This is a genomic window from Bradyrhizobium diazoefficiens, assembly GCF_016612535.1.
Lineage (GTDB): Bacteria > Pseudomonadota > Alphaproteobacteria > Rhizobiales > Xanthobacteraceae > Bradyrhizobium > Bradyrhizobium diazoefficiens_C.
The window spans coordinates 1,916,737-1,973,924 of sequence record NZ_JAENXS010000002.1 but is presented as its reverse complement, the minus strand read 5'-3'; the positions used below and the strand labels follow the sequence as shown (position 1 = coordinate 1,973,924).

Sequence of the window (57,188 nt, the reverse complement as noted above, 5' to 3'; positions counted from 1 at the left end):
GGCCTCGTCCGCAACACGCTTCAGCGTCATGTGTGGAAGATAGAGCTGAACGACGTCGACAGGTTTCGGAATGTCCCAGCGGGAGCTCGATCCTTCCGGAATAACGATCACGACGCCTGGACGAAACGTTCCAATCGCGACAGATCGTCCGGACCGCCGCTCCATCCGCTGGACCGAGCCGTTGTAAGCCATGATGACGTGGTGGCTCATGGGCTCGACGATGTCGTGCAACGGCTCGTGCTTCCAATGGGCAATTCCGGCGCCGGACGAGTCCAATGCCATGCGAAAAGGAGCCGTCCCGAGCACGCGGGCCATCTCCACGTCGGCAGGGGGGCGGTCGCCAGCCGGCGCGGCGTCGCGCCGGGGTTGAGATGCGGCAGGCATTTCATTCGGAGACTCGCGCAAGATGACCTTGCTCATGGACTTTCGCTCATATGGGGGCAGCGTCGCTGGTCCCGCGACGTCATGATCATGGCGTCAGCCGCCGCATGACGGGGGCTGGACGGCTGGTCTGGTGATCGCTTGCTCAACGGATCGACCGGGGACGAAGGCGATCCGTTGCAGCTCCGGCACGTTGAGTTGCGGGTTTTAGGCCGCGCGAAAATCCGCGTCTTTCCCGATGCTGCCCTCGGTTGCCTGATCCTGCTCTGCGGACCCCTCGCGCGTGTAGCTTGCGTGCATTTGTGAAAAGTCGTGATCTCCACGTTTCGGATGACACCCTCCGGTCGTCTGGGCATGAAACTGCATCATTTTGAAATGATTGCTGAATTTGATGCGGAGTGGTCCGCGGCGAGGAGCAGGCCCGCTCGGGTGCGACGTCGTCGGTCGTGGACAGCAATGGGCGAATAGCCGATATACCCTGTTCGAAATGGCAGGTTGCTGTGGCCTGCTCTCGAACCCTCACAGAAGAGAAAAATGAAGACCAGCACAGGTGCTTACGGTGAACGGCTCGGAGATTTTCTCCGCCTTGAGCAAGCGCCGCCCACGCTGCTGACCCGTTCGCTGCGCAGCAGCGAGCTTGCGGTCACGGAAACACGCAACGACAATCCTGTGCCCGGTCTTTCCGGCTCGTTTGCAGCGGAAGATGCCTATCTCGTCAGCCTGAAGCTGCGCGACTATCCGGAGTGCGAGATCTGGGGGCAGGGCCGTCACATCAAGAAGACGGATGTCCACGCCGGCACGACCTATCTGTACGATCTCAAGGCCGATCCGCGATACGTGATCGACAAGCCGTTTCACTCTCTCCATTTCTACGTGCCGTGTTCGGCTCTCGATGGTCTCACCGATCAATCGGGGACGCCGCGCATCGATGCGCTCGATTGCAGGCCCGTCGGGCACGATGACGCCATCGTCCGCCATATCGGCGCTTCCTTGCGCGAGGGTCTGCGCCGGCCGGCCGAGGCCAACCAGCTCTTCATCGATCACATGATGCTGGCGCTGACCGCGCACGTCGCTCAGGCTTATGGCGGCTTTCGGCACAAGGCCGAAACCAGCCGGAGCACGCTTGCGCCATGGCAGGTGGCGCGCGCTTGCGAAAAACTCGAATCGGATCTTGGCGGCAAACTGCCATTGCAGGCGATCGCGGCCGAACTCGGCCTCTCCGTCGGCTATTTCTCGCGCGCGTTTCGGGCCTCGACCGGCCTGCCGCCGTATCGCTGGCTTCAGCATCATCGCGTGAGAACCGCCAAGCGTTTGATGAGCGTGCGCGGTGTGTCACTGTCGGAGGTTGCGATTTCGGCCGGCTTTGCCAACCAGAGCCACTTCACGCGAGTCTTCTCCGCCATAGCCGGCGTCAGCCCGGGTGCATGGCGTCGTGATGCGCTGGGAGCAGCAAGCCGCGAAGGGTGATCTGCATTGCTTTCTTGACGCGAACCGGTATCCACTTCGCTCGAAATGGCTTCAGTCGATGATGATGTCGTTGCCCTCCGCCTTCAGGCGGGCGAGATTGTCCTTCATCTGTTGCAGCCGTTCGGGCGCGTGGCCTTGCCACTGCGTCACTTCGGCGATCACCCGCAACGGCTCGCGGGTGCGATATGACAGCGTCGGATTGCCGGGAAACTTCTTGTCCGTCACGTTCGGATCGTCCTCGATCGGCCCGGTCGGCTCCACGACGTAAACGCGTCCAGGTGCGGTGCCTCCGGCCAGCTCGGCGCCCCAGATCGCCGCGTCCAGCGTGGCCGCGAAATAAACCCAGGACAGCGGCTTCACGTCGGTGAAATTGGATTGATAGCCGACGACGATGAGGTCACCGGGTTTCAAATCGGCGCGCGTGCCGTGGAAGAATGATTGCGCGAATACGGTTGCAGCAGATGACATCAGACGATCCTGGAACCGGCCTAGGCTCTCAGAACTGATACCGTCGCAAGCCCCATCCACCGGGATCACCGTCCCCGTGATGTACCGCGCCACCGGCGAGGCGAGAAACACCGCCAGCGCCGCCAGATCCTCCGGCTCGCCCCAATAGCCGACCGGAATTTCTTCCTCGGCAAAACGCTCGCGATAATCTGGTGCATAGTTGCGGCGGATCTGCTCGCTCATGATGCGGCCGGGCGGGATGCAGTTGATGGTGATGCCGTGCTCGCCGATCTCGCGCGACAGGCCCTTGGCCCAGGCGTGAACGGCGGCCTTCGCCGCGAACGCGGCGTTGAGCCCTTCCGGCTCGGACTTGCCGGTGATGTTGACGATGCGGCCCCATTTGCGTTCGATCATCTGCGGCAGCAGCGCGTGCGCAATGCGGCGGTAGCTGGTGAAGTTCAGCGCGATCGCCTCGTCCCATGTGCTGTCGGGCGCATCGACCGGCAGCGGGCGGCTGCCGCCGGCATTGTTGATGAGGATGTCGACATGGCCGAGCTCCTTGAGTGCGAAGGCTGCGATCCTCTCCGCCGCGTCCTTGGCCATCACGTCCTGCTCGAGCGGCGTGATCAGTCCGCCGCCAACCTCTTGCACAAGCTGCGCGAGCAGGTCGGTGCGCCGCGCCACGCCCACCACGCGGACGCCTTCGGCAGCCAGGCCCTTGGCAATGGCGCGGCCGATGCCGATGCTTGCTCCGGTGACAACAGCGGTTTTCGATTTGAGCCCGAGGTCCATGGTCACACGCTCTCTTGTTGGCTTTTTGGTTGTTGCCGTTGGTTTGGTGTTCGTTTGACGTTCGTTTTCCTGCCCTGTCCGGGTGCGGCGATTTGCCCGACCGGGACGAGCAGTGGTAACCAAGAGCGACCGCGAAGGAAATAAAGAAAAGGCTTGAACGATGGTATGGGATCCGCAGCAATATCTGAAATTCTCCGGTCACCGGCTCCGGCCCGCGGTCGACCTGTTGATGCGGATTCCCGATGTTGGCCCGCGCACGGTCGCTGACCTTGGCGCGGGCGCCGGCAACGTGACAAAACTCATCAAGGAGCGCTGGCCGTCCGCGACGGTGACCGGCGTCGAGGGCTCGGCCGAGATGGTTGCCGCCGGTCGCAAAGCCGCGCCGGACGTGGAATGGTCACATGAAGACCTCGGCCATTGGCATCCCGCGAAGCAATATGACGTGGTCTATTCCAATGCCGCACTGCACTGGCTGCCCAATCATGCGGCACTCTTCCCGTCGGTGATGGAGAGGGTCGCGCCCGGCGGCATGCTTGCAGTGCAGATGCCGCGCAACTTTCTGGCGCCGTCGCATGTCCTGATCGGCGAGACCGCCCTCAACGGGCCCTGGCGGTCCAAGGTCGAGCACCTCGTCACGCCGCCGCCGGTCGAGGGGCCGGCCTTCTATCACGACTTGCTGGTACCGCTATCAGAGACCATCGATATCTGGGAGACCGAATATCTCCAGGTGCTCGAGGGCGAGAATCCTGTGAAGGAGTGGACCAAAGGGACCTGGCTGACGCGCTATCTCGACGTGTTGGAAGGCAATGAGGCGGTTGCTTTTGAAGCGGCCTATGGCGAGCGGGTCGCGAAGGCCTATCCGAAGAATGCAGCGGGGCAGACGCTATTTCCGTTCCGGCGGCTGTTCATGGTCGCCCAGCGTAACCGTTAACACTCGTTGCAGGTACGACTAAAATATTCCGTCCTGCGGACTGGATCGCGCGCCAGTATCCGTCTAGAAGCTCAGCCACCTGAACGGGGCTACCGGCTTCGGCTTAGGTGTAATTGATCATCGCGTGGTTTGCTGCCACGACTGGGCCGGAACTAAAACAACAATCTGGTCCGGATTCACTGGGGAGGTTCTTGATGCGTAAACTGCTTCTTGCGGTCGCTGCGGCCGCTGTTTTGTTCGTTCCTGCCGCAAGCCAGGCACAGAGTCCGATCATCATCAAGTTCAGTCACGTCGTCGCCAACGACACGCCGAAGGGCAAGGGCGCGCTCAAGTTCAAGGAGCTCGCCGAGAAATATACCGACGGCAAGGTCAAGGTCGAGGTCTATCCGAACTCCTCGCTCTACAAGGACAAGGAGGAGATCGAGGCGCTGCAACTCGGCTCGGTGCAGATGCTTGCGCCTTCGACCGCGAAATTCGCCCCGCTCGGTGTCAAGGAGTTCGAGGCGCTCGACCTGCCCTGGCTGTTCAAGGACGACAACACCTATGCCAGCGCCATGAAGGGCACGCTCGGCAAGTATCTATTCCAGAAGCTCGCAACCAAGGGCATCACCGGCCTCGCATACTGGGACAATGGGTTCCACATGGTGTCCGCGAACCGTCCGCTGATAAAGCCGACCGATTTCCAGGGGCTCAAGTTCCGCATTTCCGGTTCGAAGATCGCCGATCAGTATTTCCGCCTTGTTGGATCGATCCCACAGATCATAGCGTTCTCCGAAGTCTACCAGGCACTACAGACGGGCGTGGTCGACGGCTGCGAGAACACCGCCTCCAACTACCTGACGCAGAAATTCTACGAGGTGCAGAAGGACATCACCGTGTCCTATCACGCGCATCTGCAATACGCCGTGATCGTCAATTCCAAGTTCTGGGCAGGGCTGCCGCCGGATATCCGCACCCAGCTCGAGAAGGCGATGGCGGAGGCGACCGATTACACCAACTCGATCGCGCGCAAGGAGAACGAGGACGCGCTTGCCGAGATCAAGAAATCGGGCAAGACCACACTGCACTACCTCTCCGACGACGATCGCAAGGCTTGGCAGGCCGCGATGGCGCCGACCTATAAGTGGGCAAAGGGCCGGGTTGGGCAAGAAGTTCTCGACCTGATCTCCAAGGAACTCGACGTCAAGACGAACTGACGATCGGCCCTTCCGAAAACAAGAAGAAAAGAAGCGGTCCGGTCGGGAGTGGATCACACTCCCGACCGTTCGGTCTTTCATGGCAAGCTGATTTAGGGGGACTAATTTGCTTCGCGCGTTAAATCGTGGGCTCGATCATCTCGAGGAGTGGCTGATCGCGGCGCTTATCGCAGCTGCAACCGGATTGATCTTCGTTGCGGTCGTCCATCGCTACGGCGCCGGACTATCGGTTGATGTCGCCAGATGGGCGACCTCGCACGGGCTGACACCACTGGCGTCGGGGATGATGGATATCTTCTCCTTCCTGTCTGCGCTCGACCTGTCCTGGGCGCAGGAACTCTGCATCTACATGTTCATCTGGATGGCGAAGTTCGGCGCGGCTTACGGCGTGCGCACCGGCATCCATGTCGGCGTCGATCTGCTCGTCAACCGCCTGCCCGAACATTCGCGCAAGCAGGTGATCCTGTTTTCGCTGCTGTGCGGCGCGTTGTTCACCGGCATGATCGCCACCTTCGGCGCCTCGTTTGTTTCCGAGATGTTCAAGACCGGGCAGCAGTCGAACGATTTGGAAGCGCCGATGTGGTTCGTCTATCTGGCGATCCCGCTCGGCTCCGGCCTGATGTGCTTCCGCTTCCTCCAGGTCTCCTGGTTCTATTACTGGACCGGCGAGCTGCCGCATCATGACGAGACCCATGTCGAGGGCGTGGAGACCGACATCTCGCCGGCGCTGCATCCGCAACCTGCCGGTGCGGCGACGAGGGCGGCCGCCCGAAAGGTCTCGCCGCTCGGCGTGATCCTGATCATGGCGCCGATTCTGATCTTCGCGATGTGTCTTGCCGAGAAGTTCGGCGTGTTCGCACTGCCGCAATGGATGCGGGCTGCGACGGTGTTCGCGCTCCTGATCTCGCTGATGCTGACCGGCATTCCGGTCTCGATCGCGCTCGGCCTCACCGTGATGACCTTCCTGTTCACGTTGACGACTGTGCCGATCGAAGCGGTCTCGATGAAGCTCTTCACGGGTATCGAGGGCTTCGAGATCATGGCGATCCCGTTCTTCATTCTGGCGGGCAATTTCCTCACCCATGGCGGCGTCGCGCGCCGCATGATCAATTTCGCGACCTCGCTGATCGGACACTGGCACGGCGGCCTCGGCTTGGCTGGCATCGTCGCCTGCGCGATGTTCGCGCTGGTGTGCGGATCGAGCGTCGCGACCGTGGCCGCGATCGGCGCGATCGTGCTGCCCGAGATGGTCCGCCACGGCTATCCCATGCGCTTCGGCGCCGGCATCATCACGGTCGCGGGCTCGCTCGGCATCCTGATGCTGCCGTCGATCCCCAAGATCGTCTATGCGGTGTCGACCAATACCTCGATCGGGGCGCTGTTCGTTGCAGGCCTGCTCCCCGGCATCATGCTGACGACCATGCTCTGCATCGTCACTTGGTGGCTCGCGCGCAGTCGCGATTATCCGCGGCTGCCGAAGGCGAGCTGGGGCGAGACTTGGTACGCCTTCCGCGAGAGCATCTGGGGCCTGTTGCTCGTCGTCATCATCATCGGCGGCATCTATAGCGGCTTGTTCACCGCGACCGAGGCCGCCGCGATGGCGGCGGTCTACTCGTTCTTCATCTCGGTCTTCGTCTACAAGGCCATCGGCATGAAGGACGTTCCGCGGGTGCTGCTGCGCGCTGCCAACACCAGCGCGATGCTGCTCTACATCGTCACCAACGCCGTCCTGTTCTCCTTCGTGCTCGCCAACGAGAACCTGCCGGCGATACTCGCGGACTGGATCACTGCGCAGAATCTCGGCTGGGTCGGCTTCCTGGCGGTCGTCAACGTTCTCTTGCTGCTCGCCGGCAACTTCATGGAGCCGAACTCGATCATCCTGATCATGGCCCCGATCCTGGCGCCGGCGGCCAAGAAGCTCGGCATCGACCTCGTCCATTTCGGCATCGTGATGGACGTCAACATGGAGGTCGGCCTCTGCCATCCGCCTGTCGGATTGAACCTCTACGTCGCCTCGATGATCGCCCGCATGCGCATCACCGATCTGGCGGGGGCGGTGATGCCGTGGCTGCTCACCATGCTCGGCTTTCTCGTCATCGTGACCTATTGGCCCGATTTGACGCTGTGGTTGCCGCGGGTGCTGGGAATGCATTGAGGCCGTACGTCGTAGCCCGGATGGAGCGAAGCGTAATCCGGGATTCTGTCGCATCTCGATAGAAGATCCGGATTGCGCTTCGCTCCATCCGGGCTACGCATTGCTCCTCCACCGACGGTGGCAATCGACCGCGAGATGCGGTTAGATGATCACAACAAGCCGGGAGGATACAGAGATGACAGGCACATCCAGCAGCGAGCCGAAGGATGCAACGCCGTCCGTCATTGCACAGCAAACGGCGATGCTGAACGCGTTGCCGCTTTCCGACACGCGGGATTTCGACGATGCGGCGCGCGGCTTCCTCGGCACGATCGAGCACGCCGAGATCACCAACCCGCAAGGGCGGACGGTCTGGAGCTTGAAGCCCTACGACTTCCTGTCCACTGAGGAGGCGCCGCCCACGGTCAATCCGAGCCTTTGGCGGCAGTCGCGGCTGAACATGCAGCACGGCCTGTTCGAGGTCGTGCCCGGCATCTACCAGGTGCGCGGGCTCGATATCGCCAACATGACGCTGATCGAAGGCGACAGCGGCGTCATCGTCGTCGACACCCTGACCTCGATCGAGGGAGCGCGTGCCGCGCTGGATCTCTACTACAAGCATCGCGGCCAGCGGCCGGTCGCGGCCGTCATCTTCACCCACACCCACACCGACCATTGGGGAGGTGCGCGCGGCGTGCTGGAGGAGGATGCGCTCGCCACTGCCAGCGTGCCCATCATCGCGCCGAACCTGTTCATGGAGCACGCCGTCTCCGAGAACATCATCGCCGGTCCCGCAATGCTGCGCCGGGCACAATATCAGTTCGGCCCGTTCCTCGCCAAGGGGGCACGAGGGCAGGTCGATTGCGGCCTCGGCAAGTCGATGGCGGCCGGCTCGGTGGCATTGCTGCGGCCGACCGATCTGATCATGGCGACCGGCGACAGGCGCATCATCGACGGCGTCGAATTCGAATTCCAGATGGCGCCGAACAGCGAAGCGCCGGCGGAGATGCACTTCTTCATCCCGCGTTACAAGCTGTTGAACCTCGCCGAGAATTGCACGCACAATTTCCACAATCTGCTGCCGTTCCGCGGCGCCGATGTGCGCGATGCGCTGGCGTGGTCGAAGTACCTCAACGAGGCGCTGCATCTGTGGGGCGGCAAGGCCGAGGCGATGTGCGGCCAGCATCACTGGCCGGTGTGGGGGCGTGAGCGCATCGACACCATGATCCGCGAGCAGCGTGACCTCTACAAATTCGCGCATGACCAGACCATCCGCCTGATGAACCACGGGCTGAACGCGGCCGAGATCGCCGAGACGATCCAGCTGCCGAAGAGCCTGGAGGGCGCCTGGCACGGCCGCGGCTATTACGGCCACATCAGGCACAACGTGAAAGCGATCTACCAAAAATATCTCGGCTGGTACGACGCCAATCCGGTCAACCTCGATCCGCTGCCGCCTGTGGAGTCCGGCAAGAAGTATGTGGAGTACATGGGCGGTGCCGACGCGATTCTGGCGCGCGCGCGTGCCGATTTTGACAAGGGCGAGTTCCGCTTCGTCGCGCAGGCGCTCGGCCATCTCGTCTTCGCCGAGCCGGACCATCAGGCCGCGCGTGCGCTGCTGGCCGACACGCTGGAGCAGCTCGGCTATGCCGCGGAGAGCTCGACCTGGCGCAACGCCTATTTGTTCGGCGCGCAGGAATTGCGCCAGGGCATGCCGAAGACCCCGCCACGCTCGCCGATGCCGCGCGAGACGCTGGCGGCTTTGCGCACCGAGCAACTCTGGGACGTGCTCGGCATCCGGCTCAACGGCCCGAAGGCCGAGGGCAAGCACATCGTGCTGAACTGGAGTTTTTCGGATACCGGCGAGACGTTCGTGCTGAACCTGGAAAACTCCGCGCTGACCTATACCGAAGGCGTCCAGGCCGAAAATGCCGATGCCAGCTTCACGCTCGCGCGCGCGACGTTTGACGATGTCATCGCGAAACTGACGAGTTTTCCGGAGGCGGTTGCCAGCGGAAAGGTCGAGCTATCCGGCAACCCGATGCGGCTCGCCGAGCTGATGGGCCTGATGGACGAATTCCCGCGGATGTTCGAGATCGTGGAGCCGAAGCGGGCGGTGGTGAGGTAGGTTTCTCGTGTCCCGGACGCACGCGTCCGGGACACGAGAGTGCGGCTGCTACTCCGCGCTGCTCACCAGCTTGATCCGTGGCTCGGTGGCCTCGGTCAGGCTGCGATAGGCGGCGAGATAGTCCAGTGCCATCCGCCGCGCGGTAAAACGCGCTTCGAACTGCTTGCGGATGGCTGTGCGGTCGAGTTGCGCAAGGCGGTTGACGACGCCGGCGGCGCTGAGGACGTCCTCGACCACAAAGCCGGTGAGGCCCTCGTCGATGATCTCCGGCACCGAGCCGCGGTTGAAGGCGACGACCGGCGTGCCGCAGGCCATCGCTTCGATCATCACCAGGCCGAACGGCTCCGGCCAGTCAATCGGCAGCAAGAGACCGAGCGCGCCGCTGAGGAAGTCAGATTTTTCGTGATCGCTGATCTCGCCGATGAAATCGACCAGCGGATTGTTCTGGATCATCGGCTTGATCAGCTCGTCGTAATAATCCTGATCGGCACGATCGACCTTGGCCGCGATCTTCAGCGGAATCCCGCAATGCATCGCGATCTTGATGGCGCGGTCGACGCCTTTCTCCGGTGCGATGCGGCCGAGCACGGCAAGATATTCCTGGCGAACCGGCTTCGGCGTCAGCAGGTTTTCCGGCAGGCCATGGTGAATCGTCTTCACCCAATTCGCCTGCGGCACCGGCCGCCGCTGCGCGTTCGAGATCGAGATCACCGGCATCTTGGAAAAGGTGCTGAACACCGGCTGATGCTCCGGCAGATCGAGCCGGCCGTGCAGCGTGGTCAGGAATGGCGTCGGCTGCCGGTAGAACAGCGACCACGGATAATAATCGAGATGGAAGTGGAGGAAGTCGAACTCCTCGTCGTCAGATTTCCGCCGCACGCGCTCGAGCAACACCATGTGCAGCGCGTTGGGATCGCGCACGGAACCGTCGAGGCGAAGCGCCCGCGGCCATAACGCGTCCAGCTTCGCCGACGTCTGCGAATCGCCGCTGGCGAACAGCGTGACGTCGTGACCAAGGGCAACCAACTCTTCCGTCAACCAGTGCACCACCCGCTCGGTGCCGCCATACAGCTTGGGTGGAACAGCCTCCGTCAACGGAGCTACCTGCGCGATGCGCATCTCACCTTCTCCTCTGCGATCATGTGAACGTTGAACCCCGCCGTGTATCGGCACCGGCATGCCAGTCAAGGGAACGTTCCCGCAGTTGCGAAGTTCCTCTCAACGAACGTTACTTGTTCGACACATCACGCGCGCGTCTCGATACCGCCATCACCTCTTCTCAGATCGTCCGCATCCGCATGTCGTGATGGTGTTGCCCGGGAACCGAGCGAAGCGGTCGATGTTCAATCGGCAAGCAAGAACAATTGGAATCATCACGACGGGGTCGAGTGTCACATGGATCATCTTTCTGGGTACGCGCGCAGGCCATTTGCCTTTGTCTTGCGCTATCTGCGGCGTCGATTGGCGTCGCATCTGGTGATCCTGTGCGCCGTCATTGCCGCCGTTGCCTGCTCAGTGGGCACGCAATACGGCGTCAAATCGCTTGTCGACAGTTTGTCGGCGGGAACCTCGCATGGTGGCAGCGTATGGCTGGCATTCATTCTGCTCATGTCGCTGATCGCTGCCGACAACTTTCTGTGGCGGATCGCGAGCTGGACCGCGAGTTTCACCTTCGTCCGTGTCACGGGTGATTTACGCCGTGACATATTTCGTCATCTCACAGGACACGCGCCGAGTTACTTCTCGGACAGAATGCCGGGCATGTTGACCAGCCGCATTACCGCCACATCCAACGCCGTATTTACGGTCGAGAACATGTTCGTCTGGAACGTGTTGCCGCCGTGCATCGCCACGGTTGCGGCGATCGCGCTGATTGGAACCGTCAGCCCTTATATGGCGCTCGGCCTGATCGTGATCGCCGGCGGCATGGTGATCGCGATGTTCCACCTCGCCGCGGCCGGCAAGCCGCTGCATGACGATTTTGCCGACAAGGCCGCCGTGGTCGATGGCGAGATGATCGACGTCATCAGCAACATGCCGCTGGTCCGCGCCTTCTGCGGCATCGGCCATGAGCACGAGCGGTTCGACGCCACCGTCAACCGGGAACTCACCGCGCGAAGCCGCAGTCTTCGTTACCTGGAGAAGTTGCGGCTTTTGCATGCCGCCGTGACCGTGATTCTGACGGTCGCCCTGATGGCCTGGGCGGTCACGCTCTGGCAGCAGGGCGAGGCGACGACCGGCGATGTTGTCCTGGTCTGTACCCTCGGAATCTCCATCCTGAGTGCGACCCGCGACTTGGCTGTGGCTCTGGTCGACGTCACCCAACATGTCGCACGATTGACCGAGGCGATAGCGACGCTGCTGGTGCCGCATGAACTGCGTGATCACCCCGAGGCCGAACCGCTGGTGAAGAGCGGTGCCGCGATAGCATTCAACAATGTCACCTTCGGCTATCCCGGCGGTGAGAAGATCTTGGAGCGCTTCAGCCTGCGGCTTCAGCCCGGCCAGCGCGTCGGTCTGGTCGGTCAGTCCGGCGGCGGCAAGTCCACGCTATTCACTCTGCTTCAGCGTTTCTATGATGCCGACGAAGGTAGCATCACGGTCGACGGCCAGGACATCTCCATGGTCACGCAGCAGAGCCTGCGCGAGGCGATTTCGGTCGTGCCGCAGGACATTTCGCTGTTCCATCGTTCGATACGCGAGAACATCCGCTACGGCCGGCCCAACGCGACCGACGACGAGGTGCTGCGCGCGGCCATTGCGGCACGCTGCGACTTCATCGACAGTCTTCCGGAGGGACTCGACACCATGGTCGGCGACCGCGGCGTGAAAATGTCCGGCGGCCAGCGTCAGCGCATTGCGATTGCGCGCGCCTTCGTCAAGGACGCGCCGATCCTGCTGCTCGACGAGGCGACCGCGGCGCTCGACAGTGAATCCGAGGAGGCCATTCGTGAGGCATTGACGCGGCTGATGCGCGGTCGCACCGTGATCGCAATCGCGCATCGCCTCGCAACGCTGCGCAATTTCGATCGCGTGATCGTGCTGAGGAATGGTAAGATCATCGAGGATGGTGCGCCCGACCGCCTGATGCAGGGCCACGGTCCGTACCGTGAGCTGGTGACGCAGGAAATGAGCCGGCTCGCGAAGTTCGCCGCGTAAACCAACAGTTGCGTTTGCGTTGGTCGCGTTCGAAAATCAAGCCGCAGGGGAGCAGCTCATGGCAGCCGAAGCCGCAACCAAGATCATTTCGGTATCGCAGACGATAGAGGCCGTCGCCGAGCAGGCGTTCTACATTCCGATGACGGGCCCCGCCGCGCGACCGCGGCGGTCGCTCAAGCACGACGATACGTTCATTGTGCTGGACAGCCACGGCGACATCGGTGCGTCAGCCGGCGGGCCGGATGGCCTGTTCAACTGCGACACCCGCTATCTGGCGCGGCTGGAGCTCGTGCTCGACGATCTCCAGCCGTTGTTGCTTGGCTCGAACCTGCGCGACGACAACTCGGGATTGACGGTCGACCTCACCAATCCCGACATCTATCGCCAGGATCGCATCGTCCTGCAAAAGGACCTGCTGCACATCGTGCGCACGATCTTCCTGTGGCGCGGCACGGCCTATCAGCGCATCGGGCTGCAGAACCACGGCGAGCAGCGCGCCAGCTTCGAGTTGACGCTGCTGTTCGACAACGATTTCGCCGATTTGTTCGAGGTGCGTGGCGAGCGGCGCCCACGCCGTGGGACCGGCACCAGCAAGCTGCTCGGGCCGACCGATGTGCTGTTCGAATATCGCGGTCTCGACGAGGCCGAGCGAACCACCGGCCTGCATTTCGATCCGCGCCCGACGCGGCTCTCGGTCAATGCCGCGACCTGGCAGCTCGAGCTGGATCCCCATGAGTCCAAATCGCTGTTCGTGGCGGTGTCCTGCAACCGGCCGATCGCGGAGAAGCCGGCGCGCTTCTTCAGGGGCCTGCTGGCGCATCGCCGCGAGATGCGGCAGTTGACGGTCGGCGCGGCCAGCATCGAGACCTCCAACAACATCTTCAATGAGGTGCTGTGCCAAGCCATGGCCGACCTCAATATGTTGATGACGGAGACGCCTCAGGGGCGTTATCCCTATGCCGGCATTCCCTGGTACTCGACCACGTTCGGCCGCGACGGACTGATCACCGCGCTCCAGATGCTGTGGGTCGATCCGCAGGTCGCCAAGGGCGTACTGCGTCGGCTCGCGCATTTCCAGGCCACGGCGGTCGATCCGCTCGCCGACGCTGCGCCGGGAAAAATCCTGCACGAGATGCGTGGCGGCGAGATGGCGGCGCTGCGCGAAGTGCCGTTCTCGCAATATTACGGCAGTGTGGATTCGACCGCCTTGTTCGTCCTGCTCGCTGGACGTTATGTCGAGCGCACTGGCGACGAGACAACGCTGACCGAGCTGTGGCCCGCGATCGAGGCGGGGCTGGCCTGGATCGACGGCCCGGGCGACCCTGATGGGGACGGCTTCGTCGAATATCAGCGTGCCACCGAGAAAGGGCTGGCCAACCAGGGCTGGAAGGATTCTTACGACGCGATCTTCCATGCCGACGGCAAGCTCGCGGAAGGCAATATCGCGCTCGCCGAGGTCCAGGGCTATGTCTACGCCGCCAAGCGGCTCGCCGCGCGATGCGCGCTGCGGCTCGGCAAGCCTGACGTCGCGAAGAGGCTCGAGGCGGAGGCCAAGGCGCTGGCCGAGCGTTTCGAAAAGGCGTTCTGGTGCGAGGAGCTCGGCACTTATGCGGTGGCGCTCGACGGCAAGAAGCGGCCCTGCAAGGTGCGCACCTCGAATGCCGGGCAGGTGCTGTTCAGCGGCATGATCCGCGAGGATCGCGCGCGTCTCGTCGCCGCCGATCTGATGGGGCCGCACTTCTTCTCGGGCTGGGGCATCCGCACCGTCGCCCGCGGCGAGGTGCGCTACAACCCGATGTCGTATCACGACGGCTCGATCTGGCCGCATGACAATGCGCTGATCGCGCTCGGTCTTGCACATTACGGGCTCAAGCACGCGGTCGCGCACGTCTTCAAGGGCCTTTTCGATGCCGCGACGTACATGGATCTGCGGCGGCTGCCGGAATTGTTCTGCGGCTTCCGGCGCGAGAAGCGGCGTGGCCCGACGCTCTATCCGGTGGCCTGCGCGCCGCAGGCCTGGGCCAGCGCCACGCCGTTCACGCTGCTGGAGGCGGCGCTCGGCATCGAGTTCGACGTCGCCCGCCGTGAGATCCGGCTGCGCAATCCGCATCTGCCGGCGTTCCTGAACGAGATCATCTTGCGCGATCTGCGATTGGGCGAATCCGCCGTCGATCTGCGCGTGAGCAGCCACGGCGATGACGTGGCGCTGGAGGTGCTCCGCACGCGCGGTCAGATCCAGGTGTCGATCGTGCTCGCGCGCTAGCGGCGTGCGGCAAGGAGGGTGCATGCGTATCGCCGGATGGTTGGTCCTGAGCGTGGCGATCGTCGCGGGAGTGACGGTTGCCGTATCGCACGCCGCGGAGGAGCAGCCGGCGGCCGCAAGCGAAGCGAACGCCCCGCCGAATGCGCAGCCGCCGGCCTCGGTGGTGCCGGTCACGCCGAAAGGCGCGGCGCCGCCGCCGTCGGTAACCATCATCGGCGCGAGTGATGCCCATGGCGTGCTCGGACGCGACGTGCGCAGTGCGGCGGACGAGGACATGGGCCATATCGTCGACGTCATCGTCGATCTGACCGGCCATGTGCGTGCGGCCGTGATCGATTTCGGCGGCTTCCTCGGGGTCGGCAGCCGCAAGATCGTGGTCGACTGGAACGCGCTTCGTTTCGGCAAGATCACCAACAAGAAGGACAGCATCACGCTGGAATTGACCAAAGCGCAGGTCGCGGCCGCGCCGGAATACAAGGAAGATACGCCGATGGTCGTGCTCGGCGCCTCCGGCAGCCTGCAACCGCTGCAAGCGGTTCAGTGAGGCGCGGGGAGGGATGGCTACCTGTGCTGATGTCGAGCAAGCCGAACCATGCAGATCGTGACCGGCGCGTTGAGCAGGACAATTTCGCCGCGCGGTTTCCTGCCAGCATTCCAGCGCCGTCGCGCCAGAGCCTGCGCGGCCTCGACTGGTTCATCTTCTTTCTTGCCGACGTGCAGACCGGATTCGGTCCCTTCATCGCGGTTTACCTGACGACGCAGAAATGGACCCAGGTCGAGATCGGCCTGGTGCTGTCGATCGGCGGCATCGTTGCCCTGATCGGGCAGATGCCGGGCGGCGCAATCATCGATGCCGCGAAATCCGAGCGATTGGTTGCCGGCCTTGCGATCGCGACCATCGGCTGTTGCGCGCTCGCCTATGCGGCGATGCCGATCTTCCCCGTCGTGGTGGCTGCGGCCACGCTGCATGCGGCCGCAAGCTGTGTGCTCGGGCCGGCGATCGCAGCGATCAGCCTCGGCCTCGTGGGTCCGCTTGCAATCGGCGAACGGCTCGGCCGCAACGCGCGCTTTGCCTCGCTCGGCAATGGCGTTGCGGCCGCCGTGATGGGCACCGCCGGCTATCTCCTGTCCAGCCGCTCGGTGTTCCTGGTCAGCTTCCTGCTCGCGATTCCGACCCTGATTGCGCTGTCGCGCATCCGCGAGGAAGAAGTCGACATCGCGCGTTGTCACGGCGAGATGCCGCGCGAGGCGCCGGTTCCGGGCGATACCAATCTCTGGCATCTGGTCCGGCAGCGGCCGCTCATCGTCTTTGCGTTCAGCGTGCTGCTGCTGCAGCTGGCGAACGCCTCGATGATGCCGCTGATGGCGAGTGCAGTGACGGCGCGGTCGAGCCAGTGGGCGACGGTGCTTGTGGCTTTTTGTATCGTCGTGCCGCAGGCGATCGTGGCACTGCTGTCGCCGACCGTCGGGCGCAAGGCGCAATTGTGGGGCCGGCGCCCGTTGCTGCTGATCGGATTCGGCGCGCTGACGATCCGTGGCCTGCTGTTCGCGACCGTGCGCGATCCGTATTTGCTTGTAGCGGTGCAAGTGTTCGACGGCTTCACGGCGGCGGTGTTCGCCGTGATGATTCCGCTGATCGTGGCCGACGTCGCCTTCGGCAGCGGGCACTTCAACCTGGCGCAGGGCATCGTCGGCACCGCGACCGGCATCGGCGCTTCCTTGAGCACCGCGCTCGGCGGCTATGTCAGCGACAAGTTCGGCAATGCCACCGCCTTCTTCGGGCTGGCGAGCATCGCGGCGACCGGGCTGTTGCTGATCCTTTTCGTGATGCCGGAGACCCGGCGCACGGGCCTGACCGCGACAAAGGAAATGGCCGGCTGAACGAAATCAGCCGGCCATAAGTGGCAGGGAGGATGATAATCAGGCGTCGAGATTGTGCAGGCGGGCCCGGTTGCGCAGCACGATCTGGCGAGCGCCGGAGAAGCCCAGAATGCCCTGGGCGTGAAGTTGCGACAGCGCGCGCGACACGGTTTCGAGGGTGAGGCCGAGATAGTCGCCGATGTCGCGGCGGCACATCGGCAGCGCCATCATGCCGGCAACGGCAAGGCGGCGATCCATTTCGAGCAGGAAGGTCGCGACCCGCTCCATCGCGGTCTTGCGGCCCAAGAGCAGCATGTGGTCTTCGGCGTGTCGCAGCTCGCCGGCCGTCATGGCCCAGAGCTTGCGGGCGACCAGCACGTCGGTCCCGGCGGCCTTCTCGAGGCTCGCCCGCTTCACCAGGCGCACATTGGTGTCGATGATGGCTTCGGCTGCGAGACGATGGGCGGCGCCGGATTCGAGGCCGAACACGTCGCCGGAAAGATGGAAGGCGCCGATCTGGCGGCGGCCGTCGGAGAGAAGCTTGTAGCTGCGGACGGCGCCGGAGACGACCTGGTAGACGTACTCGGCCGGCTCTTCCTCGCCGTAAATCTCCTCGTCCTTGCGGTAGGAGAATTCCGTGGCGACCAGGCCGACATGGCCGGTGATGGCGCCGAACTGGTCGGAGACCGGATGGGCCGGGGCAATCTTGCCACCAATCTGGGTGTTGATCGCCTGGGTGTTGAGCGTCTGGGTCAGCATCTGCGCCATCTCCGTTGTGACGACGCCTTGGTACGCGGTATCGGGTGCTTCGAAAATTTCGCGAGATATCTTAAGGGGGTTGCCTTACGTAGAATCCCGTAGGTCATTTCCGCGGCGGTCCTGGATGGCGTGGCGGATCCGTTTGACCAGGTTTTCGTCGAGAAGCGGCTTCAAAATAACGTCCTTGACGCCCGCAGCCGCCGCGCGGGCGAAGATTCTCCCGTCGGGATAGCCGGTGATCAGGATCACGGGCGTACCGCCGATTGACTGGCGCAGGCGGCCGGCGAGCTCGATGCCGTTGATGTCGGGCATCTTGTAGTCGATCACGTAGCAGTCCGCGGCGGGCGCACCGCCGGCATTGAGCAGCGCCGTGCCACTCCTGAAGGTTCGCACGGCAAAGCCGTCCGTTTCCAGCAGGAATCGCAGGGATACGAGCACCGCGTCGTCGTCGTCGACCACATAGACGGTAGGCTGTGCGGAAGACGACATCGGCAGCCGCTCACAATGGGAGCTGATCTCAGTCATGCCGATTGACTAGCAGATGGCGCGGGAGGAGGCCTTGACCTGCCTCAATCCTTGAGCATACCGGCCCGCATCGCCAGCCGTACCAGTTCTGACAGGCTGTTGGCGCGCATCTTGGTCATCACGTTGGCCCGGTAGACCTCGATGGTACGCGGGCTGATGTCGTAGTCACGGGCGATCAGCTTGTTGGAGAGTCCGGCAACCAATCCCTCCATGACCTGACGCTCGCGCGGGCTCAAGGAGGCGATGCGCGCGGCGAGGTCCTGCGCGATGGCGTCGTTCGCGGCCGCGGGTCCGGCCTCGCGGATCGCGGACTCGATCATGGCCGTGAGGCGGTCGTCCTCGAACGGCTTCTCGAGGAAGTCGACGGCGCCGAGCTTCATGGCCTCCACCGCGAGCGGAACATCGCCGTGCCCGGTCATGATCAGGATCGGGAACGGGCTCTGCTGCGCCTTCATCAGCTTCAGAAGCTCGATGCCATCGATGCCGGGCATGCGCACGTCGGAGACGACGCAACCGAACGCGAGGCCGGGGAGGGCATCGAGGAAGCGTTGCGCATCATCGAACAGGGTTACGCTGTAGCCTGCGGAATCGAGCAGAAAATTCAGCGAATCGCGCATCGCGTCGTCGTCGTCGATAACGTAGATAGTTCCCTTGGTCGTCATGGATCAGCTCTCGTCGGCTGCAGGCAGGGTGAATCGGAATGTCGCCCCGCCCGATGCGTTGCTCTCGGCCCACATGCGTCCGCCATGAGCCTCGATGATCGAGCGGCTGATTGACAGTCCCACGCCCATGCCGGTTTCCTTGGTGGTGAAAAAGGTCTGAAACAGATTCGGAACGACGTCGTCCTGAAAGCCGGAGCCGGTATCGGAGACCTCGATCTCGATCATGTCGTCGGCGACGCGGGTGTTGGTGACGACGAGCTCGCGCTGTAGCGACTGCGCCATCGCCTCGAGCGCATTGCGGAACAGATTGACCAGCACCTGCTGGATCTGGACCCGGTCGGCCAGCACGAGATCGGCGTCCGGGTCGAGAGCGAACCGAAGCTGGACGTTTTGTTCGCGTGCGCCGGCAAGCCCGAGCGCGCCGGCCTCCTCGATCAGCTTGGACAGGCTCTCGACCCGCTTCTCGGACTCGCCGCGCGCGACGAAATCGCGAAGCCGACGGATGATCTGGCCCGCGCGTACCGCCTGCTCTGCGGCGCGATCAAGCGCGCTCTCGATTTTCGTTACATTCGGATCGGCGCTGCCCGCGAGCAGCCGCCGCGATCCCTTCATGTAGTTGCTGATCGCGGCAAGCGGCTGGTTCAGCTCATGGGCGAGCGCAGACGCCATCTCACCCATCGCGCTCAACCGCGAGACATGGACGAGCTCCGACTGCAATTCCTGGAGCCGCGCCTGGGTCTGCTGATGTTCGGTGAGGTCGCGGACGAAGCCGGTGAAATAGGGCTCGCCGCCCGACTGCATCTCGCCGATCGACAGATGCATCGGGAAGGTGGTCCCGTCGCGGCGCTTGCCGGTCACGATGCGGCCGATGCCGATGATGTGCGGATCGCTGGTGGTGCGGTAGCGCGCGATGTAGCTGTCATGGCGCGAGCGGTCGGGCTCCGGCATCAGGACGCTGACGTTCTGGCCGATCGCCTCATGCTCGGACCAGCCGAACAGGCGTTCGGCGGCCGTGCTGAAGAGCTGCATGATGCCGCGACCGTCGATGACGATCATGGCGTCGGGGATGGTCTGGAGAATGGAGCGGAGGTGGGTCTCGCGGGTGCGCAGCGCCTCCTCGACCTGCTTCTCCTGGTCGATATCGAGGAAGATGCCGCTCAGATGACGGGCGCCGCCATTGTCATCGCGGATCAGGCCGGCGCGGGCTCTGATCCATTTTTCCCCGCCCACCGCTCCGGAGATTCTGAAGGACACGTCGAAGCCGCCGCCGCGCTCGGAGACGCGCCGGATCGCACTCTCAACCCGTTCACGATCCTTCGGCTCGATACGAGACAGGAAGAACTCGTAGCTCTCCGGCTGGTCTGGTCCGACGCCGAGCATGGCCCTGGACGTGTCGGACCATTCCAATGCCATCGTCCTGAGGTCGAGATCCCAGGTCCCGACGCCGAATCCTTCGATTCGAACGCGGAAATGTTCGCCCCGACCGTCATCTTGGGGATGCGTTACGCGGGTCGGCGACAAGCGACGCTCCTGCTTCTGATGCGGTGGCCCCTGACGCCGTTACCGCTGCCGTAATGTCGCCCAAGCCCGGCCCGGAGGCAAGTTCCGTCGCAGGCCGAGGGCGGCTGTCGCAAGCAACCGGCCTGCTCTTGATCTATCTCATCTTCCGGAATGGCGGCAGGCGTACAGTTTAGCCGAAGAGACGGCACTGGAGGCTTCCGATGACATACGCGACCGTGATGGTCTGCCTGGCGCTCGATCAACCAAACGATTCGCGTCTTCAAGTCGCAGGCGAGCTTGCCGAACGGTTCGAGGCGACCGTTGTCGGGGTCGCCGCGGCGCAGTTTGCCCCGCCGCTTTATTTCGCCGATGGCGCTGCGGCCCAGCGCCTGATCGATCAGGAGCAGGCCTCCGTCAAGCGGTGCCTTGCCGATCTGGAGGCGGAATTCCACGCCGCGACGAAGACGCGGGGCGCATGCGCGGAGTGGCGCTGCGCCATGGATTTTCCCGCGCGATTCGTCCTGGCGCAGGCGAGGTGTGCCGACATCATCGTCAGCGGCGGCCGGAGCCCGGCCATTTCCGATGCCTTCTCGCTCGCAAGCCCCAAGGATCTGGTGATGCAGGCCGGCCGGCCGCTTCTGGTCGTGCCTGATCGAACCAATTGGCTCGATCTGCGCAGCGCGCTCGTGGCCTGGAAGGACACACCCGAGGCGCGAAGGGCGGTGATTGACGCGCTGCCGATGCTGCGCAAGGCGAAGGACGTCGCCATCGTCGAAATTCCGGAAGCCAGCGACGACCGTACGGCCGTGATGGCCCATGTGAGCGACGTTGCCGCCTGGCTCGCCCGCCACGGTGTCACCGCAACGGCGCGTGTTCCGGAAGCCGCGGGCAATGAAACCGCCGCCGCGCAATTGGAGAGGGTCGCTGTCGATGTCGGCGCCGGCCTGATCGTCGCCGGCGCCTATGGTCATTCCCGCTTCCGCGAGCTGATCCTCGGCGGCGTGACGGAGTATCTGCTGACGCAATCCGCCCGCTGCGTGCTGTTGTCGCACTGACTGCCGCGAGAGAACCATCGATGAGGACGCGCCGTGTACAAATTCCTTGAGCAGACCGTCGACGGCTACATGACGCACAACGTCAGGACGGTGCAGCGTGACCACAATCTACTCGCGCTCAGCGAGATGTTCGAACAGGACGATTTCAACTCCTATCCGGTCGAGGACGACGGCCAGGTCGTCGGCATCGTCACCAAATTCGACATCCTGAAGTGTTTTGCCTTCACGCCGAGCCAGATGCTGCCGCGCTATCACGACCTGATGAGCCGCAAGGTCGGCGACGTCATGACGCCGGAGTTCATCTATGTCAGCCCCGACACGCGGCTGACGCGCGTGCTCCAGATCATGGTCGAGCACCGCATTCGCAGCGTCATCGTGCTCGACAGCGCGCAAAAGCTGGTCGGAATCATCGCGCGCGAGGACGTCATCGCGGCGCTCAAGGCGACGGCTCGCGACTGACGCGTTGCCTGCGAATCCCGCGATTTCAAGCTCCGTGATTCCACGGAAGCAGCGCTTCGCCGTGCGCGCAACGGCGGGGCAAGCAATTGACGTTGCTCCCTGATCCGCGGCCGCCTCAACATTAACAGAAATCCACATGTCTTGATTTCAATCAATTCCCCGCGAGGGTGAATGTGGTTTCTGGGCTCGTGTTCTTTCAGAGAGAATCCGCGATGCACCAGCCCTCCATCTCCAAATCCATGACATCAGGTGAAAGCGGCTTGGCTGTCGTGTTCGCGGTCACCGCCTTCCTCTGCGTGATCGCTTCGGCCAAGGCGCTCGATGCGCCCTTCGCCTTCCACGCCGCGCTTGGCGCGGCGGCGAGCTTGGCGGCGGTGTTCTGCATCATCAACCGCTACTACGACCGCCCGGCGGCGCTGCCACCCGCGGAGATCAACGGTCGTCCCAACTACAACATGGGCCCGATCAAGTTCTCCTCCGTCATGGCGATGTTCTGGGGCATTGCGGGCTTCCTCGTCGGCCTCATCATCGCCTCGCAGCTGGCGTGGCCCGCGCTGAACCTCGATCTGCCCTGGACCAGCTTCGGCCGCCTGCGCCCGCTGCACACCTCTGCGGTGATTTTTGCCTTCGGCGGCAACGTGCTGATCGCAACGTCCTTCTACGTGGTGCAGAAGTCGTGCCGCGTGCGCCTGGCCGGCGATCTCGCGCCCTGGTTCGTGGTCGTCGGCTACAACTTCTTCATTCTCGTCGCCGGCACGGGCTATTTGCTGGGCGTCACCCAGTCCAAGGAATATGCCGAGCCCGAATGGTACGCCGATCTCTGGCTGACGATCGTCTGGGTTACTTATCTGCTCGTCTTCCTTGGCACCATCATCAAGCGCAAGGAACCGCACATCTTCGTCGCGAACTGGTTCTACCTCGCCTTCATCGTGACGATCGCGGTTCTGCACCTCGGCAACAACCCGGCGCTGCCGGTCTCGGTGTTCGGCTCGAAGTCCTACATCGCCTGGGGCGGCATCCAGGATGCCATGTTCCAATGGTGGTACGGCCACAACGCGGTCGGCTTCTTCCTCACCGCCGGCTTCCTCGCCATCATGTACTACTTCATCCCCAAGCGCGCCGAGCGGCCGATCTATTCCTATCGGCTCTCGATCATCCACTTCTGGGCACTGATCTTCCTCTATATCTGGGCCGGCCCGCATCATCTGCACTACACGGCATTGCCCGACTGGACGCAGACGCTCGGCATGACCTTCTCGATCATGCTGTGGATGCCCTCCTGGGGCGGCATGATCAACGGCCTGATGACGCTATCGGGCGCCTGGGACAAGCTGCGCACCGATCCCGTGCTGCGCATGCTCGTCGTCTCGGTTGCCTTCTACGGCATGTCGACCTTCGAAGGGCCGATGATGTCGATCAAGGTGGTCAACTCGCTCAGCCACTACACCGACTGGACCATCGGCCACGTGCATTCCGGCGCGCTCGGCTGGGTCGGCTTCGTCTCCTTCGGCGCGCTGTACTGCCTGGTGCCGTGGATATGGAATCGCAAGGGCCTCTACAGCCTGAAGCTCGTCAACTGGCACTTCTGGATCGCGACGCTTGGCATCGTTCTCTACATCTCGGCGATGTGGGTGTCCGGCATCCTCCAGGGCCTGATGTGGCGCGCCTACACCTCGCTCGGCTTCCTCGAATATTCGTTCATCGAGACCGTCGAGGCGATGCATCCGTTCTACGTCATCCGCGCCGCCGGCGGTGCGCTGTTCCTGATCGGCGCGCTGATCATGGCCTTTAACCTCTGGATGACCGTTCGCGTCGGCGAGCAGGAAGTCCAGATGCCCGTCGCTCTTCAGCCGGCGGAATGAGGAGCTTCCCATGTCGTTCTGGACACGCCACCAAATCTTCGAAAAGAACTCGATCATCCTGGTCGTCGGCATCTTGCTGGTGATCGCGATCGGCGGTCTCGTCGAGATCACGCCGCTGTTCTACCTCAAGAGCACGATCGAGGTGGTCGACGGCGTCAGGCCCTACACGCCGCTGGAGCTGGCGGGGCGCAACATCTACGTCCGCGAAGGCTGCTATCTCTGCCATTCGCAGATGATCCGGCCGCTGCGCGACGAGGTCGAGCGCTACGGCCACTTCTCGCTCGCCGCCGAGAGCATGTTCGACCACCCGTTCCAGTGGGGCTCGAAGCGCACCGGTCCCGATCTTGCCCGCGTCGGCGCCAAATATTCCGACGACTGGCACGTCACCCATCTGACCAATCCGCGCGCGATCGTGCCGCAATCGGTGATGCCGGGCTATCCCTTCCTGGCGCAGACCGAGGTCGATCCGGAGACGATCGCCGACCACATGCGTACGCTGCGGACCGTCGGCGTGCCCTATACCGACGACCAGATCGCCAACGCGGCCGCCGACATGAAGGCCCAGGCCGATCCGGACAACACCGGCACCGACGCCTTTGCCAAGCGCTACGCCAAGGCCGTGGTGCGCAATTTCGACGGCAAGACCGGAACGCCGACCGAGATGGACGCGCTGATCGCGTACCTGCAGATGCTCGGCACGCTGGTGGACTTCAAGCTCTACAACGAGAAAGCCAATCTTCGCTGAGAAGGCATCACCGATGAAAGCCATCCTGACACTCGACAACCTCGCATCCAGTCTCGTGACCACGATCTGGACGCCGGTCTTCGTCGCGATCTTTCTCGCGATCATCACCTACGCATTCTGGCCCCGCAACAAGGCCGAGTTCGACGAAGCGGCCAGCCTGCCGTTGCGGGAGGAGTAAGAGATCATGACCGACCATAGTGAAATCGATTCCGTCACCGGCAGGGCCACGACCGGACATGAATGGGACGGCATCAAGGAGCTCAACACGCCGCTGCCGCGCTGGTGGGTGATCTGCTTCTATCTCACCATCGTCTGGGCGATCGGCTACTGGATCGTCTATCCGGCCTGGCCGCTGATCTCGAGCAATACCACCGGCCTGCTTGGCTACTCGACGCGCGCCAGCCTCGCGGTGGAGCTCGCCAATCTCGAGGCGGTCCGCGGCGAGAAGATGGCGACGTTGGCGGCGGCCTCGCTCGCCGACATCGAGAAGGATCCGGCCTTGCTGGCGCTGGCGCGAGCCAAGGGCAAGACCGTGTTTGGCGACAATTGCGCGCCGTGCCACGGCTCCGGCGGCGCCGGCGCCAAGGGCTTCCCGAACCTGAACGACGACGACTGGCTGTGGGGCGGCACGCTCGACCAGATCATGCAGACCATCCGGTTCGGTGCGCGCTCGACGCATGCGGACACCCATCCGGGCCAGATGCTCGCCTTCGGCAAGGACGGCGTGCTGAAGCCGGACGAGATCGTCACGGTCGCCAACTACGTCCGCTCGCTGTCGGGACTGCCGACCCGGCCGGGCTATGACGTGGCGAAGGGCAAGAAGATCTTTGCCGAGAACTGCGTCGCCTGCCACGGCGACGACGCCAAGGGCAATCAGGAGCTCGGCGCGCCCAACCTGACCGACAAGATCTGGCTCTATGGCTCGGACGAGGCAACCCTGATCGAGACCATCAGCAACGGCCGGGCCGGCGTGATGCCGGCGTGGGAAGGGCGGCTCGATCCCGCCACCATCAAGGCCATGGCGGTCTACGTCCACTCGCTGGGCGGCGGAAAATAACCAAATATCGACAAGCGGGGGCGAACAAAACTGCTCCCGCTTGAGCTGGATCAATCGACGCGGCGGCGTTGGGTCTAGGTTTAATCGCACCTCTTCGAGACAATTTGCGCGATGAACAAGACCGTGAACCCGAACGAGCTCACATCGGACGACGATAACGGACCGCTCTATGTGGCCCAGAAGAAGGTGTATCCCCAGAGCATCTCTGGCACCTTCCGCCGGATCAAATGGGGCCTGATGGCGTTCTGCCTCGGCGTCTATTATTTCCTGCCCTTCGTGCGCTGGAACCGCGGCCTCGATGCCCCCAGCCAGGCGGTGCTGATCGATCTCCCCAACAGCCGCTTCTATTTCTTCTTCATCGAGCTGTGGCCGCAGGAAATCTATTACTTCACTGGTCTGCTGATCGTGGCCGCGGTTGCGCTGTTCCTGATGAACTCGATCGGTGGCCGCATCTGGTGCGGCTATCTCTGCCCGCAGACGGTCTGGACCGATTTGTTCTATGCGGTCGAACGCTTCGTCGAAGGCGACCGCCGCGAGCGGATGCGCAGGGACAAGTCGGGCGGTTCGCTGACCTTCAAGCGCGTTTCCGAGATCGCGCTGAAGCATTCGATCTGGCTGATGATCGCCTGGTGGACCGGTGGCGCGTGGGTGCTCTACTTCAATGACGCCCCGACGCTGGTGAAGGAGCTGCTGACCTTCCAGGCGCCGATGATCGCCTATATCTGGATCGGCATCCTGACTGCGACGACCTATGTGCTCGCCGGCTTCATGCGCGAGCAGGTCTGCACCTATATGTGCCCGTGGCCGCGGATCCAGGCCGCGCTCACAGACGAATGGGCGCTCAACGTCACCTACCGCTACGACCGTGGCGAGAAACGCACCTCGGTCAAGAAGGCCGCGGAGCTGCGCGCGCTCGGCCAACAGGTCGGCGACTGCGTCGACTGCTATCAATGCGTTGCGGTCTGCCCGACCGGCATCGACATCCGCAACGGGCCGCAGCTCGAATGCATCCAGTGCGGGCTCTGCATCGACGCCTGCGACAACGTCATGACCAAGATCGGCCGGCCGAAACGACTGATCGGCTATGACAACGACGTCAACATCCAGCGCCGCCGGGACGGCAAGGCGCCGGTCTATCGCATCGTCCGCGCCCGCACGGTCGCCTACAGCGCGATCATCACGGCCGTCGGCGGCATCATGCTCTACGTGCTCGCGACGCGCAGCCTGCTCGACGTCAACGTGCTGCACGATCGCAATCCGGTCGCGGTCAGGCTCAGCGATGGCTCGATCCGCAATGCCTATACCGTTCGGTTGCTCAACAAGAGTGGGTACGACCGCGTCATCGCGATCGACGCGGACGGGCCGGCCAACGCCACGATTCACGTCGTCGGTGCCGATTCCGTGACGCCGGACCGGCCGATGATCGTGATCCCGCGCGACTCCACCAGCGAGCTCCGCCTGCTCGTGACCGCGCCGGCGGAGAACAATCCGGAGAAGTCGATTCCCGTTCGCTTCCACGTCACCGATATCGGGCTCGGCGAGATGGCATCCGCCACCGACAATTTCGTCTCGCCGTAACGTCAGGAAACCGCCATGGCATCCAAGCCGCTGACCGGAACAAAAGTTTTCCTGATGCTGGTCGCCTTCTTCGGAATCGTGATCAGCGTCAACGTCACCATGGCGAAGCTCGCGATCTCGACGTTGCCCGGAACCGACGTCGACAGCCCCTATGCCGCGGGCCTCGCCTATGACCGCGAGATCTCGGCGGCGCACGACCAGGCTGCGCGCAAATGGAAGGTCAGTGCGCATATCGAGCGATACCCGGACGGCAATGCTGTGCTTCAGGTCGAGGCGCGCGACGCGGCGGGCCAGCCGGTGACCGGACTGAAATTCGGCGGTCGCCTGGAGCGGCCGACCGACAAGCGCGCCGATCTCGCCGTCGAGCTCGCGGAGGCCGGCATCGGCATCTACCGCGGCAACGCCGCGTCCGTCGCACCCGGTCAGTGGGATCTCGTCATCGAGGGCGATGCGAAGGGCGACCGCGTATTCCTGTCGCGCAACCGCGTGATCCTGAACTGAAGGCCTCGCCATGCAGGTGACGCGCGATTTCTCTCACTACGTCCGCGCCGCGGGTGCAGGTCTCCAGCATATCGATCTCGCGGTCGAGGGCGTTCACTGCGCCGGCTGCATGGCCAAGATCGAGCGCGGTCTGTCCACCATTCCAGACGTCACGCTAGCGCGCGTGAATCTCACCGACCGCCGCGTCGCCCTGGAATGGAAACAAGGCACGCTCGATCCTCTCAGCTTCATCGACCGTCTCGAGGAGCTCGGCTACAAGGCCTATCCGTACGAGACCGAGAGTGCGGAGGCGACCGAGGTCGCGGAATCGCGCTTCCTGCTGCGCTGCCTCGGCGTCGCAGCGTTTGCCACGATGAACGTGATGATGCTGTCGATCCCGGTGTGGTCGGGCAACGTCTCCGACATGCTGCCGGAGCAGCGCGACTTCTTCCACTGGCTGTCGGCGCTGATCGCATTGCCGGCGGCGGCCTATGCCGGCCAGCCGTTCTTCCGCTCGGCCTGGCGTGCCCTGTCGAACAAGACCACCAATATGGACGTTCCGATCTCGATCGGCGTGTGCCTCGCGCTCGGCATGTCCGTGGTCGAGACCATCGACCACGCCGAGCACGTCTATTTCGACGCGGCCATCATGCTGCTGACGTTCCTGCTGGTCGGTCGTTTTCTCGACCAGAACATGCGGCGGCGGACCCGCGCGGTCGCAGGCAACCTTGCCGCGCTCAAAGCCGAGACCGCGGCCAAGTTCGTCGGCCCCGACGAAATCTCGCAGGTACCTGTCGCCACGGTCCATCCCGGCGACATCGTGCTGTTGCGGCCGGGCGAGCGCTGCGCGGTCGACGGCTCGGTGATTGAGGGACGTTCCGAGATCGACCAGAGCTTGATCACCGGCGAGACGCTTTATGTTACCGCAGAACATGGCACGCCCGTCTATGCGGGCTCGATGAACATCTCCGGCACGCTGCGGGTGCGAGTCTCGGCCGCGTCGGAAGCGACGCTGCTCGCCGAGATCACGCGGTTACTCGACCATGCGCTGCAGGCCCGCTCGCGCTACATGCGGCTCGCCGACCGTGCCTCGCAGCTCTATGCGCCGGTAGTGCATGCGACCGCGCTCATCACCATCTTGGGCTGGGTCATCGCCGGCGCGAGTTGGCATGATGCGATCGTCACGGGCGTGGCCGTGCTGATCATCACCTGTCCCTGCGCGCTCGGGCTTGCCATTCCGACCGTGCAGACCATCGCCTCGGGCGCGATGTTCAGGGCGGGCGTGCTGCTCAATTCCGGTGATGCCATCGAGCGCCTCGCCGAGACCGACCACGTCATCTTCGACAAGACCGGCACGTTGACGCTGCCCGATCTCGAGGTGACGAATGCGGCCGATATCCCCGCCGGCGTTTTCGAGCTCGCGGGCCGGCTCGCGCTGTCGAGCCATCATCCGGTCGCCGCCGCGGTCGCTCAGGCCGCGGGCGCAAAGTCGCCGATTGTCGGTGCGGTTGAGGAGGCCGGGCAGGGCGTCCGTGCGACCGTGGATGGTGTCGAGATTCGCCTCGGCCGGCCGTCCTTCTGCGGCGCCGAGGCGATGATCGGCAGCGCGACGCTCGATCCCGAAGCCTCCATCGTGGCCCTCAGCAAGGGGACCGAAAAATTCATCTTCTCGGTGCGCCAGGGCCTGCGTCCTGACGCGCGGGCTGTGATCGCGGCGCTGAAGGCGCGTGACATCGGCATCGAGATTCTCTCCGGCGACCGCGAGTCCGCCGTGATTGCGGCGGCCCGCGCGCTGGGCATCGCCGAATGGCGCGCCGGCGTCACGCCGGCCGACAAGATCGCGCGGATCGAGGAGTTGAAGCAGCGCGGCGTAAAAGTGCTGATGGTCGGCGACGGCATGAACGACGCGCCGTCGCTGGCGGCGGCCCATGTCTCGATGTCGCCGATTTCGGCCGCGCATCTCAGCCAGGCCACCGCCGATTTCGTCTTCCTTGGCCGGCCGCTGGGGCCGGTCGTGGCCGCTATCGACGCCGCGCGAAAGGCGCTGCATCTGATGCGTCAGAACCTCTGGCTTGCGATCGGCTACAACGTCCTGGCGGTGCCGGTTGCGATCAGCGGCGTCGTGACGCCCCTGATCGCCGCGGCCGCGATGAGCGGGTCGTCCATCCTGGTCATGCTGAATTCGCTGCGGGCACGCAGCCGCTCACGGGAGATCGCGTAATGGAGATCCTGGTCATCCTGGTCCCGCTTGCGCTGATGCTCGGACTTGCGGGTCTCGTCGCCTTTCTCTGGTCACTCCGCAGCGGCCAGTACGACGATCTCGACGGTGCCGCCTGGCGGGCGATCGCAGACGACGAGCCGCCGCAGGAGGCGCCGGCGAAGCGTTAATGCTCCACGATCGGCTCAATAAATCAGCTTTCCGAAAGCCAGGATGGTGCGCCCCTCGGCCGGCATGATGTATCCGGAGCCGCTCGCGTACGGCACGAAATAGCGGCGATCTGCGAGGTTTTTCCCTGTCACGCCGATGCTCCAGCGATCCCTCTCATAGGCCACCTTGCCGTCGAACGTGACATATCCGGGCGTGAAATAGATGTTGTCGAGCGCCACCGCCTGGGCGGAAGCCGCGTACAGGCCCGCTCCGATTGCCACGTTCTGCAACCATCCATGCTGAAATTTGTAGTTCGCCCAGAGCCGGCCGGAGTCGCGCGGCACGCGGTCGATCACGGTGCCGGGCACATAGAGCTGGTCCCGCGTGACGACGGCTCTCACATGCGCATAGCTTGCAAGGATCGAAAGCCCCCCGAATGGTTGCCAGGTCAAGTCCGCATCGAACCCCTCTGCGCGTTGCTCGCCCACCTGCGTGGCCAGGAAAATGCTTCCCGGCAGCAGGCTCATGACGTTGCGCCGCGTGTTGGTGAACCAGGCGAGGGTGCCGGCAAAGCCGGACGGCAGCGCGAGTTTCAGTCCGGCCTCGGTCTGCTCTGCTTCCTCGGGCTTCGGTGCACCGGCGGCGTTGAAGAACGGCACACCGCGGTAGCCTTGCGAGTAGTCCGCAAAGGCCGATACGCCCTTGACGAGATCGACCACCGCGCCGAGCCGGGGCAGCGGCTTCCAGGCATTGGTGACGAAATCGCTGCCTGCCACCATGTCGGTGCCGTGGATATAGACATGTGCAAGACGCACGCCCGCGAGGAGATGCAGCCGCTCACAGATGTCCGATTGCCACTGCGTCGTGAACCCGCTGTTGACGTAGAGATTGTCGGCGTTGAACGCGCTCGTGGTCGGCGGCGTGTAGGCGGGGAATACCGGATTGGCGAAATCGACGAGGCCAGCGAAGGCGACGTCGTCGCGGATCTTGTCCGCAACATGATCGCTGTCCGCTCCAAACAGAACCGTGTTCCAGGTCGGCCCGACCGCGAACTTGGCGAGGACGTTGGCGTTCGCAGCGACCTCGCGCGTATCCACCGGCAGATGGAAGCTGAGAAACGGAAAGATCGAGCCGTAAAGCGGGGTATCGGTTCCGAGGAAATGGCCGAACTGCTCGAGCCGCATCTGGCTGACGCGGGTCGTGGCATTCGCCGACCAGACCGCGTCGAACGCGTGATCGACCCGCAACGTCACCCCGTTGTAGGTCGTCCAGCTGCGGCCGAGATCGGCGCGATCGGGAAACGGCGTCGGCGAAATCGTGAACTGGGAGCGGTCGACGGTGCCGGCGCCAGGCAATCCCGTGTAGTTCTGGAACGAGCGCGACGAGAAGCTGCCCTGGATCGTGAGACGCGTGCCATCATTGTCGTTGAAGAGAAATGTCGGATTGAGCGCGTAGCGGCGGTGATCGATCGCATCGACAAAGTCGCCGGATGTCTCGACATCGCCGGTCATCCGGAAAAGCGCCGTGCCTGCGCTTGCAATCGGCTGGTTCACGTCGAACCAGCCGTTCCACAGGCCGTAACCGCCGGCCGTGGCGCCGATCTCGGCGAACCGGTTTTCGGTCGGCAGCTTCGACACCGTGTTGATGATGCCCCCGACCGGCCCGATGCCGCCCTGGTAGAGGATTCCGGCCGGGCCTTTCAGCACCTCGATCCGCTCGGTGTTGACCAGCGAGGTGTTGTCGCCGCCGTCATAATAGTTCGGCAGGCCGTCGACATAGCGGTCCGCGGGGAAGCCTCGTACCTTGTAAGCATAGCCAAGGAAGGTGTTGCCCGACATCGGCGTCACGGCCGAAATGTTGCGCAGCCCATCCATCAGGCCGAGCGGTTGCTGATCGTCGAGCACGGCCCGCGGCACGACGGCGATGGCTTGCGGAATACGCTCGATCAGTGTGTCGGTCCTGGTCGCAGAGACCGATGTAAGCGCGCGGTAGCCGCTCACCGGCCCGGCGGTGGTCTGGATCACGGGCGGCCCACCGTTCGGTGCGGCGCCCTCGCTGCGTGCTGGCACATCGGCGCGGTTCGTCTTGGGTGGCGCTCGGGCAGCTGCGATCGCCGGCTTGCTCGATTTGGGAGCGGCGATGCGTTTGCGCTTGGCGTACACCGTCACCGCTGGCAGCCGCTCGGACCGTTCAAGGCTGGCAGGTGGAGGTGCGCGATCGGCGGTCGCATTTTGCGCGCAGATTGGACCGGCCTCTCCGGCGATAATGACGGCTAGCAGCGCAGCGCGCCGTGCCACATGCGAAAAGATGCGTCCGCCACGCCGATCCAGGACGACCGAAAGCCGCCCGAATTCAGGCATTTGCCCAAAAGGCCGCCTCACTCGCCCCTAATCCCCCAAAGCCAGTTCCCCACGGGAACCTATCGGATCGGGGCGGACCGCGCAAACGGGTTCAGGCAACGCTATTTCGAAGCCTCGATCCAGCGCGGCTGAGCGCTGGTCATGCGCGTGATCTACGACGAGTGATCGGCAGTCATTGTGCGGTCAAGCGAGGCCGCCGTGCCGCCCTCCGCGCCGGCCTCGGCCCACTGGCGCATCGCGACGAGGTGGGCGGCATCGTGGAGATACATCCCGACAGCCAGGCCGCGATCGTAGCTGGCCCAAAAGCGCGGCAGGATCATTATACTATGGCCGCCGCGCCCGGTGATCTTGACCAGTCCCGCCGATTCCGCATCGGTCATCAGGTTGCGGACATGGGTGCGGGACACGCCAAAACGATCGGCGGCTTCGATGTAGGGGATCGCGGCATTCGGATCGGCGGCGTCCATTGCCGCCATCAGCACGGCATTCTGGATGAGTGGCCCCGCTGCGTGCATGAAAAACAGCATTGTGTCCGGCAACGTCATCATCAGTTGCGCCGACACCGGACCGAAAGGGAAGCATGTCCGGCAATGGAGAACGTGAAAAGCGCGATTGCGCGACAGCACGGGGCTGTAGTCATGATCGGGGAAAAGCATCGCCAGCGGGATGTAGTGCGTTGCGAGCCACTCAGTGTGATGCGTGCGCAGCTTGTTCGTGGACGCAAGCAGTCGGACACGCCCGTCACCGGGAGCTCGACGCAGCTCGAGAAATCCAACCTCGCGCAATCGCGAGACGAGATGATCCACCTGCCGGTCGCTCGCATAGCCAAACATGGCGAGCTGCCGCTTGAGTGCAGCCACGGTGAACCAGGTCTCGCGCCGCGACAGATCTTCCGCGGCTTCGAGCACCGCAACGCTGTGAAATACCAAAAATCTGCCGGCCTCGAGCAGCAGCCGAACCAGAAACGGATCGCCTTCGTACAAATGAACGAAGCTGCCGAGATAGGCGCGACGTGCGTCCGGCAGGCGCGGATGGTTCAAAATCTCCTCGAAGCTCAGCCGCAACCGGCCGCCGACAAGGCGCTCAAGCTCGTCTCGTTCCACCGCTGCCCCTCAGCTCAACCCTCGAAACCTATTAGGCCGCCGCGATCCGCGCAATGTTTTCCGCCAACCGTCCCATGATTGCACCTAACGTGCAGCGATGGTCCGTTTGGGCCTCGCCGCTAAAAGGCAATTTCGCCCAGAGCGACGTCGACCGTCAGTATTATGGTGTGGAGCATGCCCCTCCAGCCGAGTCAGTTCATCGACCTATAGGGAGGCCGAAATGGCACTTTACATGTATCAATTCGCATACACTTCAGAATCCTGGGCTGCGCAGATGAAAAACCCGCAGAACCGGCTCGAGCAGGCCGGTCGAGCGGCGACAGAAGCGGCCGGTGGAAAATATATCGGTGGCTGGCTGAGCATGGGGGAATACGACGCCGTTCTGATCGCCGACGTGCCGGACATCGAGAGCATGGCCGGCATCGCACTTGCAGTTGCCGCCGGTGGTGCGCTGAGGTCGGGGAAGACGACGCCGCTGATGACGGGCGATCAAGGTGTCACGGCACTGCAGAAGGCGACGACCGTGGCGAGAACGTATCGTCCCGCGAGTTGAATTCTACATGAGAATAAGGGCCCTCGGCAGCCAGAAGCGCCGAGGCCCGAACAGTGACGGGGACTGTCGGCAACGCTATCCGTCCGCCCGGATTCACTTCCGCTGCTAACCCCTTTGCAGACGCGGTGAAAAGTTCGCTGCTCTCGGCCGCTTGTCCGGCGCGGTTGAACGGCTTTATGCCGCGGAGCATCGGAGCGACAAACATGCGGCCGTGCGCAGATCACCAGTCGCGGCGGCGCCGCAAGGGGCCGTCAGATGATAGGGTTTAGCAAGTGGAGGGACGTCATGGAAATCCAGGCATTCGGCTATCTCGGCGTCGGGACAGCAAAGCTCGACGACTGGACAGCGCTCGCGACCAAAGGTCTTGGCATGGAAGCCGTCGATCGCGGCGGCAGCACACGCGCTTTCCGCATGGATGATCGAAAGCAGCGCCTTGTGCTCGACGGCGCCTTGCCCAGCGGCACCAACTATTTTGGCTGGGAGGTCGCGGACACCGTGGCGCTGGATGCTCTCGCTGCAAGGCTGGAGCAGGCCGGCGTTGCCGTGCAGCGCGAACCGGCAGCGCTTGCGGACCAGCGCTTTGTCTCCGGCCTGATCTCGTTTCGCGATCCGGCCGGCAATCGTTTGGAAGCATTTCATGGCGCGGCCATTGCCGACACGCCGTTCCGCCCCAGCCGCTTGATCTCGGGATTTCGCGCCGGCCCGCTCGGGATGGGGCATGTGCTTGTTACTGTGCAGGATATTGAAGGCGCATTGGCATTCTACCAGAACCTGCTCGGCTTTCGCATCAGCGATTATTCGCTCGCGCCCATCAAGGCCTACTTCCTGCACGTCAATCCGCGGCACCACAGCATCGCTCTCGTCGAGGCGCCGGTGAATGTCCTCAATCATTTGATGGTCGAGCTCTATTCGCTCGACGACGTCGGCCAAGGCTATGACCTCGCCCGGATGGATCGCGAGAAGATTGTCGCGACGCTTGGCCGTCATAGCAACGATTTCATGACATCCTTCTACATGCGTACGCCGTCGGAGTTTTTTGTCGAATATGGCTGGGGCGGCCGCGAGGTCGATGACACCAATTGGCAGCCGCACGAGGTGGACACGCTGGCGAGCTTTTGGGGCCACGATGGACTGGTCCGCGCCGTTGGCGGCGAGGATCCGCCTGTCGAGCTGCGGCATAATGCTCAGAACCGCCAGAGGCGGGCGCCAGTCCAGGTGATCGACGGCAACTACGCGCATCTCAAAGGCGTCTGCCCCTGGTGGGATGCCGTAACGGCGCAGGGCAGGCATGACAATCGGCGCCGTCGGGCCGGTGTGGCTTGATAGCGAGAGCGTTAGATAGTGGGGACACTCAGCGTGCCCCGATTGTTTCGGGCTCACTTAGGCGATGGGTTCTTCGCGATGTAATGTGTCCCGGCACGGTGCTGGTCGGTTTGCGAGCCAAGCGAACTGGCACCGTCGCCTCCCGACAACCAAAGAGACATGATCAACTCGACCGCAAGGAGGCCAGCCAGGGCCCAAGCAGCAAGAGAGTATCCGCGCCAGAACTGCTTCGCCTCCTCGGCGTTTTTGAACACGGGCACGAAGTCGCACATTGCCGATCCTCGACGAGGGCGAGGCAACCTATGACGAAAGCAGTCTCGGCGTCACGGCAACACTCATTGTGTTTCGCGATATGCGCAAAGTTTTCCCGACGCAGTTTGCCCGAAGCAGCTAGCCTCACTCGAACCGTCGATATTGTTGGACGGTATTTCTGCTGTTCGATTTTCGCGCACGTAAGGAGATTTCATGAAGACCCTCAAAGCCAGGCCGCAAGGCTCGGCTAGCCTGTCGCTCCCCTCGCTCGCGTACGCTCTGCTATTGGCTGTTCTGGTTGCTTTTGCCTTGCATGTTATTGTTTCCGCTGGTCCTGCCGCGCGCGCCGCCGCACAGGAATATGTGGCGCAGGCCATTGCGGAGGAAGATCGCCAATTCTGCGAAATGTTCGGAATGCGATCGGGCACGGACACGTTCGTTGCGTGCAGCAGAGAGCTGGCGAATATCCGACAACGGCAGGTCGATCGCGACAGCGCTGCGGCCGAAGGCATTCTCTAGCGCTTTCTCCAATTCGGCGATGATTCGACGGGCGGTGCTTGGCGTGGCCTTGGCCAGTGATGTCAATTCTCTGGTCAACAGCAAAAAGGGACGTACTCAATGAGCATAACACTCCGCCCGGGCACGCCCGCGGACGCCAAGGCCTGCGGTCAGATCTGCTACGAAGCCTTCGAGGCGATCGGCGCGGCCCACAATTTTCCGCCGGACTTTCCATCTTCGGAGGTGGCAAGCAGCGTGCTATCGCCCCTGTTCGCTCACTCCGGCTTTTACGCGGTCGTCGCAGAGCATAACGGACGCGTCGTCGGCAGCAACTTTCTCGATGAGCGCTCGCCGATCGCCGGCGTCGGGCCGATCACGGTTGATCCGGCGGGGCAGAACAGCGGCGTCGGCGGCCGCCTGATGCAGGAGGTTCTGGATCGCGCTGCCAGCACGCGGGCGGCCGGTGTGCGCTTGCTCCAGGCCGGCTATCATAATCGTTCGCTTTGCCTCTACACCAAGCTCGGCTTCGTCACGCGCGAGCCGGTCTCGGTCCTTCAAGGAAAGAGTCTTGGGCGGACGCTTGCAGGCTACAACGTCCGCCCGGCGACGATGGCAGACCTGGCGCCCTGCAACAGCATTTGCATGCGGGTTCACGGCTTCGATCGCTCGGCCGAATTGCGCGATGCCGTCGAACAAAAGACGGCCGCGGTCGTCGAGCATCTCGGACGTATTACCGGCTACACGACGGGGATCGCGTTTTTCGGGCACAGTGTCGCCGCGACCAATCAGGATCTGATGGCCCTGATCGGCGCGGCGACCGAGTTCGGAGGACCCGGCTTCTTGCTGCCGACCCGCAACCACGAGGTTTTCAGATGGTGCCTCGACGGTGGATTGAAGCTCGTCTTCCAAATGAATTTGATGACTGCCGGTCTGTATCAAGAGCCGACCGGCGCCTACATGCCGTCCGTGCTCTACTGAGCGGTTTGTCCCCGCCTTGGCGCGCTGAATACGTCGCGCGGGTGACCGGGCTACTTTCGCGAATGATCAAATGAATCTCAATCAAAGGCATCCTGCCATGACGAAACGTCGATACTCCAAGTTCATTGCGCTCGCTAGCTTGCTCGCGCTCCTTTTCGTAAGTTCACAATGCTTTGCCGGGCCAGCAGACAATGTGATCGCCGCAGCCCTGCAGAAGTGGTCGGATGCCTTTGCCAAGAAGGATTGGGATGCGATGGGCAGCCTCTATTCGAAAGATTCGCTGTTCTACGGGTCAACGCCGCCCCTTTACCGTGGAATCGAGGGCGTCAAGGCGTACTTCAATGCTCTACCGCCGACGGTCGGCGCTACAGTGGCTTTCAAGGATATGGAAATTGTCCCGGTCGGGTCCGACCTCATTAACATCGCGGGAATTGCGACCTTCACCGTTCCCGGGGCGCCAGCACCGATCGCATTCAGGATTACGCAGAGCTACGTCAATCAGGGCGACGCCTGGAAGATCGTCAGCCATCACGTATCCCGGGTGGAGGTGCGTTGACGATTTCACGGCAGCGCGGTCCGCGCTATTGTCGCTGCATCTCCGTCGCGAGGATTGCAGTTGGTCGTTGAGAAGGATCTGGAGGCGGCGCTTGATCTCGTCCGGGCCAACGCCGCGGGACCGGTGGCTGGCGTGTTCGGCCCCGACACGGTGACCTGGCGGATCGACCGCGAGGCCGTCATCTTTCTCGGTGCCGGCCGCGCGCTGTTGCTGCAACTGGCGCATCCCTGGGTCGCGGCTGCCATCGCCGAGCACTCCAAAACCCTTGCCGATCCGATCGGCCGCTTCCATCGCACCTTCGACATCGTCTTCGCCATGGTGTTCGGCTCGCTCGACCGGGCCATGTTGTCGTCCCGGCAGCTGCACCGGCGCCACGGCATGATCGTTGGCGAGATGCCGGAGACCATCGGTCCGTTCGCTGCGGGCTCGCGCTACTGTGCCAACAACATCCCGTCGCTGCGCTGGGTTCACGCGACGCTGGTCGAGACCGCGCTGATGGCGCACGATCTGGTTTTGCCACCGCTCGGGGAGGAGGAGCGGGAGCGCTACTGGGTCGAGAGCCGAACGTTTGGCGCGCTATTCGGACTGACGACCGACGATCTGCCGGCGGACTGGTCGGGCTTTGGGGCCTACACAAATGCGATGGTGCAGTCGGACACGCTGACCGTCAGCCCGGCGGCACGCGAGATCGCCGCGCAGATCTTTGGCGGCGCGCGACCGTGGCTGCGGCCGCCGCGATGGTACCGCGCGCTCACGGCGAGCCTGCTTCCCGAGCGGTTGCGCGCGGGCTTTGGCTTTGATCTCGACGAGCGAGATAAGAGAGCAGCCGACAACGCGCTGAAATGGATAAAGCGCGTCTATCCGAAGCTGCCGGACCGGCTGCGCTACGTTGGTCCCTATCAGGAAGCACAGGCGCGCCTGCGGGGCGAGCCGCGGCCCGACTGGATGATCCGCTGTCTCAACCGCGCCTGGATCGGCCGGCCGCAGATGGACCAGCGCGGGAAGTAGCGCCTCACACTGCCGCCAGCTTGCGATACAGCGCGCTATAACTGCCGGCCGAGATGCTCCAGGAGAACGACCGCCCCATGGCGCTGCGGCGCATGGTGTCGAGCTGGTCCTGCGCCATGAACGCCTCGAAGGCGCGGCGGACGCCGCCGAGGAAGGAGTCATGTGAGGGTTTTGCGAACAGGAACCCGGTCTCCCCGTCGCTGATGGTCTCGGCCAGGCCGCCGGTCTGGTGACCGATCGGCAGCGAGCCGAAGCGCTGGGCGTACATCTGGCTCAGCCCGCACGGCTCGAACCGCGACGGCATCAAGGTGAAATCGCTGCCGGCGAAGATGCGCCGCGCCTGGGCGTCGTTGAAGCCGATGGTGACGCCGATGGCGTCGGGGCGGCGGCGATGGGCGCCGATCAGCGCCTGCTCGAGCGCCGGCTCGCCGGAGCCGGTGACGACGATCTGCCCGCCGGCATCGATGATCTCGTCGGCGGCCGACAGCACGAGGTCGATGCCCTTCTGGTGCACGAGACGGGCGACGATCGCAAACATCGGGCCGCGCGAGACCGCCAGGCCAAACTGCTTGCGCACGTAATCCGCATTGGCCTTCTTGCCGACCCAGTCGCCGGCGCCGAATTGCTGCGCGAGCTGGGCGCAGGAGCGCGGGTCCCAGCTCTCGTCGATGCCGTTGAGAATGCCGGTGAGCTCAGCCGCATCGGAGCGGACGCGCAACAGGCCTTCGAGGCCGCAGCCGAATTCCTCCGTGGTGATCTCGCGCGCGTAGGTGCCGCTGACGGTGGTGAGGTGCGAGGCGTAGACCAGCCCGGCCTTGAGGAAAGAGAGCTGGTCATAGAACTCGACGCCGTCAATGTGGAAGGAGCTTTCGGGGATGCCGATCCGCCGCAGCGACTCCTTCGGGAAGAGACCCTGATAGGCGAGGTTGTGGATGGTCAGGATCGACGGCAGCTTGGCGCCGCGCCAGGCGAGGTAAGCCGGCACGAGCGAGGCCTGCCAATCGTTGGCATGGACCAGGTCTGCTGCCCAATTCTTGTCCAGCTTGCCCATGGCAAGCTCAGCGGCCGCCGAGGCAAAGCGCGCGAAGCGGATGTCGTTGTCGGGCCAGTCGCGCCCCAACTCGTCGCCATAGGGATTGCCGGGCCGGTCGTAGAGTTGTGAGCACAACAGCACATAGACCGGCAGGCCATCCTTGGTTGCGGCCCGGCCGAGCGAGCAGGCCGGCATCTCCGCGAAAGCCGGGCAGCGGCCAACGATCTGTATATGCGTGAGTTGCTCGATGATGTCGCGATAGCCGGGCAGCATGATCCGGATATCGGCGAAGGGACGAAGGGCTCTGGGAAGGGCGGCGGAAACGGCTCCAAGTCCGCCGACGCGGACGAAGTCGTCCATCTCTGTCGTAACGAACAAGACCCTCAAGAACAGTTGCCCCTCTGCCCGAGCCCGTTTGCTGCTATGCAAGAACGGGTCCAGTTGCCCCTGAATTCCGCAGCCCGGCCGGAAGACGTGTCTGCGCGGTAAAGACTTTCCTACTCAGCCGCCGCCATCTAGGGTCGCCGCACCAACAACAAAGAACATCGATTGTTCCTAAGAGATCCAAGGACGCGGCAAGCATGCAGCTAGCAGATAAGCATGAGGGGACGACGACAAAGGCCTTCGCCGGTCTCAGGGTGCTGGATTTTTCGACCACCATCGCCGGCCCGCACTGCGCCCGGATGCTCGCCGACATGGGCGCCGAGGTCATCAAGATCGAGACCGACGGCGGCGAGACGATGCGGACGCGGCCGCCGCTGCGCAAGGGCTGCAGCACCGTGTTCGGCCAACTCAATGTCGGCAAGAAGAGCGTCGTGCTCGACCTCAAATCCGAGGACGGCAAGGAAGCGGTCCGCCGGCTGGTCGCCACCGCCGACGTCCTGGTCGAGAACTTTCGCCCCGGCGTGATGCGCCGCCTGCGGCTCGATTACGACAGCCTGCGCTCCGTCAACCCAAAGCTGATCTACTGCTCGATCTCCGGCTACGGCCAGAGTGGCCCCTCGGCCGAGCTGCCGGCCTACGCGCCGGTGATCCACGCGGCTTCGGGTTATGACATGGCGCATCTCGCCTATCAGCCCGGCCGCAACCGTCCCGACTATTGCGGCATCTACCACGCCGATGTCGTCACCGGCACTTACGGCTTCGGTGCGATTGCGTCTGCGCTCTATCAGCGCACCGCGACCGGGCTCGGCCAGCACATCGACGTCTCCATGCTGGAATCGATGCTGACCTTGACGGTGATCGAATTGCAGAGCTCGCAATTCGCGGTGAAGCCGCCGCCGCGCCCGATGTTCGGCCCGACCGAGACTGCCAACGGCTATGTCATGATCACGGTCGCCAGTGAGAAGACGTTTCAATGTCTGATGGGCGTAATCGGCCGGCCCGAATGGATCTCCGATCCGCGCTTCGCGACCTACGCGCCGCGGCGCGAGAACTGGGCCGACATGATGGACGGCGTCGAGGCCTGGTCGAAGCCGCTCACGACCGACGCATGCCTTGTGGATTTAAGCGCCGCCGGCGTGCCGGCCTCGGCCTATCGCACCATCACCGAAGCCCTGGCCGATCCGCAGCTCGCGCATCGCCAGGCGCTCTCGTCGGTGGAGGATGGAGGCGGCTCGTTCCAGGTGCTCAACCTGCCGTTTCGGATGACGGGGGCTGATACGACGCCGGGCAAGTCCATGGCCGTGCTTGGCGAGCACACGGATGCACTGCGCGACGAAGTTGGCTTGCCATCAACCGCGGGCGTCAACTAGACGGGTCCGGGTTTGTCTCGTCCCGCCGCCCGTGGCATGGTGACGCGACAATGACAAGCATGCCGGGAGGACGCCGATGAAGAGTTTCAAGGTCGCCGATTTCAAGGCGCCGCTGCAGGAGTTCGACGAGGCCACGCCGCAGCCGTCGGGCACGCAGGTGCTGATCAAGGTGAAGGCCGCCGGCGTCTGCCACAGCGATCTCCACATCTGGGAAGGCGGCTACGATCTCGGCCACGGCCGCAAGCCGCTGTCGCTCAGGGATCGCGGCATCAATCTGCCGCTGACGATGGGTCATGAGACGGTCGGTGAAATCGCGGCCTTCGGTCCTGACGTGAAGCCGACCGATCAGGGCGACCTCAAGCTCGGCGATATCGGCCTGGTCTATCCCTGGATCGGCTGCGGCAAATGCGCTGTCTGTCTTGCCGGCGACGAGAACATGTGCGCGACGCCGCGTTCGCTCGGGGTCTATTGCGACGGCGGCTATTCCGATCACATGCTGGTGCCGCATCCGCGCTATCTGCTCAACCTCAGGGGGCTCGATCCCGCGACGACCGCGCCCTATGCCTGCTCGGGCGTCACCACCTACAGCGCACTAAAGAAGGTCGAGCAGCATTTCGACACGCCGATCGTGCTGTTCGGCGCCGGCGGCCTCGGCCTGATGGCGCTGTCGCTGCTGAAAGCCATGGGCGGCAAGGGCGCGATCATGCTCGATATCGACGCCAGGAAGCGCGAGGCGGCGGAGAAGGCCGGCGCGCTCGCGACTGTCGACCCCAAGGCGCCGGACGCGCTGGAGCAGCTGGCGAAGAAAGCGGGCGGGCCGATTCGCGCCGTGATCGACCTCGTCGGCAACGCCGCAACGACGCAGCTCGGCTTCGACTGCCTCGCCAAGGGCGGCAAGCTCGTCATCGTCGGCCTGTTCGGCGGCGGCGCGACCTGGGCCTTGCCGCTGATCCCGATCAAGGCGGTGACGATCCAGGGCAGCTATGTCGGCAATTTGCGCGAGACGCAGGAGCTGCTCGATCTCGTGCGAACCAAGAACATCGCCCCGATCCCGGTGACGACGGCACCGCTCAACAAGGCCAACGACGCGCTGGTGCAATTGCAGCAGGGCGCAGTGGTCGGGCGCACGGTGCTGACGCCGTAGTATATGCTGTTAGTTTGTCGTCATGGCCGGGCTTGACCCGGCCATCCACGTCTGGCCACAGAGCAAGTATCGAGGCGTGGATGCCCGGGGCAAGCCCGGGCATGACGATGGAGAGAGCAGGAACAAATGTCCGAAAACAACGCCTTCCACATCGCCGTGCTCGCCGGTGACGGCATCGGTCCCGAAGTCATGGCGCCGGCAATCGAGGTGCTGCGCAAGATCGAGACGAAGTCGGACCTGCGCTTCCGCTTCACCGAGGCGCCCGCGGGCGCCAACCACTATCTCGCGACCGGTAAGTCGATGCCTGATACCACGATCAAGCTGTGCGAGGAGGCCGATGCGATCCTGCTCGGGGCCTGCGGTCTGCCGTCGGTGCGCTACCCTGACAATACCGAGATCGCGCCGCAGATCGAGCTGCGCTTCATCTTCGATCTCTATGCGGGCGTGCGGCCGGCCCGGCTCATTCCCGGCGTGCCGAGCCCGATCGTCGGCGCGGATAAGCTTGGCATCGATCTCGTCGTGATCCGCGAATCCACCGAAGGCCTGTTCGCCTCGATGGGTAAGGGCGTCGTCACCCATGACGACGCGCGCGAGACCATGGTGATCACGCGCAGGACTTCCGAGCGGCTGTTCGAGTTCTCGTTTCGGCTGGCCGAACGGCGCAAGGCACGCGGCAAGCCGGGGATGCTGGCCTGCGTCGACAAGGCGAATGTGTTCAAGGCCTTTGCGTTCTTCCGCGGCATCTTCGACGAGATCGCAAAAGGCATCCCGAGGTGAAGACCGATCGGCTCTATGTCGATGCCTGCTCGGCGATGCTGGTCAAGCGCCCCTGGGATTTCGACGTGATGGTGATGGAGAACATGTTCGGCGATATCGTCTCCGACATCACCGCGAGCCTGATCGGCGGCCTCGGCATGGCGCCGTCCGCCGACATCGGCGACAAATACGCCGTGTTCCAGCCCTGCCACGGCACCGCGCCCGACATCATGGGGCACGGCAAGGCCAATCCCACCGGCATGATCCTCTCCGCCGCGATGATGCTGGACTGGCTCGCCCACAAGCACGGCGTCGAGAGCGCGGCGGAAGCGGGCGCGCAGATCGAACGCGCGGTGGATCGGGTCTATGCCGGCGGCCTCAAGCCGATGGAGTTCGGCGGCAGCAACGGCACCGCCGATATCACCAAGGCGGTACTTGCGGCGCTGTAGCGGCTGCTACAAGAAAAAGGGGCCTCGCAGCCCCCTTCGCATTTTACCAGCGGCGCCAGTGGCGATGGCCCCAGCCCCAACGGGGGCCGTAACCGTAGAAGCGTCGCGGGCCGCCATAGTAACCGTAGGCGCCATAATAATTCGGACGCCACCAGCAGCGGCCCCAGGCGTTGCAGACCATGCGCACCTGATCGACATTCGCAGCCGGGCCGCTTGCGACCTTGTCGGCTTGCGGAATGCCATTGGGCATCGCCGCGAGCGCTTGTCCCGACGCCAGCGCAGCGCTGCACAGGGCAGCCAGACCAAGAACAGCAAGTTTGAGTTTCATCGCGATCTCCCTCGTTGGTGGCGGGAGAACTTGCGGCAGATCAATTGGTTGCTATCGCAGCGCCGGGCGGCGAGGAATTTAATCTTGGTGAATGAAGGTTCAGCTTCGCTTGCCTTTGCCTACTTGCTTCAGCATCACTTCCCCGAAAATAGCGGCTTGCGCTTTTCCATGAAAGCCTGCCGGCCCTCGCGGAAATCCGAGCTGTCCATGCAGGCCGTGCCGACCGCCTTGATCGCACCCATGTCGCGTGCGCTCTCGTCCTTCAGCACCTCTGCAATGGTGATCTTGGCGGCCTTGATCGCGAGTGGCGCGTTCTGCGAGATCGTCTCCGCAATCGCCATGGTCTCGCCCCAGAGCTGGTCGTCCGGGATCACGCGTTCGACAAGGCCAATGCGCAGCGCCTCGGCGGAATCGATGCGCATGCCCGTGTACATCAGCAGTCGCGCCCAGGACGGGCCGACCAGCGACACCAGGTGACGCAGGCCGTCATAGCCGTAGGCGATGCCGAGCCTGGCGGCAGGAATGCCGAACTGGCTGTCATGCGCGGCGATGCGGATGTCGGCGAGCATCGCGACTTGCATGCCACCGCCGAGACAAAAGCCATGGATGCAGGCGATCGTCGGCTTCGGGTAGTCGGCGAGCAGCGCGCGCTGGGCGGCGCTGCGTTTTCCATATTCTTCGGATGCGGCCGCGTTGTGACGCGTCTTCTCGAACTGGCTGATATCGGCGCCGGACACGAACGCCTTGCCGCCCGCGCCCCGCATAATCACGACACGCACCGTCTCGTCGTCGCGCAGGTTCGTCAGTGCCTCGCCAAATCCTTCCCACATCTCCAGCGACATCGCGTTGTGCTTGTCGGGATTGTTGAAGGTGATCACGCCGACGCCGCTCTTGGCCTGCGTGAGGATCTTGCCGTCGGCGTAGGAGGTTTCGTTGGAGAGGTCAGGCATCGCGCGCTCGCTTGTCTCTGGCGAGGTGCAATGTGCGGCCGGGGCAAGGCCCGGGTCAACCGCGGCAGGGCGGTGGGCTTTGCATCCGCCCGTGCCGCGATTGCATGCCTACTGCGCCATATGCGCGGTCAGCGGATGGTTGCCGGCATTGCTGAAGAAGGCGGCCTCTTCGGCGGTGGCCTCCAGCAACTGCTCGTCCTGGTTATAGATGTCGTTGCGGAACTGGATGGTCTGGTCCCTGGTCATCCAGGCCGTGAGGTAGATCCAGGCCACCGGCACTTTCTTCGCCATCGCGACCTCCTGATGCTGCCCGGTCGCGATGTCCGCGTCGATCGCGGCGCGGGTCCATTTCGGCTGGTCCTTGAGCAGCCAGGCGGCGAGATCGCGCACATTGTCGACGCGGGAGCAGCCGTGGGAATCGAAGCGATAGTCGTCGCTGAACAGATTGCGCTGATTGGTGTCGTGCATATAGACCGAATAGGAGTTCGGCATGTCGATCTTGACCGCACCGAGCGCGTTGAAGGTGCCGTTCTGCTGGCGCACGGTGAAGTTCGGCGTGTGCGTGCCCGACCAGTCGACCGAATGCGGATCGATCGGACTGTCGTGGCCGTCGAGCACCTCCATGTGCATGCGCGACAGATAGGTCGGATCCTTGCGCATATGCGCGGAGATTTCGGTCTTGGCGATCGAGGACGGCACCGTCCAGGTGGGATTGAGCACAACACCGGTGATCTGGGCCGTCAGGGTCGGCGAGGGCTTTTCGGTCTTGCCGACGATGACGCGATAGCGCCGCACCACGACGTCGTTCTCGACCGCTTCGGCGAAGGCTGCCGGGATGTTGACCACGACATAGCGCGGGCCGAAGCCGAAATTGGTGTTTTCGAGCCGCTCGAGCGAGGCCTCGAGCTGTTTGATGCGCTTCTGCACCGGCACATTCATCGCCGCCAGCGTCCGCGGCGTCATCATGCCGGTCGGCGCAAGACCGTGGCGGGCCTGGAAGCGTTTCACGCCGTCCGTGAGATCCTGGTCGAAGGCGCCGCTCGCCTTGTCGGCGGCGAGGTCGCCAGAGAGGATCAGCCGCTTGCGCAGGAGGTCGTCGTTAGCGCCCTGGATGCCGAGCGCGAATTTGGCGTCCGCGGGGATCGTCGGCCAGCCGCCGCGCACTGCGAGATCGGAATAGCTCAACGCGGCGTCCTTGATCCGCTGGGCGGTGCCTTCGTCATAGGTTGGCTCATGCGTCAGTGCGAGCGCTGCGGCGGAGCGGCTCTCGGCGATCGACGCCGGTGCCGCGGTTTTGGGGGCGGCAGCGTGGGCCGGGCTGGCGGCTGTCGGCACTGTGCCGGACGGGGCAGCGGAAGAGGTGCCGGACAAGGTGTTGGACTTGGGGCCGGCCTGGCCCGTGATCTCGGTCTGCGCGAGCGCGGACGCGCTGGTGAGGAGGCCCACGGCAATGATCACGGCATGGCGTTTCGACATCTGTCTGGTCTTCCCCAAAGAGGCAATTCCCGGCCGCCGTGCTGCGCGCGCCGATTCACGGAATCGGCGGGAAGCTAGGGCATCAGGGTTGCGGTCCCATTAAGCACGGCGCATCAAGGCCTCCAGCACGTCCAGTGCGGAGGCTCTCGATTAGGTCGCACCAAGATTGGGACGGGTTCGCGAAAACCGCGACGAGAGGCAACAAAATGCCCAAAAAAAGAGGCGGCCAAGCCGCCCAAAAATGGAAGGCCGCGCGCAGGTTGCGCGCAGGCCAAATCCGATCCAGTCAGTCTGATCCAATCAGGCCTCGCCCAATCCGGCCGCGTCTCCGTGACGCGGCGGATTGAACATCGGCCGTGAAGGCCAGGCCGTTGATCGGCTCAGGCTTCGTTCGCCGCGATCGATTCCATCAGGGAGACGAGCTGACGCTGCACCGTCTGATCCTTGATCTTGCTGTAGGCGCGCAGCAGGCGGAGGCTGAAGGCGGAGTCCAGGAACAGGAGGCTCTCGACTTCGCGCGCCTTGTTGTCGCCGTCATAGAAGAAGGTCACGGGCACATCGAGGGCGGTGGCGATCTGCTGAAGCCGAGCCGCGCCAACGCGATTGACGCCCTTCTCGTATTTCTGGACCTGCTGGAAGCTGACGCCGAGCTTTTCGCCCAGCTCGGCCTGCGAGATTTTCATCTCGACGCGCCGCAGACGGATCCGCTTGCCCAGCTCAATGTCCGGCTTGCCGGCACTGCGCTGCTTCATTCTCTTCGCCGCTGCTTTCATTTTCGTTTTCACCTTTGTTCTTCGGTTGAAAATCCCCCGAAGAGCTGGGTCAGGGGTTCGCCCATATACGAGTCCTTGAATTCATGCGGGTGCACGAACTCTTCCTTAAACCACGGGAAGCGAGCCGGATTGAAAGCCTCGATCAGCCAGTCAATCATGTGCCGCACGCGTGGAATCCGGCCGCTACCAGCATGGTAGGACAACCAGATATCCAGCGGTCGGTTCAACTCGACCTCCAGTGGAATCAACTTCCCGCCAAGCGCAATGGCATAGCTCGGGAATACGCCGATTCCGGCGCCATTCGCGACAGCCCAGTAGTTGGCGCTTGAGACGTTGGTCTTCATGACCAGAAGGTCACGTTCCGGAACGCCCGGGAAGAAGCTCTCGAAGGTCTCCTTGGCGGCGATCTGATCGGCGAATTGCAGCACCAGGCGGTGCTTGATCAATTCCGCCGCGGTGCGCGGCGCGCCATATTTCTCGACGTAACTCCTGGAGGCCCAGAACATCAGGTGCATGCGGCCGAGCCGCACCAGCTTGACGTCAAGCGCCGAGGGTCGCGACAGATGGATGGCGACGTCGGCCTCATGGCGGGAGACGTCGGCCGAGCGCATCGCGCAATGCAGGTCGACCAGAATATTCGGATAGGCCTGCTGGAATTCCACCAGCCGCGGGGCGAGCCAGAACGTACCCAATCCCTCGGTGATGGCGACGCGGACCTCACCGGTGAGGGCGTTGGCCGTCGAATCACTGGCGCGCAGCACGTCGAAGGCAGCCGCCTCCATGCGCTCGACGGCGGAGACCACCAGCGCGCCTTCATCGGTGAGATGGGTGCCGTGGACGTCGCGCGTGAACAGGGTGGTGCCGGTCTGGCGCTCGAAATCATCGATCCGCCGGCGGACGGCGTTGATCGACAGCGACAAGCGCTCAGCCGCCGAGCGGAAACTGCCGCGTCGAACGACTTCCAGGAATATGCGGGCCGCATCCCAGTCCGAGAGGCCGCTGATATTTGTTTTCAGGCGTTCCTCCAGCGGAACGCCCCTTTCCGCCAAGGAGTGCATACAAGTCCCTTCGGGTCGCTAAACTGGCAGAATCTAGCAGAAACCACAACCACGACGGGTTGGGGACGGTGAGTTTTGAACGCCATACTTACCGCGCCTGAAGTGGTATTTGAGTAAGTCTGGGATTGGGAATCGGGCCGATCGTTGCCCGGAAGAGGGGTACGCGTGCGTTCCGTTGCGAGCCTCGAAATGGCTGCGGGATTGCCGGGTCCATGTGGGCCTGACGGTGGCGTGCGAAATGTCGCGCGCGCTCATGGGGTGGATCGATCGCGCCTGCTTGAGCGTTTCATCTCTAATCGTTTCGCCTTTGACCGTTCCGCCTTTGACCGTTCCGACTTGCGCCGCGTAGCGATGCCGTCCGGAACCGCGGTCTCGACGCAGAAACAGATTGAAATCGCATTCGAGGGCACGGACTCCTCGTGCTATCCTTGGGCCTCTTTGGGGGCCGAGGGGATCGTTCCAAGCGCATCTCGCAGCCCGAATTAACGGAAAGAACGCCGGTGTCGCATTCAGACGAACAGCTGCAGTCGGTGCTTGAGACGCTCGAGGAGTGCCGCAAGGTTCTCAACGAGAGCAACAACCGCGAGTCGGCTGAGCTGCTCTCGATCGTCATCCTCGATGTGCGGATGAAGCTCAAAGGAATTGACAGCGCCGACCTCAAGGCGCTGTGCGACGAAATGCTGCGGAGCGCTGCCAGCGAACCGCTGCCCCCCTCCAAGCAGACGCAGGACCAGCCCCGGCGTCCGCTGCTCCGCGTGGTGAAGTAGCTGCGCCGCCGAATCTCGCTTTTTGGCGAGATTTGTGCGCGTCCCGATGCCGTATCTGTGATCACAGACGGCATCGGGAGGAGCCCTGGTTTGATCGCGCCTCTTTGATCGCGCCTCTGTTGCGCATTCCCCGGCATCGGCTACACCAGAACCGGTTCGGCTCCGGTTCCGTGCGCATTCCCCGCGCCCAGTCCGAGGGCCCGGGATGGCTCCGACTATACCATGCAAAATGTTTCGATTACGGCGGCGCTGATCGCCGGCCTCGTCAGCTTCCTCTCGCCGTGCGTCCTGCCCCTGGTTCCGCCCTATCTGATCTACCTCACCGGCGCCACGATCGAGCATGTCGAGAGCGACGAGTCCGCTTCGGCCTCGAAGCGCGCGATCATGATGGCGGCGCTGCTGTTCGTGCTCGGCTTCTCCACCGTGTTCGTGGCGCTCGGCGCCAGCGCCTCGTTGGTCGGTGGGCTGATCCGGGCCTGGTCGGCCGAGCTGTCGATCCTCGCCGGGATCGTCATCATCATCATGGGCCTGCACTTCCTGGGCCTGACGCGGATCGGCCTGTTGATGCGCGAGGGCCGCCTGACCGCGCCCAAGCCCGTCGGGCTCTGGGGCGCCTATGTGATGGGTCTCGCCTTCGCGTTCGGCTGGACGCCCTGCATCGGTCCGATCCTCGCCGCGATCCTCTCGATCGCCGCCGCCGAATCAACGGTGACGAAAGGCGCAGGGCTCCTCGCGGTCTATTCGGCGGGCCTCGGCATTCCCTTCCTGGTCGCGGCGCTGATGATCGAGCAGTTCTCAAAACTGTTCGCGCGCATGAAGGGCCACCTCGTCAATGTCGAGCGCGCCATGGGCGTGCTGATGGTCATCACGGGCATCGGCTTCCTCACCGGCGCGGTTTCCAATGTGAGTATCTGGCTGCTGGAGACGTTTCCGGCGTTGCAGACGATCGGCTAGGTACTCACCGCAAACCGCGCCAGTGCATCGCGGTCGATCTCGATGCCGAGCCCTGGACCTTCGGGCACGCGCACGACGCCGTTCACGTGCTCGATCGGTTCTTTCAAGATCGCCTGCCGGATCGGATGTTCGGTGCGGTCGAATTCGAGCAGCGGCTCGAGCGGCGTCAGCGAATTCGGCGTGTGCGACGGCAGCACGGCGAGGAGCTGAAGCGAAGCCGCGATCGCGATGCCAGTGCCCCAGACATGCGGATTGTAGCGGATGCCGAATGCTTCGCTCATGTCGGCGATCTTCTTGCATTCGGTGAGGCCGCCGGCCGCGCAGGTGTCGGGCTGGGCGATGTCGAGTGCGTGCGAGGCGAACAGGTCGCGGAAGCCGAAGCGCGTGAATTCGCACTCGCCGCCGGCGATCGGAATCGTCAGCGCAGATTTTACCGCGTGGCAGCCCGCAACATCCTCCGGCGGCACCGGCTCCTCGAACCATCCAATGTCGTGGGGTTCGATCAGCCGGCCGAGCCGGATCGCTGCGACCGCGTCATAGGCGTGGTTGGCATCGACCATCAGCGCGACATCAGGGCCGATCGCCTCGCGCACGGCGCGCGTGACTGCGGCATCCTCCGCGGTGCCGAAGCCGACCTTCAGCTTTACGGCGCGGAATCCCTCCGCGACATAGCCGGCCGCTTCCTCCGGAAGATATTTGAACGGATCGCCCGATTTGCGCCGATAGAGCCCGGTCGCATAGGCCTGTATCTCGGTGCGTGCCGCGCCGCCGAGCAGCTGGTACGCGGGCACGCCGAAATGCTTGCCCTTGATGTCCCACAGCGCGATGTCGATGCCGCTCAGGCCCTGGATCACGACGCCCTTCTGGCCGTGATCGCGCAGGCGCGCATAGATCGTTTGCCACAGCACGTCGGTGCGCAGCGGGTCCTCGCCGATCAGCCAAGACGCAATGTTTGCGACCACAGCCGCATTCATCCGCGCCGGCCCGTAGCATTCGCCCCAACCGGTCAAGCCCGCGTCGGTCTCGATCTCGACCAACATCGCGGTGCGGGTGTCGTACCAGGCACGCGAATAGGCGAAGGGCTGCGAAAGCTTTGCTTCGAGGATGTGGGTTCGAACCTTGGTGATCTTCATGCCGATGTCCCCGCTTCATTGCCTTTCGTCCAGCGCGCAGATCACCGTGCAGACCACGCCGCGCGGCAGAAAGTCGACGGTCGCCTCGCCGCCAAGCTGGTCGCGCGCGCTGCGCTCGATCAGGCGCGAGCCGAAGCCGCGCCGCACCGGCGCCGTCACCGGCGGGCCACCGATCTCGGCCCAGATCAGCCGCAGTCGCGGCTTCGGCGCGTCCGCAATGACTTCCCAGTCCAGCGTCACCCGGCCGGTCTCGTTTGACAATGCGCCGTATTTTGCGGCGTTGGTCGCGATCTCATGCACGATCATCGACAGCACCACGGCGAGCCGCGGCGACAGCGGGACCGTGGGGCCGTCCATCCGGATGCGTTCGGGATTGCTCAGCAGGAACGGCTGGAGCACACGGACGACCACATCCTTCAGCTCCGAGCCTGCCCACTTCTCCTGGCTGAGGAGATTATGCGCCTCGGCGAGCGCACCGAGACGTCCCTCGAACTTGGTCCGCTCGTCGCGGCTTGCGCTGCGGAAGGTCTGCACCGCGATCGCCTGCATCAAGGCCAGCGTGTTCTTGACGCGGTGATTGAGCTCCTCGATCAGGAGATTGTGCAGCATGTCGCCGCGCGCGATCGTGGTCGCCATCCTGACCGCAAAGGTGAGGCCGATCAGCAGCAGTACGCCGCCGATCAGGCTGGTGATCGCGATGTTGCGCCAGAGCGGGGCGATCAGCGAGCTCTCCGGGACGCCGGCGGCGACCGTCCATCCGGTCAACCGCGATCGCGTATAGGCCGATGCGAGCGCAATGCCGTCGAGCGAGATCGACGAGAGCGCCGCCTCGGGCGCACGGAACATAGCCTCGTAGAGCGACGGCGTGGCCTGCTTGCCGAATGTTTCGGTTGGATTGGGGACGCGCGCGAACACGACGCCCTTGCTGTCGAGCAGCGACACGGTCCATTGCTCGTCCGGGCGCTGCCGCTCGACGAGGTGCTGGAAGATGTCGATCGGCGGGCTGAAGGACAGTGTGTAGACGACCTCGCCGTCGCGGAGCACGGGGACTTCGACCGTGACGATCGGACGCTTCTTGGACGACCCGATGAAAAGATCAGAAAACTGCGGCGTCTTGCTGGCGAAGACCCGTTCAACGACGTCGCGGTTGTTGCGCGACGGCAGGCTCGCCGTGTCGGTCGTCAGCGTCGAGAACAGCTGGTGCCCGGACCTGTCGGCCAGCAGCAAGACGCTGTCCTCGCCATACTGGCTGATGAACCCCGCTGCCAAGCGCCGGAAACTGTCGAAGTCGCCCCTGCGCAAGGACTCGCTGAGTGCGAGCACTTGCAAGCCCCCCGTCATCCGCTGCACTTCGGAGTCGAGCACAAGGCGCATGCTTCGCACTGTCTCGAGCACCCGGCGTGCCGCCTCGCTGCGGTCCTGGCGATAGTTGGAATAGGCGAGGCCGACGGCGAAGACGATCAGCGGCAACATCGTTCCCGTGACCAGGAGAGCGAGCCGGACCGGCAGGGTGAGCTTTGACAAACGGGGACGCCCTTGCTCCGGTGCGACGGCACCGGCGGCGCGAAGCATAATGCGACGCGGCGATTGCGCCACTGCGCATTTGGTAGGCTACGTGCCGGTTCCCCCGGCACGCTCGGTGCGGTGCGAAACGTGCTTACAGATTGCTCTCGGTGATTGCGGCGTACACCATGCTGCGCAACTCGCGCCGGAGCGGGTACGCGCTCGACGGCAGCACCTGCGTCATGAAGATGGTGATCAGCTCCTCGGCCGGGTCGATCCAGAACGAGGTCGTAGCCGCGCCGCCCCAATTATATTCACCGGGGCTGCCGGCGATCAGCGTCTCGGCCGGGCGCATGGTCACGGCGAAGCCGAGACCAAAGCCGATGCCGTTGTAGCTCGCCTCTGAAAACAGCGAGCGCGACACCTCCGGCAGCGTTCGCCCCCCGGGAATATGGTTGCTGGTCATCAGCGCCAGCGTCTTCGGTCCGATCAGCCGGACGCCGCCGAGTTCGCCGCCGTTAATCAGGGTACGGCAGAAGGTGAGATAGTCGGCGACCGTCGAGCACAGCCCGCCGCCGCCGGAGATGAGCGAGGGTGGCGACAGGAACGAGCTGTTGGCCGGGTCGTCCTGGAGCGTCAGGCCCTCGCGGCGCTGACCGGCATGGAAGGTCATGCCGCCGCCGCCGGGATCGGCGGAATAGCAGGCCGCGAAACGGTGCGCCTTGGAGGCCGGCACGTGGAAATCGGTGTCGGTCATGCCGAGTGGATCGAGGATCCGCGTTTTGAGGAACAGTTCGAACGGCATGCCCGAAATCTTGCCGACGAGGTAACCGAGCACGTCGGTCGAGACCGAGTAGTTCCAGGCCTCGCCCGGCGAGAACTCCAGCGGGATTTTGGCGAGGCCCTCGATCATAGTCTGCAGCGTACCTGCTTTCTCCACCTCGCCGATCTTCTCGGCGCGATAGGCGGAATCGACGTTGGAGCGCTGCTGGAAGCCGTAGGTCAGTCCCGACGTGTGGCGCAAAAGGTCGACGATCAGCATCGGCCGGGTCGGCGGCCGGGTCAAAAAGGCCGGCGCGGTGCCGGCGACGAACACGCCGAGATCCTTCCATTCCGGAATGTATTTGGCGACCGGCTCGTCGATTGCGACGAGGCCTTGCTCGACCAGCATCATGAAGGCGACGCTGGTGAGCGGCTTGGTCATGGAATAGATGCGGTAGATGGTGTCGTCCTTGACGGGCGCCTTGCGTTCGATATCGGCAAAGCCCTGCAGCGAGCTATGGGCGATCTTGCCGCGGCGGTAGACCAGGAGATGCGTGCCCGGAAAGCGGCCGGCATCGATGTAGCGGCTCTTCAGATGGGCATCGACGCGGTCGAGCGCGGCCTTGGACATGCCCACGGATTCGGGCGAGGCGGGGGTAGCGGCGAGCATCAGTTCCTCCGGGTCGTTTTGTCCGAAAGTTGATAGCCAAACGGCGGCCTTATTCCAAGCGGGTCGCGCTTAACGCGACCCTGTCGGTTGGTGTAGGCTCCAGTCTGGAAGGCCTCCAAGGCGCCCTAGAGATCCTGGGGCCAACGAGAAAAACGCAGGCAAACGCACCATGACCCAGTTCAACGAGACCGAACTCACCGAAGCCGTCGTCAAAAGCTTCGACAACACGCCGAACCCGCGCGCGAAATTCCTGCTCCAGGAATTGGTGAAGTCGCTGCACGATTACGTGAGCAAGACCGGTCTCAGCTTCGAGGAATGGGACTACGCCATCGATTTTCTGACCCGCACCGGCCAGAAATGCACCGACACCCGCCAGGAATTCATACTGCTCTCCGACGTGCTCGGCGTCTCCATGCTGGTCGACGCGGTCAACCACCGTGACCGCGACGGTGCCACCCAGACCACCGTGCTCGGCCCGTTCTATGTCGGCGAGCACAAGGTGACGGCCCATGGCACCGACATCTCGCCGAACAATCTCACCGGCGAGCGGATGTTCGTGCAGAGCCGCGTCACCGATCTCCAGGGCAAGCCGCTCGCGAATGTGCCTGTCGACGTCTGGCACGCCGATGACGACGGCTTCTACGATTCACAGAAGCCGAACTACGACGAGGTCGGTGCCTCGGCGCGAGCGCGCTTTGTGACGGACGGCGACGGCCGCTTCTTCTTCCGCACCATCCTGCCATGTAGCTATCCGATCCCGACCGACGGCCCGGTCGGCGAGATGATCATGCAGACCAAGCGTCATCCGATGCGGCCAGCGCATGTGCACTTCCTGGTCAATGCGAAGGGCTACGAGCCGCTAATCACCCACGTCTTCATGGATGGCGATAAATATCTCGATTCCGACGTCGTGTTCGGGGTCAAGGACGACCTCGTCGCCAAGGTCGAGCCGCGCAACGATCCGACGATGCCCGACGGCGCCAAGGCGAACGGGCCATGGCACCTGATGACCTACGAATTCCATCTCAAGCCGGGCGGCGGCATCGCGCCGAAGCCGTTGGGGACGCAGGCCAAGGAGCCGGCGTGAGGGCTCGATCTAGCGCGCATGCAAGAGCGCGAGCAGCGTGACGACGGCGCAGGCCAGAACAACCGTGGTCAGCTTCCAAAACAGCAGCGGATTGCGCTCGATCAGCGGCGTGGTCCGTGTGCTGAGATAGGCCGGATTGGGGTTTCTGAGCTCGTAGGTGAATTCGGACAGATCTTCGTGGCGCTTGTTGGGATCGGGGTGCAGCGCCTTGCGCAGCGCGCCGTCGATCCAGACGGGGACGGCGCGGTCGTCGTGGCCGGGCGGACGATATTTCAGCTTCCACGCATCCGATCGTCCCCGGATCCGGGCGATTTGGGCGCCATAAGGCAGATCTCCGGTCAGCATCTGGTAGCAAATCACGGCCAGCGAGAACATGTCCGACCGCGGCGAGCCGCCTTCGCCGAGAAAGTATTCCGGCGCAGTGTACTGCACCGTGCCGAGGATTTCGGCGTCGGCCGAATCTGGTGCGGCCTCGACGATTCCGGCAACCTTGACCGCGCCGAAGTCGATGATCTTCGCGGTGCCGGTCTTGTCGATCAGGATGTTGTCGGGTCTCAAATCCTGATGCAGCATCTCCATGCGATGGAACGCGCGCAAGCCTGATGCGATCTGGTCGACGATGCCACGTACGGTCTCGAGGTCGGGCCGCGGATTGTCCAGCATCCATTGTCGCAGCGTCTGTCCCTCGATGAACTCGGTCGCGACGTAGAGATAGTTGCGTCGTTTGGATCGCGAGCGGGGCTTGAGGACGTGCGGGCTGTCGATCCGACGCGCAATCCATTCCTCCATGAGGAAGCGCTTCAGATAGGCGGGATCGTCGCGGAGATCGATCGAGGGGATCTTCAAGGCAACCCTCTCCTCGGTCTCGCTGTCGACGGCGAGATAGATGTGGCTGCGGCTGGAGGCGTGCACTTCGCGAACGATGCGGTAGCCGTCGAACAACGCGCGCGGCTCCGGCAGCGGTGGCAAAGGCAGTTCCGTCGTGCCGCCGAAAGTGTCGGATGAGCCGGTTTGCGGCATCTCGTCGATGCGCAGGATCTGGACGGTGATGTTGTCGTCGCTGCCGTGTCGATAGGCCTCTTCGACGATGGATTTCGCTGCCCTATCGAGATCACCGGCATGGGCATCCAACGTGCCGGTGATGAAGCGATGATCGCTGAACTCGTAGGCGCCGTCGGTCGCCAGCAAGAAGATGTCGCCTTGCTCGATCTGGAGCGACTGATAGTCGATTTCGATCTGCGGATTGATGCCAAGCGCGCGGCCGAGATAGGTCTGCTCCGACGAGACGATGATGCGGTGGTCTTCGGTGAGCTGTTCGAGGGCCTTGCCGGCGACACGGTAGATCCGGCAGTCGCCGACGTGGAAGATATGGGCCATGGTCGATTTGACGACCATCGCGGTGAAGGTGCAGACGTAGCCCTTGTCACGCTCATAAGCGTATTGGCTACGCCGCGTTTCGGCGTGCAGCCATGAGTTGGTGGCTTCGAGAACGCGGCGCGCCGAATTCTTCACCGTCCAGGATTCCGGCGTGCAGTAGTAATCGGTCAGGAAGCTCTTGACCGCCGACTCGCTTGCGACCTGGCTTACCGCGCTGCTCGAGATGCCGTCGGCCAGCACGACGGCGATTCCCTTCAGGCTCAGCAGCGGCTCCGTCGGGATGAGGGCACCGTGAAAGTCCTGATTGACCGGCTTGCGCCCCTTGTCGGAGTGCTGCCCGATCGAAATTAGCAAGCCCCGGCCCATCCTCGCCACCAATGCAAAGGGAGCCTCACCTTATCAGGCGAGGCTCCCTTGTTGAGCATCAATCGATCAGGCTGCGGCGCGGGTCTGCGCCTTCGCCGCCGGCTCGCGCTTCGGCTTCGTCAAGACATGCGTCGTGTAGAGCGTGAGGCCGGTAAAGGCGAGGCCGCCGACGAGGTTGCCCAGCACGGTCGGGATCTCGTTCCAGATGAAATAGTCCAGGATCGAGAACTTGGCGTGGAGCATCAGGCCCGACGGAAACAGGAACATGTTCACGACGGAATGCTCGAACACCATGTAGAAGAACACCAGGATCGGCATCCACATCGCGATCACCTTGCCGGGGACCGTGGTGGAGATCATCGCGCCGACGACGCCGGTCGAGACCATCCAGTTGCAGAGCATGCCGCGG

General features: G+C 63.7%; 50 protein-coding genes and 3 pseudogenes (2 of these 53 only partly in view). 32 read left to right on the top strand and 21 right to left on the bottom strand.

Going from position 1 to position 57,188, the window contains the following annotated elements; genetic code table 11:
• Positions 1 to 420, bottom strand: partial view of a helix-turn-helix domain-containing protein gene (locus JJE66_RS26135; RefSeq protein ID WP_200517332.1) — the 5' end (the start) only. 531 nt of this gene lie to the left of the window's left edge; only the first 420 of its 951 coding nucleotides appear in the window; its start codon is at positions 418 to 420; the stop codon falls past the left edge of the window.
• Between the two features lie 495 nt (positions 421 to 915).
• Between JJE66_RS26135 and JJE66_RS26130 the strand changes: the two genes are divergently transcribed.
• Positions 916 to 1,848 (top strand): AraC family transcriptional regulator, encoded by a 933-nt coding sequence (locus JJE66_RS26130; RefSeq protein ID WP_200517331.1) that lies wholly within the window; start codon positions 916 to 918, stop codon positions 1,846 to 1,848.
• A 51-nt stretch (positions 1,849 to 1,899) separates the two neighbouring features.
• Here JJE66_RS26130 and arr read toward each other — a convergent pair whose 3' ends face one another.
• Together arr and JJE66_RS26120 are read right to left on the bottom strand one after the other, a co-directional pair.
• Positions 1,900 to 2,316, bottom strand: a complete 417-nt coding sequence (gene arr, locus JJE66_RS26125; RefSeq protein WP_200518777.1) for an NAD(+)--rifampin ADP-ribosyltransferase — start codon at positions 2,314 to 2,316, stop codon at positions 1,900 to 1,902.
• A 28-nt stretch (positions 2,317 to 2,344) separates the two neighbouring features.
• Positions 2,345 to 3,087: pseudogene (locus JJE66_RS26120) on the bottom strand (SDR family NAD(P)-dependent oxidoreductase).
• 160 nt (positions 3,088 to 3,247) lie between these two features.
• Here JJE66_RS26120 and JJE66_RS26115 point away from each other — a divergent pair.
• The 5 genes and pseudogenes from JJE66_RS26115 (at position 3,248) to JJE66_RS26100 (ending at position 9,476) form a co-directional block, all read left to right on the top strand.
• Complete coding sequence (locus tag JJE66_RS26115; RefSeq protein WP_200517330.1) at positions 3,248 to 4,018, top strand: methyltransferase domain-containing protein; 771 nt, start codon at positions 3,248 to 3,250, stop codon at positions 4,016 to 4,018.
• A gap of 194 nt (positions 4,019 to 4,212) precedes the next feature.
• Positions 4,213 to 5,214: a DctP family TRAP transporter solute-binding subunit gene (locus JJE66_RS26110; RefSeq protein WP_200517329.1), complete on the top strand. Its 1,002-nt coding sequence runs from the start codon at positions 4,213 to 4,215 to the stop codon at positions 5,212 to 5,214.
• Positions 5,215 to 5,497: 283 nt separating this feature from the next.
• Positions 5,498 to 5,842, top strand: a pseudogene (locus tag JJE66_RS38700) (TRAP transporter small permease); the annotation flags it as partial.
• Positions 5,843 to 6,085: 243 nt separating this feature from the next.
• Positions 6,086 to 7,369, top strand: coding sequence for a TRAP transporter large permease subunit (locus tag JJE66_RS38695; protein ID WP_311980009.1), 1,284 nt, complete (start codon positions 6,086 to 6,088; stop codon positions 7,367 to 7,369).
• A 175-nt stretch (positions 7,370 to 7,544) separates the two neighbouring features.
• The gene (locus tag JJE66_RS26100) at positions 7,545 to 9,476 is read left to right on the top strand and encodes an alkyl/aryl-sulfatase (protein WP_200517327.1); all 1,932 of its coding nucleotides are present in this window, start codon (positions 7,545 to 7,547) and stop codon (positions 9,474 to 9,476) included.
• Between the two features lie 48 nt (positions 9,477 to 9,524).
• Here the strand turns inward: JJE66_RS26100 and JJE66_RS26095 are convergent, their stop codons facing one another.
• Complete coding sequence (locus JJE66_RS26095; protein ID WP_200517326.1) at positions 9,525 to 10,595, bottom strand: glycosyltransferase family 4 protein; 1,071 nt, start codon at positions 10,593 to 10,595, stop codon at positions 9,525 to 9,527.
• 276 nt (positions 10,596 to 10,871) lie between these two features.
• On the opposite strand from JJE66_RS26095, the gene JJE66_RS26090 reads away from it, so the two are divergent.
• From JJE66_RS26090 to JJE66_RS26075, 4 genes are read left to right on the top strand one after another with little or no spacing between them, the layout of a single operon-like run.
• Positions 10,872 to 12,635: an ABC transporter ATP-binding protein gene (locus tag JJE66_RS26090; RefSeq protein ID WP_200517325.1), complete on the top strand. Its 1,764-nt coding sequence runs from the start codon at positions 10,872 to 10,874 to the stop codon at positions 12,633 to 12,635.
• A gap of 58 nt (positions 12,636 to 12,693) precedes the next feature.
• Positions 12,694 to 14,898: an amylo-alpha-1,6-glucosidase gene (locus tag JJE66_RS26085; protein WP_200517324.1), complete on the top strand. Its 2,205-nt coding sequence runs from the start codon at positions 12,694 to 12,696 to the stop codon at positions 14,896 to 14,898.
• A 22-nt stretch (positions 14,899 to 14,920) separates the two neighbouring features.
• Positions 14,921 to 15,442, top strand: a complete 522-nt coding sequence (locus JJE66_RS26080) for a PRC-barrel domain-containing protein (protein WP_200517323.1) — start codon at positions 14,921 to 14,923, stop codon at positions 15,440 to 15,442.
• A gap of 23 nt (positions 15,443 to 15,465) precedes the next feature.
• Positions 15,466 to 16,779, top strand: a complete 1,314-nt coding sequence (locus JJE66_RS26075; protein WP_200517322.1) for an MFS transporter — start codon at positions 15,466 to 15,468, stop codon at positions 16,777 to 16,779.
• 39 nt (positions 16,780 to 16,818) lie between these two features.
• Here the strand turns inward: JJE66_RS26075 and JJE66_RS26070 are convergent, their stop codons facing one another.
• From JJE66_RS26070 to fixL, 4 genes are all read right to left on the bottom strand, one after another.
• Positions 16,819 to 17,517 (bottom strand): helix-turn-helix domain-containing protein, encoded by a 699-nt coding sequence (locus JJE66_RS26070; RefSeq protein ID WP_200517321.1) that lies wholly within the window; start codon positions 17,515 to 17,517, stop codon positions 16,819 to 16,821.
• 84 nt (positions 17,518 to 17,601) lie between these two features.
• Complete coding sequence (locus tag JJE66_RS26065) at positions 17,602 to 18,042, bottom strand: response regulator (RefSeq protein ID WP_200517320.1); 441 nt, start codon at positions 18,040 to 18,042, stop codon at positions 17,602 to 17,604.
• A gap of 44 nt (positions 18,043 to 18,086) precedes the next feature.
• Entirely contained in the window at positions 18,087 to 18,704 is a 618-nt protein-coding gene (gene fixJ, locus JJE66_RS26060) for a response regulator FixJ (protein ID WP_200517319.1), read from the bottom strand.
• A gap of 3 nt (positions 18,705 to 18,707) precedes the next feature.
• Positions 18,708 to 20,225 (bottom strand): sensor protein FixL, encoded by a 1,518-nt coding sequence (gene fixL, locus JJE66_RS26055; RefSeq protein WP_200517318.1) that lies wholly within the window; start codon positions 20,223 to 20,225, stop codon positions 18,708 to 18,710.
• A 200-nt stretch (positions 20,226 to 20,425) separates the two neighbouring features.
• Here fixL and JJE66_RS26050 point away from each other — a divergent pair, with 200 nt between their 5' ends.
• The 10 genes from JJE66_RS26050 to ccoS all read left to right on the top strand — a co-directional run bounded on the left by JJE66_RS26050 (position 20,426) and on the right by ccoS (position 29,828).
• Complete coding sequence (locus JJE66_RS26050; protein ID WP_200517317.1) at positions 20,426 to 21,259, top strand: universal stress protein; 834 nt, start codon at positions 20,426 to 20,428, stop codon at positions 21,257 to 21,259.
• A gap of 33 nt (positions 21,260 to 21,292) precedes the next feature.
• On the top strand, positions 21,293 to 21,718 hold the full coding sequence (locus tag JJE66_RS26045; protein WP_200517316.1) for an HPP family protein: 426 nt from the start codon (positions 21,293 to 21,295) through the stop codon (positions 21,716 to 21,718).
• Between the two features lie 212 nt (positions 21,719 to 21,930).
• Positions 21,931 to 23,580, top strand: a complete 1,650-nt coding sequence (gene ccoN / locus JJE66_RS26040; protein ID WP_200517315.1) for a cytochrome-c oxidase, cbb3-type subunit I — start codon at positions 21,931 to 21,933, stop codon at positions 23,578 to 23,580.
• Positions 23,581 to 23,590: 10 nt separating this feature from the next.
• Entirely contained in the window at positions 23,591 to 24,325 is a 735-nt protein-coding gene (gene ccoO / locus JJE66_RS26035) for a cytochrome-c oxidase, cbb3-type subunit II (protein ID WP_200517314.1), read from the top strand.
• Positions 24,326 to 24,338: 13 nt separating this feature from the next.
• The gene (locus tag JJE66_RS26030) at positions 24,339 to 24,503 is read left to right on the top strand and encodes a cbb3-type cytochrome c oxidase subunit 3 (RefSeq protein WP_200517313.1); all 165 of its coding nucleotides are present in this window, start codon (positions 24,339 to 24,341) and stop codon (positions 24,501 to 24,503) included.
• Between the two features lie 6 nt (positions 24,504 to 24,509).
• The gene (gene ccoP / locus JJE66_RS26025; RefSeq protein WP_200517312.1) at positions 24,510 to 25,382 is read left to right on the top strand and encodes a cytochrome-c oxidase, cbb3-type subunit III; all 873 of its coding nucleotides are present in this window, start codon (positions 24,510 to 24,512) and stop codon (positions 25,380 to 25,382) included.
• Between the two features lie 111 nt (positions 25,383 to 25,493).
• Positions 25,494 to 26,960, top strand: coding sequence for a cytochrome c oxidase accessory protein CcoG (gene ccoG, locus JJE66_RS26020; RefSeq protein ID WP_200517311.1), 1,467 nt, complete (start codon positions 25,494 to 25,496; stop codon positions 26,958 to 26,960).
• Between the two features lie 15 nt (positions 26,961 to 26,975).
• Positions 26,976 to 27,461 carry a FixH family protein gene (locus JJE66_RS26015; protein ID WP_200517310.1) on the top strand — a complete coding sequence of 162 codons (486 nt, stop codon included), beginning with the start codon at positions 26,976 to 26,978 and terminating at the stop codon, positions 27,459 to 27,461.
• Positions 27,462 to 27,471: 10 nt separating this feature from the next.
• Positions 27,472 to 29,661: a cation-translocating P-type ATPase gene (locus JJE66_RS26010; RefSeq protein WP_200517309.1), complete on the top strand. Its 2,190-nt coding sequence runs from the start codon at positions 27,472 to 27,474 to the stop codon at positions 29,659 to 29,661.
• Positions 29,661 to 29,828, top strand: coding sequence for a cbb3-type cytochrome oxidase assembly protein CcoS (gene ccoS / locus JJE66_RS26005; RefSeq protein ID WP_007607689.1), 168 nt, complete (start codon positions 29,661 to 29,663; stop codon positions 29,826 to 29,828). Before JJE66_RS26010 ends, ccoS begins: the two co-directional genes overlap by 1 nt.
• A 15-nt stretch (positions 29,829 to 29,843) precedes the next feature.
• On the opposite strand, the gene JJE66_RS26000 is transcribed toward ccoS, so the two are convergent.
• Both JJE66_RS26000 and JJE66_RS25995 read right to left on the bottom strand, forming a co-directional pair.
• Positions 29,844 to 31,976, bottom strand: coding sequence for a TonB-dependent siderophore receptor (locus tag JJE66_RS26000; protein WP_200517308.1), 2,133 nt, complete (start codon positions 31,974 to 31,976; stop codon positions 29,844 to 29,846).
• A gap of 344 nt (positions 31,977 to 32,320) precedes the next feature.
• A complete protein-coding gene (locus JJE66_RS25995) occupies positions 32,321 to 33,271 on the bottom strand; it encodes a hypothetical protein (RefSeq protein ID WP_200517307.1) in 951 nt (316 codons plus the stop codon).
• Between the two features lie 220 nt (positions 33,272 to 33,491).
• Here JJE66_RS25995 and JJE66_RS25990 point away from each other — a divergent pair, with 220 nt between their 5' ends.
• From JJE66_RS25990 to JJE66_RS25965, 6 genes are all read left to right on the top strand, one after another.
• Entirely contained in the window at positions 33,492 to 33,824 is a 333-nt protein-coding gene (locus tag JJE66_RS25990; protein WP_200517306.1) for a GYD domain-containing protein, read from the top strand.
• Positions 33,825 to 34,109: 285 nt separating this feature from the next.
• Complete coding sequence (locus tag JJE66_RS25985; RefSeq protein WP_200517305.1) at positions 34,110 to 35,147, top strand: VOC family protein; 1,038 nt, start codon at positions 34,110 to 34,112, stop codon at positions 35,145 to 35,147.
• 465 nt (positions 35,148 to 35,612) lie between these two features.
• The gene (locus tag JJE66_RS25980; RefSeq protein ID WP_200517304.1) at positions 35,613 to 35,918 is read left to right on the top strand and encodes a hypothetical protein; all 306 of its coding nucleotides are present in this window, start codon (positions 35,613 to 35,615) and stop codon (positions 35,916 to 35,918) included.
• A 99-nt stretch (positions 35,919 to 36,017) separates the two neighbouring features.
• Positions 36,018 to 36,875 carry a GNAT family N-acetyltransferase gene (locus JJE66_RS25975; protein ID WP_200517303.1) on the top strand — a complete coding sequence of 286 codons (858 nt, stop codon included), beginning with the start codon at positions 36,018 to 36,020 and terminating at the stop codon, positions 36,873 to 36,875.
• A gap of 70 nt (positions 36,876 to 36,945) precedes the next feature.
• Positions 36,946 to 37,431, top strand: coding sequence for an AtzH-like domain-containing protein (locus JJE66_RS25970; RefSeq protein ID WP_200517302.1), 486 nt, complete (start codon positions 36,946 to 36,948; stop codon positions 37,429 to 37,431).
• A 60-nt stretch (positions 37,432 to 37,491) separates the two neighbouring features.
• Entirely contained in the window at positions 37,492 to 38,439 is a 948-nt protein-coding gene (locus JJE66_RS25965; protein WP_200517301.1) for an oxygenase MpaB family protein, read from the top strand.
• Between the two features lie 4 nt (positions 38,440 to 38,443).
• Here the strand turns inward: JJE66_RS25965 and glgA are convergent, their stop codons facing one another.
• Entirely contained in the window at positions 38,444 to 39,901 is a 1,458-nt protein-coding gene (gene glgA, locus JJE66_RS25960; protein ID WP_200517300.1) for a glycogen synthase GlgA, read from the bottom strand.
• A 152-nt stretch (positions 39,902 to 40,053) separates the two neighbouring features.
• Here glgA and JJE66_RS25955 point away from each other — a divergent pair, with 152 nt between their 5' ends.
• The 3 genes and pseudogenes from JJE66_RS25955 to JJE66_RS25945 all read left to right on the top strand — a co-directional run bounded on the left by JJE66_RS25955 (position 40,054) and on the right by JJE66_RS25945 (position 43,575).
• The gene (locus JJE66_RS25955; protein ID WP_200517299.1) at positions 40,054 to 41,226 is read left to right on the top strand and encodes a CaiB/BaiF CoA-transferase family protein; all 1,173 of its coding nucleotides are present in this window, start codon (positions 40,054 to 40,056) and stop codon (positions 41,224 to 41,226) included.
• A 76-nt stretch (positions 41,227 to 41,302) separates the two neighbouring features.
• The gene (locus JJE66_RS25950; RefSeq protein WP_200517298.1) at positions 41,303 to 42,370 is read left to right on the top strand and encodes an alcohol dehydrogenase; all 1,068 of its coding nucleotides are present in this window, start codon (positions 41,303 to 41,305) and stop codon (positions 42,368 to 42,370) included.
• A gap of 126 nt (positions 42,371 to 42,496) precedes the next feature.
• Positions 42,497 to 43,575 (top strand): annotated as a pseudogene (locus JJE66_RS25945) (isocitrate/isopropylmalate dehydrogenase family protein).
• 43 nt (positions 43,576 to 43,618) lie between these two features.
• On the opposite strand, the gene JJE66_RS25940 reads toward JJE66_RS25945, so the two are convergent.
• From JJE66_RS25940 to JJE66_RS25920, 5 genes are all read right to left on the bottom strand, one after another.
• Positions 43,619 to 43,903: a hypothetical protein gene (locus JJE66_RS25940; protein ID WP_200517297.1), complete on the bottom strand. Its 285-nt coding sequence runs from the start codon at positions 43,901 to 43,903 to the stop codon at positions 43,619 to 43,621.
• A 134-nt stretch (positions 43,904 to 44,037) separates the two neighbouring features.
• Positions 44,038 to 44,853: an enoyl-CoA hydratase gene (locus JJE66_RS25935; protein ID WP_200517296.1), complete on the bottom strand. Its 816-nt coding sequence runs from the start codon at positions 44,851 to 44,853 to the stop codon at positions 44,038 to 44,040.
• A 108-nt stretch (positions 44,854 to 44,961) separates the two neighbouring features.
• Positions 44,962 to 46,329 (bottom strand): murein L,D-transpeptidase, encoded by a 1,368-nt coding sequence (locus JJE66_RS25930; RefSeq protein WP_200517295.1) that lies wholly within the window; start codon positions 46,327 to 46,329, stop codon positions 44,962 to 44,964.
• A gap of 380 nt (positions 46,330 to 46,709) precedes the next feature.
• Complete coding sequence (locus tag JJE66_RS25925; protein WP_014497036.1) at positions 46,710 to 47,081, bottom strand: helix-turn-helix domain-containing protein; 372 nt, start codon at positions 47,079 to 47,081, stop codon at positions 46,710 to 46,712.
• Between the two features lie 29 nt (positions 47,082 to 47,110).
• Complete coding sequence (locus tag JJE66_RS25920) at positions 47,111 to 48,160, bottom strand: LysR family transcriptional regulator (RefSeq protein WP_200517294.1); 1,050 nt, start codon at positions 48,158 to 48,160, stop codon at positions 47,111 to 47,113.
• Positions 48,161 to 48,660: 500 nt separating this feature from the next.
• Here JJE66_RS25920 and JJE66_RS25915 point away from each other — a divergent pair, with 500 nt between their 5' ends.
• The gene (locus tag JJE66_RS25915; RefSeq protein ID WP_200517293.1) at positions 48,661 to 48,927 is read left to right on the top strand and encodes a hypothetical protein; all 267 of its coding nucleotides are present in this window, start codon (positions 48,661 to 48,663) and stop codon (positions 48,925 to 48,927) included.
• A gap of 222 nt (positions 48,928 to 49,149) precedes the next feature.
• Complete coding sequence (locus JJE66_RS25910) at positions 49,150 to 49,881, top strand: cytochrome c biogenesis CcdA family protein (RefSeq protein WP_200517292.1); 732 nt, start codon at positions 49,150 to 49,152, stop codon at positions 49,879 to 49,881.
• Here JJE66_RS25910 and JJE66_RS25905 read toward each other — a convergent pair.
• The 3 genes from JJE66_RS25905 to JJE66_RS25895 form a co-directional block, all read right to left on the bottom strand.
• Complete coding sequence (locus tag JJE66_RS25905) at positions 49,878 to 51,014, bottom strand: mandelate racemase/muconate lactonizing enzyme family protein (RefSeq protein ID WP_200517291.1); 1,137 nt, start codon at positions 51,012 to 51,014, stop codon at positions 49,878 to 49,880. The genes JJE66_RS25910 and JJE66_RS25905 overlap by 4 nt on opposite strands.
• Positions 51,015 to 51,029: 15 nt before the next feature.
• On the bottom strand, positions 51,030 to 52,487 hold the full coding sequence (locus tag JJE66_RS25900; protein ID WP_200518775.1) for a sensor histidine kinase: 1,458 nt from the start codon (positions 52,485 to 52,487) through the stop codon (positions 51,030 to 51,032).
• A gap of 184 nt (positions 52,488 to 52,671) precedes the next feature.
• Positions 52,672 to 53,949, bottom strand: coding sequence for a serine hydrolase (locus tag JJE66_RS25895; protein ID WP_200517290.1), 1,278 nt, complete (start codon positions 53,947 to 53,949; stop codon positions 52,672 to 52,674).
• A gap of 169 nt (positions 53,950 to 54,118) precedes the next feature.
• Between JJE66_RS25895 and JJE66_RS25890 the strand changes: the two genes are divergently transcribed.
• Positions 54,119 to 55,036, top strand: a complete 918-nt coding sequence (locus JJE66_RS25890) for an intradiol ring-cleavage dioxygenase (RefSeq protein WP_200517289.1) — start codon at positions 54,119 to 54,121, stop codon at positions 55,034 to 55,036.
• A 9-nt stretch (positions 55,037 to 55,045) separates the two neighbouring features.
• Here JJE66_RS25890 and JJE66_RS25885 read toward each other — a convergent pair whose 3' ends face one another.
• Both JJE66_RS25885 and JJE66_RS25880 read right to left on the bottom strand, forming a co-directional pair.
• Entirely contained in the window at positions 55,046 to 56,779 is a 1,734-nt protein-coding gene (locus JJE66_RS25885; protein ID WP_200517288.1) for a bifunctional protein-serine/threonine kinase/phosphatase, read from the bottom strand.
• A gap of 66 nt (positions 56,780 to 56,845) precedes the next feature.
• A protein-coding gene (locus JJE66_RS25880) for a formate/nitrite transporter family protein (protein WP_200517287.1) crosses the window boundary here: on the bottom strand, positions 56,846 to 57,188 show its 3' end. It continues 497 nt past the right edge of the window; only the last 343 of its 840 coding nucleotides appear in the window; its start codon lies beyond the right edge, outside the window; the stop codon is at positions 56,846 to 56,848.

Excerpts from the sequence above, each read along its gene's own strand:
- JJE66_RS25905 (WP_200517291.1), bottom strand. The coding sequence starts at position 51,014 with ATGAAGATCACCAAGGTTCGAACCCACATCCTCGAAGCAAAGCTTTCG.
- JJE66_RS25990 (WP_200517306.1), top strand. The coding sequence starts at position 33,492 with ATGGCACTTTACATGTATCAATTCGCATACACTTCAGAATCCTGGGCT.
- JJE66_RS38695 (WP_311980009.1), top strand. The coding sequence starts at position 6,086 with ATGCGGGCTGCGACGGTGTTCGCGCTCCTGATCTCGCTGATGCTGACC.
- JJE66_RS26030 (WP_200517313.1), top strand. The coding sequence starts at position 24,339 with ATGAAAGCCATCCTGACACTCGACAACCTCGCATCCAGTCTCGTGACC.
- JJE66_RS25955 (WP_200517299.1), top strand. The coding sequence starts at position 40,054 with ATGCAGCTAGCAGATAAGCATGAGGGGACGACGACAAAGGCCTTCGCC.
- JJE66_RS25950 (WP_200517298.1), top strand. The coding sequence starts at position 41,303 with ATGAAGAGTTTCAAGGTCGCCGATTTCAAGGCGCCGCTGCAGGAGTTC.
- ccoO (WP_200517314.1), top strand. The coding sequence starts at position 23,591 with ATGTCGTTCTGGACACGCCACCAAATCTTCGAAAAGAACTCGATCATC.
- JJE66_RS25930 (WP_200517295.1), bottom strand. The coding sequence starts at position 46,329 with ATGTCGAAACGCCATGCCGTGATCATTGCCGTGGGCCTCCTCACCAGC.
- ccoP (WP_200517312.1), top strand. The coding sequence starts at position 24,510 with ATGACCGACCATAGTGAAATCGATTCCGTCACCGGCAGGGCCACGACC.
- JJE66_RS25900 (WP_200518775.1), bottom strand. The coding sequence starts at position 52,487 with ATGTTGCCGCTGATCGTCTTCGCCGTCGGCCTCGCCTATTCCAACTAT.
- arr (WP_200518777.1), bottom strand. The coding sequence starts at position 2,316 with ATGTCATCTGCTGCAACCGTATTCGCGCAATCATTCTTCCACGGCACG.
- JJE66_RS26095 (WP_200517326.1), bottom strand. The coding sequence starts at position 10,595 with ATGCGCATCGCGCAGGTAGCTCCGTTGACGGAGGCTGTTCCACCCAAG.
- JJE66_RS25970 (WP_200517302.1), top strand. The coding sequence starts at position 36,946 with ATGAATCTCAATCAAAGGCATCCTGCCATGACGAAACGTCGATACTCC.
- ccoG (WP_200517311.1), top strand. The coding sequence starts at position 25,494 with ATGAACAAGACCGTGAACCCGAACGAGCTCACATCGGACGACGATAAC.
- JJE66_RS25895 (WP_200517290.1), bottom strand. The coding sequence starts at position 53,949 with ATGCTCGCCGCTACCCCCGCCTCGCCCGAATCCGTGGGCATGTCCAAG.
- JJE66_RS25980 (WP_200517304.1), top strand. The coding sequence starts at position 35,613 with ATGAAGACCCTCAAAGCCAGGCCGCAAGGCTCGGCTAGCCTGTCGCTC.
- JJE66_RS26070 (WP_200517321.1), bottom strand. The coding sequence starts at position 17,517 with ATGCTGACCCAGACGCTCAACACCCAGGCGATCAACACCCAGATTGGT.
- JJE66_RS26110 (WP_200517329.1), top strand. The coding sequence starts at position 4,213 with ATGCGTAAACTGCTTCTTGCGGTCGCTGCGGCCGCTGTTTTGTTCGTT.
- JJE66_RS26015 (WP_200517310.1), top strand. The coding sequence starts at position 26,976 with ATGGCATCCAAGCCGCTGACCGGAACAAAAGTTTTCCTGATGCTGGTC.
- fixJ (WP_200517319.1), bottom strand. The coding sequence starts at position 18,704 with ATGACGACCAAGGGAACTATCTACGTTATCGACGACGACGACGCGATG.
- JJE66_RS26080 (WP_200517323.1), top strand. The coding sequence starts at position 14,921 with ATGCGTATCGCCGGATGGTTGGTCCTGAGCGTGGCGATCGTCGCGGGA.
- JJE66_RS25920 (WP_200517294.1), bottom strand. The coding sequence starts at position 48,160 with ATGCACTCCTTGGCGGAAAGGGGCGTTCCGCTGGAGGAACGCCTGAAA.
- JJE66_RS25910 (WP_200517292.1), top strand. The coding sequence starts at position 49,150 with ATGCAAAATGTTTCGATTACGGCGGCGCTGATCGCCGGCCTCGTCAGC.
- JJE66_RS26050 (WP_200517317.1), top strand. The coding sequence starts at position 20,426 with ATGACATACGCGACCGTGATGGTCTGCCTGGCGCTCGATCAACCAAAC.
- JJE66_RS26085 (WP_200517324.1), top strand. The coding sequence starts at position 12,694 with ATGGCAGCCGAAGCCGCAACCAAGATCATTTCGGTATCGCAGACGATA.
- JJE66_RS26115 (WP_200517330.1), top strand. The coding sequence starts at position 3,248 with ATGGTATGGGATCCGCAGCAATATCTGAAATTCTCCGGTCACCGGCTC.
- JJE66_RS26100 (WP_200517327.1), top strand. The coding sequence starts at position 7,545 with ATGACAGGCACATCCAGCAGCGAGCCGAAGGATGCAACGCCGTCCGTC.
- JJE66_RS26130 (WP_200517331.1), top strand. The coding sequence starts at position 916 with ATGAAGACCAGCACAGGTGCTTACGGTGAACGGCTCGGAGATTTTCTC.
- JJE66_RS26090 (WP_200517325.1), top strand. The coding sequence starts at position 10,872 with ATGGATCATCTTTCTGGGTACGCGCGCAGGCCATTTGCCTTTGTCTTG.
- JJE66_RS25885 (WP_200517288.1), bottom strand. The coding sequence starts at position 56,779 with ATGGGCCGGGGCTTGCTAATTTCGATCGGGCAGCACTCCGACAAGGGG.
- JJE66_RS25935 (WP_200517296.1), bottom strand. The coding sequence starts at position 44,853 with ATGCCTGACCTCTCCAACGAAACCTCCTACGCCGACGGCAAGATCCTC.
- JJE66_RS25940 (WP_200517297.1), bottom strand. The coding sequence starts at position 43,903 with ATGAAACTCAAACTTGCTGTTCTTGGTCTGGCTGCCCTGTGCAGCGCT.
- JJE66_RS25925 (WP_014497036.1), bottom strand. The coding sequence starts at position 47,081 with ATGAAGCAGCGCAGTGCCGGCAAGCCGGACATTGAGCTGGGCAAGCGG.
- ccoN (WP_200517315.1), top strand. The coding sequence starts at position 21,931 with ATGCACCAGCCCTCCATCTCCAAATCCATGACATCAGGTGAAAGCGGC.
- JJE66_RS26065 (WP_200517320.1), bottom strand. The coding sequence starts at position 18,042 with ATGACTGAGATCAGCTCCCATTGTGAGCGGCTGCCGATGTCGTCTTCC.
- JJE66_RS26010 (WP_200517309.1), top strand. The coding sequence starts at position 27,472 with ATGCAGGTGACGCGCGATTTCTCTCACTACGTCCGCGCCGCGGGTGCA.
- JJE66_RS25985 (WP_200517305.1), top strand. The coding sequence starts at position 34,110 with ATGGAAATCCAGGCATTCGGCTATCTCGGCGTCGGGACAGCAAAGCTC.
- JJE66_RS25975 (WP_200517303.1), top strand. The coding sequence starts at position 36,018 with ATGAGCATAACACTCCGCCCGGGCACGCCCGCGGACGCCAAGGCCTGC.
- ccoS (WP_007607689.1), top strand. The coding sequence starts at position 29,661 with ATGGAGATCCTGGTCATCCTGGTCCCGCTTGCGCTGATGCTCGGACTT.
- JJE66_RS25890 (WP_200517289.1), top strand. The coding sequence starts at position 54,119 with ATGACCCAGTTCAACGAGACCGAACTCACCGAAGCCGTCGTCAAAAGC.